The sequence below is a fragment of the Bradyrhizobium jicamae genome (assembly GCF_018130215.1).
In the GTDB taxonomy this organism is placed as follows: Bacteria; Pseudomonadota; Alphaproteobacteria; order Rhizobiales; family Xanthobacteraceae; genus Bradyrhizobium; species Bradyrhizobium jicamae_A.
Genome location: NZ_JAFCKQ010000013.1, coordinates 110,446 through 159,889, shown reverse-complemented (window position 1 = coordinate 159,889; position 49,444 = coordinate 110,446). Strand labels below are relative to the sequence as shown.

Below are 49,444 nucleotides of genomic sequence, written 5' to 3'. Positions count from 1 at the left end.
CCTCGACAATCCGTTCGGCACGAGGTTGTCACCCATGTCTTAGGTACGTTCCGTTACCTATGTGTCCGGGCTGGACAGAAGGCGGGTGGCGGAGAGGGAGGGATTCGAACCCCCGATAGGCTTGCACCTATGCCGCATTTCGAGTGCGGTGCATTCAACCACTCTGCCACCTCTCCAGTGGCCCGGGTGATTTGCGCCACCCGCGGTCGGGGCGTGTTCTAGGCGAGGATGGCGGGCCAGACAAGGCGCTGCAATAATATTTCCGTCACGGAGGGAGGTTGCATCGGCCGCGCCGGGGCACCAGAAGAAAGCACGCGGAAACAAAGCGCTAGCGGCGCCGTTCTGGTTTGGACCTGAAGGCGTCGACGCATACGGAGCGGGAGTAGGCCATGGAGCATCTCACTGTCAGGGCCAACGGCGCGGCATTCCACGTCGCGCGGACCGGGAACGGTCAACCGCTGCTCCTGCTGCACGGCTGGCCGGAGTTCTGGCTGACCTGGGAGCCGGTGATGACACGCCTGGCCTCCCGGTTCACCCTGATCGCGCCCGACCTGCGCGGCTTTGGCGACAGCGACAAGCCAAATGGGCCCTGCGGTCCAGACCAGCATACCGAAGACATGCTGGCGCTGCTGGACGCGCTCGGCATCGCAAAGGCCGGCATCGTCGGCCATGATGTCGGTGGCGCGGTGATGCAACCTCTCGCCCGCAAGGCGCCGGACAGGATCGCGGGCCTGTTCTTCTTCGACTTCGTCTATCCCGGCATCGGGGTGCGCATGGCCGCGCCCGAGCGGCTGAACCACATCTGGTACCAGTCATTCCACCAGATGGAGATGGCGCCCGCCCTGGTCGGCGCGACGCGGGAGTCATGCCGGATCTATATCGGGCACTTTCTGCGCAACTGGGCCCATCGCAAGGCGGCGTTCGATGACGTGCTCGACGCCTTCACCGACAATTTCATCAAGCCGGGCAACCTTGCCGGTGGCTTTGCGCATTACAGCGCGGCACACGCGGGGCGCGTGAAGATGATGCAGGGCGAGGCCCCCGTGCTGCCGCCGATCGCACTGCCGACCTGCATCCGCTGGGCCGAGCACGACCCGCTGTTTCCCTATGCCTGGACCGACCGGCTCGGTGAGACCTTTGCCAATCTCGACCTCGAGATGTTCCCCGACGTCGGGCATTTCCCGCATCGAGAGGATCCCGATCGCGCGGCGGCCGAGATCTCCGGGTTCTTCGGGCAGGTCAACTGGAAGTAGAAATGGGTGGGACCGCCAGACGCGACAAAAATACTGGCGGTCCCTCGCCGCTTCTTGCAATGTCTGGCCATGGAAGTGCGGTTCCAGGTCAGCGGGAGCGACGAGGCCACGCTAGCAAGACGGCGGGGATGGGCAATCTGAACCCGCTCTTAACCTAACCTGTCAACCTTACCGTGCTGCGACAGTCGCGCGCGAGAGCCGACGGCGTTTCAGGCCTTGATTTCTGGACTCGATATTTCAGGCGTCGATATTTCAGGCCTTGGTATCTCAGCCCTTTGGCATCTCAGGCCTTGGCTTTTTTGGCCTTCTTCTCGGTCTTTTCGGCCTCATCGCCATCCTTTGCCTTATCCCTGGCCTTGTCGTCCTTGCTCTCGTTCTTGCCGTTCTCTTTCCTGCGATTGGTGTAGCGGGCATTGCCGAGCCCGGTTCCGATCGTCAGCACGCCCCAGCGCGCCACGTCCTGCATGAACGGCACCTCGGCGAGCCCCTGCGCCACGCCGTCATTATGCATCACGACCGCGGTGTCATGGCCGCCGATCTCGGGGATCGCCTCGACCAGGCTCGCCGGCAGGTTGAATTTGCTGCTCTCCCAGTTACCCGGCAGGTTCTGCGCGCCCTTGGCGATCGAGCCGTCCTCGTTGATGACGCCGGGACAGGCGATGCCGATGAAGGGGGCGAGCTTCAGGCCCTCGGCTTCGGTGACGGCAATCAGGTCCCTGAGCATCTTCACCAGCCGCTTCACGGCGCCTTCGCGCGTCGGTTCGTCGTCGGCGTGACGCCACAGTTCGGATTTCCAGACCGTCGCCTTGGAGAGATCGGGTGCCTTCTTCCAGCGCGTCTCGACCACGCCGCAGCGGATGTTGGTGCCGCCGATGTCGACCGCGAGAATGCTGTCATGGGCCTCGAAGATCCATGATGGCGCCAGATGCAGCGTGCCGATCAGGCCGGCCTCATCGGGGTGAAAACGGATCGGCACCAGGTCAACCTTGAAATCCTCCGCCTTGAGGATGATGTCGGTGCGCGCGATCGCGAGTTCGCCGAGCCGGCTTTCGCGAAAGCCGCCGCCGACCACGATGCGCTCGGTCTTTGCCCAGGCCTTGGTCCTGAGAAAGCGCCGCGTCACATAGGCGAGCTCCTGGGCGAATTCCTCGATCGCGCTGTGCACGACGGCAGAGGCCTCGGTGTCGTCGCCGACCAGCATCTCGTCGAGCTTCTTCTTGCTGATCTTGTCGGAAGGCTCGTCGCCGAACGGATCCTCGCCCGAATTGCGCAGCGGCTTGCGCCAGCGATCGAAGATCTTGCGGAATGCGCCCTTGGACGCGCGATCACCGACGAATCCCTCGTCGTCCTTCAGCTCGATGTTGAAACTGTCGATGTCGACGGATGGCAGCCGCGCGCCACCGTGGCGCGCAATGCCCGTGGTCGTTACAATGTCGTCGGCCATGTGCCCTCTGCCCAGCGCGGAATGGAGGACAACGGGTTGGGAACCCGTTGGTTTCACGCCGGGTCGGGGCTCCGAGCAGGCAAGGAGGGCCAAAACCGCGCCAAACCCTTCATTTTTGGCCGGTTTTTGCCGCCCCTTGCCTTGACTCCTCGCGGTTTGCGGCTATAAGTCCGGCCATCCGGCGCGAGGATTTCTCGCGCCGCTTGTTTTTGCGCGAGCTTTTTGGGAACTCGTTCCCTGTCGCGCGAAAATCGTAAACCCGTAGCGACTGAACAAAAAGCCGACCCGGGCGATCCGTCCGAGGCCGGAACCGAACACGAAGGAATCAAACGATGTTCGCAGTCATCAAAACCGGCGGCCGGCAATTCCGCGTCGTTCCGAATGATGTACTCGAGATTGGCAAGATCGCCGGCGACGTCGGCACGATCGTGCAGCTTGGCGAAGTTCTGGTGCTCGGCGGTGACACGCCGGTGCTCGGAACCCCCACCGTGGCAGGCGCGTCCGTTGCGGCCGAGGTGCTGCAGCACAAGCGCGGCCCCAAGGTGATCGCGTTCAAGAAGCGCCGCCGCAAGAATTCACGCCGCAAGCGCGGCTATCGCGACGAACTCACGGTGCTTCGCATCACCGAGATCCTCGCCGATAACGCCAAGCCGACCATCGGCCCTCGGCCGAAGAAGGAAAAGGTCGCAGCGCCCGCCGAAGCAGCCGAATAGGCTTGTCGCGGGACGACAAGTGACATCGCGCCGCACGTTGGCGTGACCAGAATTGAAATGATTCCGTCAAGGAATTGATCTAGAGATCAAAGCGAAGTCGGAGACGAGCCATGGCTCACAAAAAAGCAGGCGGTTCATCGCGCAACGGACGTGATTCCAAGGGCAAGCGCCTTGGCATCAAGGCGTTCGGTGGCGAGCGCGTGATCCCCGGTAACATCATCGCGCGTCAGCGCGGCACCACCTGGCATCCCGGCCTTAATGTCGGCATGGGCACCGACCACACCCTCTTCGCGAAGATCGAGGGTCATGTCGAGTTCCGTGCCAAGGCCAATGGCCGCACATTCGTATCGGTCATCCCGATGGCGGAAGCGGCCGAATAGACGGTGGACATAAACGAGTCCGCCGGGTCCTGTTGAACCGGCGGAGTCGAAAAGGGCTCCAAGGGGGAGGCGGGACAACCGGCCTCCCCTTTTTGTTGCGCGTGTCCGGAAACGGCCACGCGCGGCGTTCCAAGCGTTGCGTATCAGTTTTCGCATCACAGGAGCCCGACATGCTGCAGGACATCCCGACGCCGACCTTGCGCGAGGCAAGAGCTTGCGTCCTCGAGACCGAACGGCTGACTTTGCGCAAGCCGACGCTCGCGGACGTTAAAGCAATTGCGCGCCTCGCCAATGATCGCCGCATCGCGGAGAACACACGCCGCCTGCCGCATCCCTATACCCAGGACGACGCCATCGATTTCGTGCGCGCGCTGGCCGACGGCGGTGGCGAGACGGTCTTCGTGATCGAGAACAACCACACGCCGATCGGCATGGTCGGCATCGACTGGCGTGAGCGGATGACGCCCGAACTCGGCTATTGGCTCGGCGTCGATTATTGGGGTCAGGGCTTCGGCACAGAGGCCGCCCGCGCGGTCATCGACTATTGCTTCGAGGAGTTCGACGTCGACCAGCTGATCTCGGGCGCCCGGGTCGCCAATCCCTCGTCGCGCAACATCCTGGAGAAGTGCGGCTTCCAGTGGAGCGGCGTCGAGCTGCACCGCTTCGAGGCGCTGGGCTCGTCGACCCCGGTCGACTGCTTCCGCCTCTCGCGCAGCGTCTGGGCCTCGCTGAAGAGCTGGAACAACTCGACGCGGCGGGAGGGATAGGATCACGCCGGCGGATTGACCACCTTGTCGCCGCGCCCGAGCTGCTGCTCGCGCAGGAAGATGTAGAGGCCGGCCGCGATGATGATCGCGGCGCCGACGATCGTGGCCCAGGACGGCACGTCGCCGAACACCACGAAGCCGAAGATCACCGCCCACACGATCATCGAATACTGGTAGGGCACGACCACGCTCGCCGGCGCGAGCTTCAGCGAGCGGTTGACGCAGAGCAGTGCGGCGACCGAGACCATGCCGGCGGCGGCGAACAGTACGAGGCTGCCGGCCGATGGCGTCACCCAGCCGATCGGCGACAGCACCGCTCCGAGGATGAACGTGCCGACGAACTGCGACGTCGCCAGCACGATGTCGGGCGTCTCGCGCAGCGAGCGGGTGATCAGCATCAGGACGGCAAACGACAGGCTGCCGCCAAGCGCGATCATCGCCGGCCAGCTGATGGTCTGCGCCGACGGCCTGAGTGCGATCAATACGCCGCAGAAGCCGACCAGGATCGCGGTCCAGCGCCGCCAGCCGATATGCTCGCCGAGCACGAGGCCCGACATCGCGGTGACGAAGATCGGTCCGGCCAGGTAATAGGTGATGACGTCGGCAAGCGGCAGGTAGACGGTCGCCAGGAAAAACGCCGCGACCTCCAGCGTCGACAGCGTCACGCGCAGCAATTGCAGCCACGGCCGCTCCAGGTGCAGGAAATCCGCGCGCCGCTTCCAGACGATGGGCAGCAGCGCGAGCAGCGCAGCACAGGCGCGCAACCACAGCAGCTGCCCGACCGAATAGGTCGCGACGATGAACTTGCCCATCGCATCGCCGAACGAGAACATGAAGATCGACAGCAACATCAACCCGATGCCGGCGAGCCGAGCGGATCGATCGTCGTAGGAGGAGAGTTTTGCGAACAGGCTCATTTGCTCGTCGTCGCCGCGTGAGTCGGGCTTGTCGTTACGATCGGGTTTTAACGAGGTGGCCGCGCAGGACAACCCCGGCGGCGGCAAATTGAGCCAATTGTCGCAGTCCCGCGCCTGCGCTACCGGTGGGCCTGCCAGCCAGGAAACAGCGCAGGAATTGCCACATGACCGAGTTCGACCCCACCCGGCATCGCATGGTGCCCGCGCAGCGCTGGTTCGAGGATTTCGTGCTAGGCGAGCGCTTCGTGATTCCGAGCCGGACCCAGACCTCGGCCGTTTTCGCGGCCTTCCAGACCGCAAGCGGCGACACCCACCCGATCCACTATGACGTCGAATATTGCCGCGCACGCGGCATGCCGGACCTGCTCGCGCATGGCTTCCAGACCCTGGTCCACACCGCGCCCGGCGCAGGCCTGTTCCCCTATGTGGTGGAGGAATCCCTGGTCGGCTTCCTCGAGCAGTCGAGCAGGTTCCTGAAGCCGGTCTATGCCGGCGACACCATCTACCCCGCGCTGGAGGTGATCGAGCTCGCCCCGGGTCGCTCTACCGGCGTCGTGACGCTGCGCTCGACGGTGCACAACCAGCGCCGCGAACTGGTGCTGGAGGGGATGCAAAAGTTTCTGGTGCGGCGGCGGCCGGCGTAGCCTTCCGAGCCGCAAAAAGGCCCGAAAATTAAGGCTTTTGGCCGAAGTCAGGGCGCTTGCGGGTTGCCGCAGCCGCGACCCTGCCCTAACTAGGGCGTACCGGTCCCGATAAATCAGAACCGATACGCTCTCGATTCGTGTTTTGACGCGTTTCCTTCACGCGAACCGGCGACCACTTCGCTTGAAAACGCTATAGTTGCCCATCATGAAATTCCTCGATGAAGCAAAGGTCTATATTCGCTCGGGCGACGGCGGCAACGGCTGCGTCGCGTTCCGGCGCGAGAAGTTCATCGAGTTCGGCGGCCCCTCCGGCGGCAATGGCGGCCGCGGCGGCGATATCATCATCGAGTCCGTCGACGGCCTGAACACGCTGATCGACTATCGCTACCAGCAGCACTTCAAGGCGCCAAAGGGCGGCAATGGCATGGGCAAGGACCGCCACGGCGCCAACGGCAAATCGGTCGTGCTGAAAGTGCCCGTCGGCACCCAGGTGTTCGACGAGGACCGCGAGACGCTGCTCCATGATTTCACCGAGCTCGGCGAAAAATTCGTGCTGGCCAAGGGCGGCAATGGCGGTTTCGGCAACGCGCATTTCAAATCCTCCACCAACCGCGCGCCGCGCAATGCCAATCCCGGCGCGCCGGGCGAGGAACGCTGGATCTGGCTGCGGTTGAAGCTGATCGCCGATGCCGGCCTGGTTGGGCTGCCCAACGCGGGCAAATCGACTTTCCTGTCGGTGGTCAGCGCGGCGCGGCCGAAGATCGCCGACTATCCCTTCACCACGCTGCATCCGCAGCTTGGCGTCGTGAACTCCGGCGGCCGCGAATTCGTGCTCGCCGACATCCCGGGCCTGATCGAGGGCGCGCACGAGGGTGCAGGCCTTGGCGACCGTTTCCTCGGCCATGTCGAGCGTTGCCGGGTGTTGCTGCATCTGGTCGATGCGACCTGCGAGCACGCCGGCAAGGCCTACAAGACCGTTCGTACCGAGCTCGAGTTGTATGAGGGCCAGCTCGCCGACAAGGTCGAGATCGTCGCGCTGAACAAGATCGATGCGGTCACGCCGGACGAGCTGAAGAAGCAGAAGGACCGGCTGAAGCGGGCGGCGAAGAGGACGCCGCTGTTGCTCTCCGGCGCCACCGGCGCCGGCGTGCAGGACGCGCTGCGCACGCTGGTCGAGGTGATCGGCGAGGCGCCGGTATCGAGCAAGGCCAAGAGCCAGGCCGAGCCATGGGCAACGCCGGTGCCGCCACAGGGTTGAAAGCCCCTCGAGTCAGCCACTTCCAAAGTCTCGACGTGGCGCGTATTGCTTCCCTCGATCCGTCCCAGACCGCACCCATGAAACGCCCCGCGCTCAAGAATTTCCGCCGCATCGTCGTCAAGGTCGGCTCGTCCCTGCTGGTCGATTCGCAGGCCGGTGAGGTGCGCGCATCCTGGCTCGCGGCACTGGTCGACGACATCGCGAAGCTGCACAAGGACGGCCGCGAGATCATGGTGGTTTCGTCAGGCTCGATCGCGCTCGGCCGCGGCCGGCTGAAGCTGCCGCGTGGACCCCTGAAGCTCGAGGAGAGCCAGGCTGCCGCAGCGGTTGGTCAGATCGCACTGGCGCGGATCTGGTCGGAGGTGCTCGGCCATCACGGCATCGGCGCCGGGCAGATCCTCGTGACGCTGCAGGATACCGAGGAGCGCCGCCGCTATCTCAACGCGCGCTCGACGATCGCCAAGCTGCTGGAATGGCACGCGGTGCCCGTGATCAACGAGAACGATACGGTCGCCACCAACGAGATCCGCTACGGCGACAATGATCGCCTCGCCGCCCGCGTCGCCACCATGACGAGCGCGGATCTCCTGATCCTGCTGTCCGACATCGACGGCCTCTACACCGCGCCGCCTTCGGCCAATCCGGATGCGGAACTGATCCCGATCGTCGAGAGCGTGACGTCTGAAATCGAGGCGATGGCGGGGGCCGCCGAATCCGAACTGTCGCGCGGCGGCATGTACACCAAGATCGAAGCCGCCAAGATCGCGACCACCGCCGGCACCCATATGCTGATCGCCTCCGGCAAGATCGAGCATCCGCTTGCCGCGATCGCCGACGGCAGCCGCTGCACCTGGTTCCTGACGCCTGCCAATCCCGTCACCGCGCGAAAGCGCTGGATCGCGGGCTCGCTCGAGCCCAAGGGCACGCTGACCATCGATGCCGGCGCGGTGGCTGCACTGCGCGCCGGAAAGAGCCTGCTGCCGGCCGGAGTTGTCAGGGTCGAGGGCCAGTTCGCGCGCGGCGATGCCGTGGTGGTGCGCGGCCCCGACACCCATGAGATCGGCCGCGGCCTTGTCGCCTACGACGCCGATAACGCCGAGAAGATCAAGGGCCGCTCCTCGCCCGACGTGATGGCGATCCTGGGCACCAGCGGCCGCTCCGAGATGATCCATCGCGACGATCTCGTGATCGGCCCGGCCGGGGCGATCCCGGCCAAATAGGCCCAAATGGCCTGCCGGACCGACCGCCGGCAGCCGGCCGCCCACCTGCCATGCCGGTTCCGCGCCTCGCCACCCCTCAATTGCCATGCTAGAACATGGTGTTAGTCAAAAGCTGGGACGTCCATGACCGCGCCTCTGAAGGCGATCGACGGCAACGCCGATCTCGCCGCCCTGATGACCGATCTCGCCGCCAACGCGCGCGCCGCCGCGCGCGTGCTGGCGCTGGCGCCGCCCGAGCAGAAGAACCGGGCGCTGGCAGCGATCGCGGCAGCGATTCGCGCGCATGCGCCGGCGATCCTGGCCGCCAATGCCGAGGATGTCGCGGAAGCACGCGCGGCCGGCATCACCTCCGCCTTCCTCGACCGCCTGACGCTGACGCAAGCGCGCGTCGACGGCATGGCCGATGGCGTTGCGACCGTGCGCGGGATTCCCGATCCGGTCGGCGCCATCACCGAAAGCTGGCAGCGCCCGAACGGCATGACCATCGAGCGCGTACGCGTGCCGCTCGGCGTGATCGGCGTGATCTTCGAAAGCCGCCCCAACGTCGCGGCCGACGCCGGCGTGCTTTGCCTGAAGGCCGGAAACGCCGTGATCCTGCGCGGCGGCTCCGACAGCTTCCGCTCCTGCCGCGCGATCCATGATTGCCTGGTGCAGGGTCTGCGCGAGGCCGGCCTGCCGGAAGCCGCGATCACGCTGGTCCCGACCCGCGACCGCGCAGCCGTCGGCCTGATGCTGTCGGGCCTCAATGGCGGCATCGACGTGATCGTGCCACGCGGAGGCAAGAGCCTGGTCTCACGCGTCGAGGCGGAAGCGCGGGTACTCGTGTTCGCGCATCTCGAAGGCGTCAACCACGTCTATGTCGACGCCAGCGCAAACCTCGATATGGCAAAATCGATCGTGCTGAACGCCAAGATGCGCCGTACCGGCGTCTGCGGCGCGGCCGAGACCCTGCTGGTCGATCGCGCCGCTGCGGCGACCAGCCTCAAGCCGCTGGTCGAGATGCTGCTCGACGCCGGCTGCGAGGTACGCGGCGACGCCGCCGCCCAGAAGGTCGATGCACGCGTCAAGCCGGCCACCGACGAGGATTGGGGCAAGGAATATCTCGATGCCGTGATTGCTGCGCGGGTCGTCGACGGCGTCGACGGCGCGATCGCCTATATCCAGAGGTACGGCTCGCACCACACCGATTCGATCGTCGCCGACGATGCGACGGCCGCGGAAAAATTCCTGAGCGAGGTCGACTCGGCGATCGTGCTGCACAACGCTTCGACGCAGTTTGCCGATGGCGGCGAGTTCGGCTTCGGCGCGGAGATCGGGATCGCGACCGGAAAATTCCACGCCCGCGGTCCGGTCGGCGCCGAGCAGCTGACGAGCTTCAAATATCGCGTTCACGGCACGGGACAGACGCGGCCGTGATCATCCCTCGACGCGTGCGGTAGCCCATTGCAGCAAGCTTCGACCGCGCAGCCATCCGCAGCCCGTGCGCTCCCGTTCTACACCAACGGCATGCGCGTCGGCCTGCTCGGCGGCTCGTTCAATCCGCCGCACGCGGCGCATCGCGCGATCAGCCAGTTCGCGCTCAAGCGGCTGCAGCTCGATCGCGTCTGGTGGCTCCTGACGCCAGGCAATCCGCTGAAGAACCACGACGGCCTGCGTGCGCTCGCCGAGCGGGCGGAGGCCGCGCAACGCGTCGCCGACGATCCGCGCATCGACATCAGCTGTCTCGAAGCTGTCATCGGTACGCGCTACACTGTCGACACGATCATCCAATTGCGGCGCCGCGTCGCCGGCGTGCATTTTGTCTGGATCATGGGCGCTGACAACCTCGCGCAATTCCATCGCTGGAAAGATTGGCGGCGCATCGCCTCGGATGTACCGATTGCCGTGATCGACCGCCCGCCGCAGAGCTTCCGCGCCCTTGCCGCGCCCGCGGCGCTGGCGCTGGCGCGCTACCGCTTGCCCGAGAACCAGGCCACCCGGCTGGCCGACCAGCAGGCCCCGGCCTGGGTCTTCCTCACCGGCATGAAATCCAAACTGTCTTCGACCGGACTCCGGAACCCGGACGGGAGCTGGAGAACGGCGTGAAGCACATGAGGGTTACTGGAATATTGAAACCATTAACCCCACATGCGTAGTATGGTGTGTGGGTGCCGAGGATTCGGCCCCGCGATACAGTGAAAGGAATGGTCCCTGGCCACATCTGTATTGTCCAAGTCTGTTTTACCCAAGGTTCCCAAGACTGCGCGTAAAACATCGACGAAAACCGCGGCCTTGCAGGCGCAACCGGACGCCCACGAACCGGATGCCAACAAGACGCTGAACCTGATCCTCTCCCGCCTCGACGACATGAAGGCGGAAGAAACGGTCACCATCGACCTTCGCGGCAAATCCGCATATTCCGACTACATGATCATCACTTCGGGCCGGGCCAACCGGCACGTCGGTGCGATCGCGGAAAATGTGACGAAGGGCCTGAAGGAAAGCGGGGTCAAGAGCGTCCATGTCGAGGGCTTGCCCAATTGCGACTGGGTGCTGATCGACTCCGGCGACGTGATCGTGCACGTGTTCAGACCCGAGGTACGCGAGTTCTACAACCTCGAACGGTTGTGGACTCAGAACCCGGCGGTCGCGGCGGTCTAGGTTTTCCGGAGCCGATGCGAATCGGCTGAGGCGCATGGTAACGTGCGTTAATGCGCCTCGTCGTGATCTGCATCGGCCGACTGAAACAGGGCCCGGAACGGGAGCTCGCCGAGCGCTACCGCGAGCGCTTCGACGACATCGGCCGCAAGCTCGGCTTCCGCGGCCTCGAGGTCCACGAAATTGCCGAAAGCCGCGCGCGAGACGCCGGCGCGCGGATCACCGAAGAGGCTGCTTCCATCTCGGCGCTGATGCCGGACAAGCACGTGCTGGTGGCGCTCGACGAGCACGGCAAGAGCATCGATAGCGCAGCCTTTGCCCGGCAACTCGGCCGCTGGCGCGACGAGGGCGCGAATGCCGTCTTCATGATCGGCGGCGCCGACGGACTTTCGCCCGAATTGCAGCGCAAGGCTGCGCTCCGCATCGCGTACGGCTCGGCGACCTGGCCGCATCAAATGGTCCGCATCATGCTTCTGGAACAGGTATATCGTGCCGCGACCATTCTGGCCGGCCACCCCTATCACCGCGTTTGATCGCGCGCGGTGACGGGGCGAGAGCGCTGAACACATCGCATGCAGCACGACGGGAACACAGTTTTGCACTCCGGCGCCGCTCGCCGCGCCTGGCTGCCGATATCGCTGTCGCTTTCAGCCGCCATGCTCGCGGCATGTCCGCTGACACCGGCGCGCGCGCAAGCCGCGCCGCCGCCGCAACAGGCCGACGCAACGTCGCCCGACGCCATCAAGCAGCGTGAGCAGGAGCTCGAAGCCGCGCGCGAGCAACAGCGCAAGGCCACCGAGCTCCAGGAGAAGCTGAAAGCCGACATCGCGGCGATCGGCCAGGACCGCAGCAAGCTCAACCAGCAGCTGATCGATATCGCCGGCCAGGTGCGCGGCGTCGAGGCGCGGATCGTCGACGCAGAGGCGCGGCTACAGGCGCTCGACGGTCGCGAGCGGGAGATCCGCGCCTCGCTCGATTCGCGCCGCGCCGAGGTCATCGAAGTGCTCGCCGCGCTTCAGCGCGCCGGACGACGCACTCCGCCGGCGCTGCTGGTGCGACCCGAGGATGCGCTGCAATCGCTGCGCACCGCGATGCTGCTCGGCGCCGTGGTGCCGGAATTGCGCGGCCGGGCCGAGAAGCTTGCGACCGATCTCGGCGAGCTGGTCGCGCTGCGCAAGACCATCTCGACCGAGCGCGACACGCTGGCGCGCGACCGCGACAAGCTCAAGGACGACCAGACCCGGCTCGCCGCGCTCGTCGACGAGCGGCAGCGGCAACAGAGCGCCGCCGAGCAGGACATGCAGGCGGAGGGCGCCCGCGCCATTGCGCTGTCCAAGCAGGCCGACAGCCTGCAGGGCCTGATCGCCAAGATGGAGCAGGACCTCAAGAGCGCGGCCAAGGCCGCCGCGACGGCCAGCCTCCAGGGCGCGCCCGCGACGGTTAACGGCAAGCCGAACCTGGGAGCTCTCAAGGACCCGGCCCGGATGAGCCCGGCGGTCGCCTTCGCCTCGGCCAAAGGCCTGTTCTCATACCCGGTTAACGGCACCAAGATTCGCGATTTTGGCGGTTCCGACGGCTCCGGCGGTGTACAAAAAGGCATTTCCTTGGCAACCAAGGCCGGCGCACAGGTCACAACCCCGTGTGACGGGTGGGTTGTCTATGCGGGTCCTTTCCGCTCTTACGGACAACTCTTGATCCTCAATGCCGGGGGCGGGTATCATGTCCTGATCGCCGGGATGGAGCGTATTTCGGTAAACATCGGCCAGTTTGTACTTACGGGGGAGCCGGTCGCGACGATGGGGTCCACATCCCAGGTCGCATCCATTCTCGCGACCAATGCGAGCCAGCCAGTGCTCTACGTCGAGTTCCGCAAAGACGGCACTCCAATCGATCCAGGTCCATGGTGGACCGCAAATGAAGGCGAAAAGGTTCGCGGATGATGCGCAAGACTTCTCTAATTCTCCTCAGCGCCGCCACCGGCGCGGCATTGACGCTTTTCGTCACGCAGCCCCGCGCTGTGCTGATGGGATCGAGCGCGCGCGCCGCGACCTCTGACACCTATCGCCAGCTCAACCTGTTCGGCGACGTGTTCGAGCGGGTGCGCAGCGACTATGTCGAGAAGCCGGACGACAGCAAGCTTGTCGAATCCGCGATCTCCGGCATGCTGTCCGGCCTCGATCCGCATTCCAGTTACATGGATGCCAAGAGCTTCCGCGACATGCAGGTGCAGACCCGCGGCGAGTTCGGCGGCCTCGGCATCGAGGTCACGATGGAGGACGGCCTGATCAAGGTGGTCTCGCCGATCGACGACACTCCTGCGTCGAAGGCCGGCATCATGGCCAACGACATCATCACCCAGCTCGACGATGAGCAGGTGCAGGGCCTGACCCTGAACCAGGCCGTCGAGAAGATGCGCGGTCCGGTCAACACCAAGATCAAGCTCAAGATCATCCGCAAGGGCCAGGACAATCCGATCGACGTCACGCTGGTGCGCGACAACATCCGCGTCCGCTCGGTGCGCGCCCACGTCGAGGCCGACGACATCGCCTACATCCGCATCACCACCTTCAACGAGCAGACCACCGAAGGCCTGAAGAAGGAGATCGCCAATCTGCAGGGCCAGATCGGCGACAAGCTGAAGGGCTACATCATCGATCTGCGCAACAACCCCGGCGGCCTGCTGGAGGAAGCGGTCACGGTCTCCGATGCGTTCCTTGAGCGCGGCGAGATCGTCTCGACCCGCGGACGCAACGCCGAGGAAACGCAGCGCCGCACCGCTCACCCGGGCGACCTCACCAAGGGCAAGCCGGTCATCGTGCTGATCAACGGCGGCTCGGCCTCGGCCTCCGAAATCGTTGCCGGCGCGCTGCAGGACCACAAGCGCGCGACGCTGGTCGGAACGCGCTCGTTCGGCAAGGGCTCGGTGCAGACCATCATCCCGCTCGGCTCGGGCAATGGCGCGCTCCGCCTGACCACCGCGCGCTACTACACGCCTTCGGGCAAGTCGATCCAGGCCAAGGGCATCGTTCCCGACATCGAGGTGCTGCAGGACGTGCCGGACGAGCTGAAGGCGCGCACCGACACCAAGGGCGAGGCCTCGCTGCGCGGCCATCTGAAGAACGACGGCGACGAGAAGACCGGCTCGCAATCCTACGTGCCGCCGGATGCCAAGGACGACAAGGCGCTCAAGATGGCTGACGACCTGCTACACGGCATCAAGTCGACCGCGAATGCGACCACGCCTCCGGCGCCTGCCGCGGCGACCGACAAGGCCGCAGGCGACAAGCCGGCTGGCAAGTCCGACAACTGATCCCGGCAAGCCCGGTTCAGAACTGATTCGACAAGGGGCGGCCTTCGCGCCGCCCTTTTGCGTTTCCGAGTCCGCACCGGGCTCTGACGGGGATCGGGCACGCACAGGAATGCGCCGCGCCGTGGTATCGTTTGCGCTGTTGATTCGGGGAGGGTCATGGCAGAGGCGGCCGACGAACTAAGCACGCCGCTCGGGCAGGACACCGTGAGCAGGACGCGCCGGTTTCGCCTGCCGTTCACGGCGATGCAGGCGCTCGCCGTGCTGCTTGGGCTCGTGCTGGTCGGGTTCGTCGGCGTCGCGCTGTTCAACGACAATCCGCTCGGGGGCGAGCCGATCGCCCATATCGCGCTCCGCAAGCAGGACACGCCTGCGGCAGTGGACAAGCAGGCGCCGGCCAGCCAGGCCGCAGTGGCCGTGAAATCGGCTCCCAAGCCGCCGGCCGCAAGCGATGCACGGACCGTCACCATCATCGACGGCTCGAGCGGCAAGCGCCAGGACGTCGTGATCGGCGCCGGTGACCCGGCCGACAAGGGCAACGCCGACAGCCCGGCGCCCGTCGCAGCCATGGCAGGGGTCGACCCTCGCCTTCTGGAAAAAACGCGTTACGGCATGATCCCCATGGTCGCAGACGGGCTGAAGCCCTTCACCGTCTATGCAGCCGACGCCGACCGCGCCAAGGCCGCCGGGATGCCCGTGGTGGCGGTCGTGGTCGCAGGCCTCGGTGTCGGCGCCGCCAAGACCGCCGACGCTATCGTCAAACTGCCTTCGGCGGTGACGCTGGCCTTCACGCCCTACGGGGCCGACCCCGGCAAGCTGGCCGAACGCGCCCGGGCGCAGCGGCATGAGATCCTGCTGCAAATCCCGATGGAGCCGTTCGACTACCCCGACAACGATCCGGGACCGCAGACGCTGCTGACGACGCTGCCAAGCGAACAGAACCTCGACCGCCTTTATTGGCACCTGAGCCGGCTGCAGGGCTACGCAGGCATCGCGAACTTCATGGGCGCTCGATTCGTTGCGACCGATCTCGTCATGCAACCGATCGTCCGCGAGGCGGCAAAGCGCGGCCTCGGATATTTCGACGATGGTTCCACCCCGAGGAGCGTCGCCCAGTCACTGGCGGCAGGGCAGGCCATGCCGTTTGCCAAGGCCGATTTCACTATCGATGCGGTGCCGACCTCGGCGGAAATCGACCGCACGCTGGTCAAGCTGGAGACGCTCGCCAAGGAACGCGGAACCGCCATCGGCGTCGCCTCGGCGCTGCCGGTATCGATCGAGCGGCTGGCCAGCTGGATCAAGAGCCTGGACTCGAAGGGCATTATGCTTGTGCCATTGACAACGGCGATGCTGAAATCAAAATCGAGCTGAAGATCAATCTGTTGGTACGACCTTGCCGGGGGGCCGGGTCGGCTGGCCTCAGAAGTGCGAGGTATCGGCGGCATGGCACGTTACGAAGACCTGCCCTATCGAACCTGCGTTGGCATCATGCTGTTGAATGCGGCGGGACTGGTCTTCATCGGGCGTCGGGCAGGCGGCATCGAGCACGTCGATGAAGCCCATGTCTGGCAGATGCCGCAAGGGGGCGTCGATCCCGGCGAGGACACGTTTCAGGCCGCCAAGCGCGAGCTTTACGAGGAAACCAGCGTCAAATCGGTGGAGAAGCTCGGTGAAGTTGCCGACTGGCTGATCTATGACATCCCGCGCACCGTCGCCGGGCGCGCCTGGAAAGGCCGCTATCGCGGGCAACGGCAAAAATGGTTCGCGCTGCGCTTCACCGGCAAGGACAACGAGATCAACGTCGCCAATCCCGGTGGAGGCCACAAGGCCGAGTTCGTCTCATGGCGCTGGGAGCCGATGAAGAACCTCCCTGAACTCATCGTGCCGTTCAAGCGGCCGGTCTATGAGCGCGTGGTGAAGGAATTCGCCGGGCTCGCGACCGGCTAGAGCGCAATGAATCGGCATCGCGCTTTAGCTCGTTGTTTGAGCATGATCTCCGCGCAAACGCGTTCCGCGTTTGTCGCGAGGGAAAACCGCTACGCACTCTTCCGGATCATGCTCTAGATTCGCCGCCATGCAGTCGGACAAACCCTATCGGCCCAACGTGGGCATTGCGCTGTTCAATGCAGGTGGGCGCGTGCTGATCGGGCGCCGGTTCAAGGATGATGGGCCGGAGATCGTGCTGCCCGGTCTCGAATGGCAGATGCCGCAAGGCGGCATCGACCCGGGCGAGGATCCGCGTCAGGCGGTGATGCGCGAACTTTGGGAAGAGACCGGGGCCGTCAGCGCCGACTATCTCGGCGAGACCGACTGGATGACCTACGAATTCCCACCCTATGACGGACCACAAACGCATCGGCTGGCGAAATTCCGCGGGCAGCGGCAGAAATGGTTCGCGCTCCGCTTCACCGGACGCGACGACGAGATCGATCCGCTGACGCCGCGCAACGGCCAGCCCGCGGAGTTCGATCAGTGGCGCTGGGAGCGTCTCGACCGTGTCGCGGATCTCGTGGTCCCGTTCCGCCGCGATGTCTATCGCGCGGTCGCCGTGCGCTTCGCGGAATTCGCGCGTTAATTCGGGCTGACCGCGAATGGCCCGATCGCGATCACATGGCAATCGCTGTCGCGTCTGGCACAGTCGCCAAGGGCAGCATTGACCGCGGCGGCCTCGCTGGCCGCCTTCAGTCCGAGGCCCGGCCGGCCCTGCGTGCCGACCGCGACCGCATTCCAGCCCGTCGTCGCCTCCGCGAGCCTGTGCGCGATATCGCTTCGTTCATTCGGCGTGATCACCGAACTATCGGCGGCCTTGAAGAAGCCGGTCACGCGCGATGTTGTCGGAATCGGGACGACAAAGACGTCGTCAACGGCCACGATCATGCAGGGAACACCGGCAAGTGCGCCGCAAGCCTGCAGGTTACGTCGCGTCGACTCTTCGAGCGTGTCCATGCCGGAGTTGAAGAAGAACTGGGCGCCCGGCCCAAGCGCGATCGTTTTCGTCTTGCGCCCCGGCGTGAAGAGGCTATCGAGCCGGTTTCTGCCAGGCTCGTGCACCATCGGCATATCCTTTGACGCGAATGGCTTCTCAACCAGCGAATCACGCTTGACCCAGGGCAGTGGCGGCAGCGGCGGCCGACCGTGCACATACACGACCGTGTTGCCGACGGCGTAAAGCTCGCACCGGCGCGGCGTGCCGACATTATCGGCACGTTTCTGGCACTGATCGAGCGCCGCGGCCTTCGCGGCGTCCTCGTTCGCCTGCCCCGCGACCCAGCCGATGAAGCCGTTGAGGTTGATGGCAAGCGCCTTGGCATCACCAGCCCTCACATATTCATTGGCAAGAAGGACACGGTTACGGTCGCTGATGAAGGGAATGCTGTCAGCGGCGAAACGCTCGTTTGGCGGTGCCGACGTCGGCGGAGCCGGCGCCGCCGTCGCGGAAGCGGGCGCAGGCGACGATGTGGCTGACGGCGCTGACGGCGGCATCGGCCCCGGCGAAGCTGCCGGTGTCGCGGCGTTGCTTGCGACCATGGTGGGCTGCGTCACCGACGTTTCGAGCTTGGTGTAGTAGAGGAAACCACCGACCCCGATCGCAGCGAGCAGGACCAGGGTTGCCGACACCGGCCACATCCAGGCGGGTGCGCCGGCAGAGCCCGGCTTGACCGGCTTCTTGAGCTGCGGGGTCGCGTAGGTGCCGTCCTCGCGCCGCATCGCGATCATGTAGGCATGCACGGGGGTCGGAATGTTCTTCACTTCCTGCGCGCCGATATCGGCGAACTGCACCGACAGCTTGTTGGCGACCTGCTCGTGCACCGCGCGGGACACGCAGATGCCGCCAACCTCCGCGAGGCCCTCGAGCCGCGCGGCGATATTGACACCGTCGCCGAGCAGGTCACCGTCGCGCTCGACCACGTCGCCGATGGTGATACCGATGCGAAACGCCATCTGCCGACTCGGCGGATACGCCATGTTGCGGGTACGCAGGCTTTCCTGAATGTCGATGGCGCAGCGCACCGCTTCGACCGCGCTGGGAAATTCCGCAAGCACCGCATCACCCGCGGTGTTGAAGATACGGCCGCCGCACTTGGCGATGAAATCATCGGTGACCTGCCGGTAGGATGCGAGCCGCCGCAGCGTCTCCTCCTCATCCTCCGCAACCAGGCGGCTGTAGCCTGCAATATCGGCCGCAAAGATCGCCGCGATCTTGCGTTTCATGAGTATCAGCCCCGAAACACGAGCATGCCGGGAGAATGCCGTCAGACGTTCCGGGGTGCAACAAGCATTCAGCGCCCGCCAGGGGCTGGCGAGCGCTGAATCGGTTCGGATTTTTGTGGCACCAGGTCGCCAGGATAACTGGCCACAAAGCTACTTGGCCAGGCGCGGCTCTAGTGCATCGCCGTCGTGTTGAGCTCGTTCTGAATGCTCTTGAAGTGATCGAGCCGCTCGATCGCATTGTCGAGTTCGGAGCCCTCCTTTTCGGCGAGCTTGTCTTCCATCTCCTTGACCGTGTCGGCGAACTTGGCACGATCCAGCTCAGCGAGCGCGGTCGCGACCTCGGCGAGCACGGTCAGGCCCTTTTCCGACACTTCAGCAATACCGCCGAGCACGATCAGCTTCTCGCGCTTGCCGGCGGCGGTGATGGTTAGGATACCCGGACGAACTCCGGCCACGACCGGCGCATGTCCGGCGAGCACGCCGAAATCGCCTTCCACGCCGGGAACGTCAACCTGATCGACCTCGCCGGAGAAGGTGAGCTTTTCGGGGGAGACGAGATCGAAGTGGAAGGTGGCCATGGAAAACCTGCGAATGGTGAATAGCGAATAGCGAGTGGCGGCAAAGGGAGTGCGCGATTGATATTCGCTACTCCCTATTCGCCATTCGCCTGCTTACGCCGCCTCGGCGGCGAGCTTCTTGCCCTTCTCGACGGCTTCTTCGATGGTGCCGACCATGTAGAAGGCCGCTTCCGGCAGGTGGTCGTACTTGCCCTCGCAGAGATCGCGGAAACCCTTGATGGTGTCAGCGAGGTCGACGAACTTGCCCGGCGAGCCGGTGAAGACTTCGGCGACGTGGAACGGCTGCGACAGGAAGCGCTCGACCTTGCGGGCGCGGGCAACGGTCAGCTTGTCTTCTTCCGAGAGCTCGTCCATGCCGAGAATGGCGATGATGTCCTGGAGCGACTTGTAGCGCTGCAGGATCTGCTGAACGAGACGCGCGGTGCTGTAGTGCTCCTCGCCGACGACGAGCGGCGACAGCATGCGCGAGGTCGAGTCGAGCGGGTCCACCGCCGGATAGATGCCCTTTTCCGAGATCGCGCGCGACAGCACCGTGGTGGCGTCCAAATGCGCGAACGAGGTGGCGGGCGCCGGGTCGGTCAAGTCGTCGGCCGGCACGTAGATCGCCTGCACCGAGGTGATCGAGCCCTTCTGTGTGGTGGTGATGCGCTCCTGCAGCGCGCCCATGTCGGTGGCGAGCGTCGGCTGATAACCCACCGCCGACGGGATACGGCCGAGCAGCGCCGACACTTCCGAACCCGCCTGCGTGAAGCGGAAGATGTTGTCGACGAAGAACAGCACGTCCTGGCCCTGGTCGCGGAAATGCTCGGCGACGGTCAGACCGGTCAGGCCGACGCGGGCGCGGGCGCCCGGCGGCTCGTTCATCTGGCCGAACACCAGCGCGCACTTCGACTTCACGCTCGGATCCGGATTGTGCGGATCGGCGTTGACCTTGGATTCGATGAACTCGTGATAGAGGTCGTTGCCTTCGCGGGTGCGCTCACCGACGCCGGCGAACACGGAGTAACCGCCGTGCGCCTTCGCGACGTTGTTGATCAGCTCCTGAATGAGCACCGTCTTGCCGACGCCGGCGCCGCCGAACAGGCCGATCTTGCCACCCTTCGCATACGGAGCGAGAAGATCCACGACCTTGATGCCGGTGACGAGAATCTCGGCTTCCGTCGACTGGTCGGTATAGGTCGGCGCATCCTGGTGGATGGCGCGCAGGCCTTCGGCCTTGACCGGACCCGCTTCGTCGATCGGCTCGCCGACGACGTTGATGATGCGGCCGAGCGTACCCTCGCCGACCGGCACCCGGATCGGAGCGCCGGTGTCGGTCACCTCCTGGCCACGGACCAGGCCCTCGGTGGTGTCCATCGCGATCGTGCGCACCGTCGACTCACCGAGATGCTGCGCGACCTCGAGCACCAGGCGGTTGCCGCCGTTCTTGGTCTCGAGCGAGTTGAGAATCGCCGGAAGGTGGCCTTCGAACTGCACGTCGACCACGGCGCCCGTGATCTGGGTGACGCGACCGATCTGGTTGGCTGCTGTAGCCATGGAACGTTCTCCTTCGAAAATCTGCCTTAGACCGCCTCAGCGCCGGAGATGATTTCAATCAGCTCCTTCGTGATCTGGGCCTGGCGGGTCCGGTTGTAGATCAGGGTTTGCTTGCGGATCATTTCGCCGGCGTTGCGCGTCGCGTTGTCCATCGCGCTCATCTGAGCGCCGTAGAACGAGGCGTTGTTCTCGAGCAGTGCACGGAAGACCTGCACGGCGAGATTACGCGGCAGCAGACGGGTGAGGATCTCGTCCTCCTCCGGCTCATATTCGTAGGACGTGGACGAGCTTGCGTTGGCCGCCGGCGCCGTCACCTCGAGCGGGATGATCTGCTGCGCGGTCGGGATCTGGGCGATCACCGACTTGAAGCGCGAGTAGAACAGCGTGCAGACATCGAACTCTCCGGCATCGAACCGGGCCAGCACCTTCTGCGCGATGTCCTCGGCATTGACGAAGCCGAGCTGGCGCACCGCACGCAGATCGACATGCTCGACGATCTGCCTGTCGAAGGTCCGGCGCAGCTGCTCGTAGCCCTTGCGCCCGACGCAGAAGAACTTGACCTCCTTGCCCTGCGCGGCAAGCGCCAGCGCGCGCTCGCGCGCGAGGCGCACGATGGAGGAGTTGAACGCACCCGACAGGCCGCGTTCGCCGGTGCAAACCAGCAACAGATGCACCTGGTCCTTGCCGGTGCCGGCCAGCAGGGTCGGCGCGCCCGGCGAACCGCTCGCGGCTGCGGCGATGTTGGAGATCACCGCGTCCATCTTGTCGGCATAGGGCCGCGCCGCCTCGGCGGCGTGCTGCGCACGGCGCAGCTTCGAGGCCGCGACCATCTGCATGGCCTTGGTGATCTTCTGCGTCGCCTTGGTCGAGGCGATGCGGACCCGCATGTCTTTCAGTGACGCCATTCTTCGTCCACCCCGGCGATCCGACCACGGGGGTCAGATCGCGTGCCTCTTGATCGGTCACGCCCGGCCGGCGGCCGGGCGACGCCCCAGTTCATGCAACCGCTTACACGAAGCCCTTGGCGAAGCCTTCGACCACCGCCTTCAGCTTGGCGGCCGTGTCGTCGGAAAGATCGCGGCTGTCGCGGATCGCGTTGAGGATCTCGACGTTCTTGCCGCGCAGCAGCGACAGCAGACCTTCCTCGAACGCCTTCACCTTGTTGAGCGGGAGCGGATCGAGATAGCCGTTGGTGCCGGCCCAGATCACGCAGACCTGCTCTTCCATCTTCAGCGGCGCGAACTGCGGCTGCTTGAGGAGCTCAGTGAGGCGCGAGCCGCGGTTCAGCAGGCGCTGCGTCGAGGCATCGAGATCGGAGCCGAACTGCGCGAAGGCAGCCATTTCGCGGTACTGCGCGAGCTCGCCCTTGATCTTGCCGGCGACCTTCTTGGTCGCCTTGGTCTGCGCCGAGGAGCCGACGCGCGACACCGACAGACCGACGTTCACGGCGGGACGGATGCCCTGGAAGAACAGGTCGGTCTCCAGGAAGATCTGGCCGTCGGTGATCGAAATCACGTTGGTCGGAATGTAGGCCGACACGTCATTGGCCTGGGTTTCGATGACCGGCAGCGCGGTCAGCGAGCCGGAGCCGTGCTCCTTGTTGAGCTTGGCGGCGCGCTCGAGCAGGCGGGAGTGCAGGTAGAACACGTCGCCCGGATAGGCTTCGCGGCCCGGCGGACGGCGCAGCAGCAGCGACATCTGGCGGTAGGCGACGGCCTGCTTGGAAAGGTCGTCATAGATGATCACGGCGTGCATGCCGTTGTCGCGGAAGTACTCGCCCATGGTGCAGCCGGTGAACGGCGCGATGTACTGCATCGGGGCCGGATCGGACGCGGTCGCCGCGACGACGATCGAGTATTCCAGCGCGCCCTGCTCTTCGAGCACCTTGACGAACTGCGCGACGGTGGAACGCTTCTGGCCGACCGCGACGTAGACGCAGTACAGCTTGATGTTCTCGTCCGGCTGCGCGTTGAGCGGCTTCTGGTTCAGGATGGTGTCGAGCGCGATCGCGGTCTTGCCGGTCTGGCGGTCGCCGATGATCAGCTCGCGCTGGCCGCGGCCGATCGGAATCAACGCGTCGATCGCCTTCAGGCCGGTGGCCATCGGCTCGTTCACCGACTTGCGCGGAATGATGCCGGGCGCCTTGACGTCGACGCGCTTGCGCTCGGTGGCCTGGATCGGGCCCTTGCCGTCGATCGGGTTGCCGAGCGCGTCGACGACGCGGCCGAGCAGGCCCTTGCCGACGGGAGCGTCCACGATGGCGCGGGTGCGCTTGACGGTCTGGCCTTCCTTGATCTCGCGGTCGGCGCCGAAGATCACGATACCGACGTTGTCGGTTTCGAGGTTGAGCGCCATGCCGCGCGTGCCGTTCTCGAACTCGACCATTTCACCGGCCTGGACATTGTCGAGGCCGTAGACGCGAGCGATACCGTCACCGACCGACAGCACCTGCCCGACTTCGGTGACCTCGGCCTCCTGGCCGAAATTCTTGATCTGGTCCTTGAGGATCGCGGAAATTTCCGCGGCGCGGATGTCCATCAGCCTGCCTCTTTCATCGCGTTCTTGATCGAATTGAGTTTGGTGCGAAGCGAACTATCCACCATGCGGCTGCCAAGCTTGACCACCAGGCCACCGATAATGGAGGGATCGACCTTCACGTTGAGCGCGACGTCCTTGCCCGTCACCGACTTCAGTGCGGTCTTCAGCGCGTCGAGATTCTTGTCACTGAGCTGCTCGGCGACGGTGACGTCAGCGGTCGCCTCACCCTTGAACTTCGCCACCAGCGCGCGATAGGCGCGGAGCACATCGGACACGGCGAATAGCCGTCGGTTGGCAGTGAGCACCTTGAGGAATTTGGCAGTGGTGCCGGCGATGCCGGCCTTGTCGAGCACCGCGCTCAGCGCCTTCAACTGGGTATCCGCGGAAAACACCGGGCTGCGCACGAGCCGCTTCAGGTCAGCGCTCTCGTTGAGCAAGGCCTCGAACTTGTCGAGGTCGGCCTTTACTTGATCGAGGGATTGCTCATCGCGAGCCAACTCGAACAGGGCCGTTGCGTAACGACCGGACACTCCCGAAACGGACGGATCTTCAGCAGCCACGAGCTCGCTCTTTTTTGCTGTCAAACTCGCAAGGGAAAAACCGTCGCCACCAAAGCAGCGCCTAGCGATCCAAGCCCTTGGAATTCAAGCGGGACTTCGATTTTCGACCGGCACGGAACGTGCCGGGACCGTTAAAATCGCGGCTTTGCTAACATAGCAATCGCGCAGGTGCAACATGACGGCACGGCCGAGACCGCCTTGCCGCACAAGCCTTTCGACGACGGTCGCAGCCTGCAGAACCAAGCAATTCGGCACGCGGGAATTCGGCCCCGCCGGTATGGCTGCGCGCTCGCCCCGATTGGTTCCCGCAACAATCCGCATAGGTCCATGAATCGAAGCGCGGGAACCCGGAGCGGACCGACGTTCCATTTGGCGATTACTTACCGAAAACTTACCGTGGCTTCGTTAAGCAGTATTTGTAAGTATTAGATGGATTAAAATTCAGTTAAAGCCAAAGATTAAGGAATCTCTCGGCAATACCCTCCCGCGGTAACAAGATATTTCAGGCGGAGACAATCCCGATTTACTGCCCAATTCGTGCCGCAATGCAAAATCAAACGGCCTTGGTCAACAATGGGACGGGGGTTCCACTTGCCGCGTTAGTGGCAATACTGTCTGAGGGTCTTATCAATGCTGAATATCAAGATGCTGGGGAATGTAACCCAGTCACGAACGGCGCTTGCTGTTGTCGCCGCAACTCTGCTGGTGGGGGGCACCGCCACCGAGGCGTCCGCAAAGTCCAGACACCACCGCTACGCCTATCACCACCATCATCATCGCGCCGAGGCCGAGGGGTCGTCCTGGCGGGATGCCAATGCTTCGATTGCGCAGCCGACCGGCGGCCACACGTTCTCAGGGATGGCCTCGTTCTACGGCAATGAATCGGGCAGCCGCACCGCCTCGGGTCAGCGCTTCAACCAGAACGCCATGACCGCAGCCCATCGCTCGCTGCCGTTCGGCACCAAGGTCCGCGTCACCCATGGCGGCCGCAGCGTCATCGTCACCATCAACGATCGTGGCCCGTTCGTCCGCGGCCGCGTGCTCGACCTCTCCACCGGCGCAGCCCGCGCCATCGGCCTGACCGGTGCCGGCGTCGGCCGTGTCACCGCCGAGGTCGTCTCGTAAGCGTTCAGTAAGCGTTGCGTTGCGTAACGGCCGCGAGGCCTGCGTCGCGCGCCAAGAAATGGCCTGCCGTCGCGAATGACGGCAGGCTTTTTCTTTACAGGAAGCTCTGCGGATCGACGTCGACCTCGAGCTTCAGGTTGCCCTTGGTCTTGGGACCTGCGGCCAGCCAACCGCGCAAATATTGCGAGAGGTCGACGTTGCGCAGCGACTTCACCAGCAGGCGGAAGCGATAGCGGCCCTTGATGACCGCAAGGGGCGCCTCGGCGGGGCCGAGCACCTGGATCCGGTCGTCGAGCGGCGCCGTTGCCGCGAGCTTGCGCGCAAAGCCCTCGGCGGTCGGACGGTCGCCGGCAGAGATGATCAGGCTCGCCAGCCGACCGAACGGCGGGTAGCCGGTGCGTTCGCGGATATCGATCTCGCTCGCGTAGAACGCCTCGCGGTCGCTCGCGATCAGGGCCTTGATAACGGGGTGCTCCGGCTGGTGCGTCTGCAAATAGCCGACGCCGCGGCCCTTGTCGCGGCCGGCGCGGCCGACCACCTGGTTCAGCAGCTGGAACGTGCGCTCGGCGGCGCGCGGATCGCCGTTGCTGAGGCCGAGATCGGCATCGACGACACCGACCAGGTTGAGCCGCGGGAAATTGTGGCCCTTGGCCACGAGCTGGGTGCCGATGATGACGTCGACACGGCCCTCGGCGATCTCGTTCAGCTCGCTGCGCATGGTCTCGATCGAGGTGATGAGATCGCTCGACAGCACCATGGTGCGGGCCTCGGGGAAGATGCTTGCCGCCTCCTCCTGCAGACGCTCGACACCGGGACCGACGGCGACCAGCGATTCCTCCGCCGCGCAATGCGGACAGATGTTCGGGCGCGGCATGGAGAAGCCGCAATGATGGCAGACGAGGCGCTGGCGGAAGCGGTGATCGACCAGCCAGGCATCGCAGATGGTACAGGCGAAGCGATGCCCGCAGGCACGGCATAGCGTCAGCGGCGCATAGCCGCGGCGATTGAGGAACAAGAGCGCCTGTTCGCGCCGCTCGATCGCATACCGGATCTGCTCGGCGAGCGGCGGCGAGATGAAGCGGCCGCGCGGCGGCGGCGCGCGCCGCATGTCGATCGCCTCGATATGCGGCATGTGCTGGCCGCCGAACCGCGCGGGCAGCGCGACGCGCTGATAGCGCCCCTTGCGCGCATTGACCTCGCTTTCGACCGACGGCGTCGCCGACGCCAGCACGATCGGGATCTTGGCGATATGGGCGCGGACCACCGCCATGTCGCGCGCGTGATAATGCGCGCCGTCGTCCTGCTTGTAGGCCTGGTCGTGCTCCTCATCGACAATGATGAGCCCAAGATCGGCATAGGGCAGAAACAGCGCGGAGCGGGCGCCGACCACGACCGGCGCCTTGCCTTCCGAGATCGCGGCCCAGTTCCGCGCGCGCGTACGCGGCGTCAGCTCCGAATGCCATTCGAGCGGCCGGACGCCAAAGCGCTGTGCGAAGCGGTCGAGGAACTGGCCGGTCAGCGCGATCTCCGGCATCAGGATCAGCGACTGTTTGCCGCGCCTTATGTTCTCGGCGATCGCCTCGAAATACACCTCGGTCTTGCCGGATCCGGTCACACCATCGAGCAGCGCGACATGAAAGCTGCCGCTCGCCGCGAGTGTGCGCATCACATCGACCGCGCTGCGCTGATCACGCGAGAAATCCGGCTGAGCGTAGGATGGATCCGGAGGCGGCGGCGCCTGCGGCGGCGGCATCGCTTCGACCGTCAGAGTGCCTTCATCGACCAGCCCGTCGATCACCCCGGAACTGACCCCGGCCTCCCGCGCCGCCTCCGATTTGCCGTGCAACAGCCCATCCGACAGCACGTCGATAACGCGCCGGCGCGCCGGCGTCAGGCGCCGCGGCGGCTCGCCGACCAGCCGCACGCCGGGACGCGTGCGCTCCGGCCCGAGATTCTCCCCCATGCGCAGCGTCATCCGCAGCACCATGCCGCGGGCTGACAACGTGTAGTTGGACACCCAATCGACGAGCTGGCGCAATTCCGCCTTCAGCGGCGGCACGTCGAGCTTGTCGCTGACGTCCTTGAGGCGGTTATGCAGGCGTGGATCCGGCTTCGCATTCTCCGCCCACACCACCGCGACGACCTCGCGCGGCCCGAGCGGAACACAGACCACATCGCCGGGGGCAAGCTCCATGTCGCGCGGGACGCGGTAGGAATAGGCCTGATTCAGCGCCACGGGCACCAGCACATCGACGACACGGGTCGTCGACGTCGAGGCCGTGCTGCTGCTGATAGTATGGTCCATCCCGGAATCGATCTTTGAGCCGCGGAGGTTAGAGCATGATCCGGAAAAGTGTGAAGCGGTTTTCCGAAAAGATCATGCCCTGACAAGAAGCTAGAGAGCACGAAGACGATTCGACCCGATCTCGTCGCGCTCCGGCGCCACCCCGGCAAGTTAGCGAACGGTAAACGAAACCGGTGCGATATAATCTGGCGAATCGCAACGCCAATAGCGCCATGGCCAGACCAAACCAGGCAAGCAAGCAGCCGGCGATCCAACCGATCGAGCTCGACTGCGCCGATAGCACCGTCACGCAGGAGATGGCGCGCTGGTTGTCGCATTTGCGCGCCGAGCGGCGCCTGTCGCCGAAGACGCTGGAGGCCTATGCCCGCGACGTCAGGCAATGCCTCGGCTTTTTGGCCGGGCATTGGGGCACGCAGGTCACGCTGACGGGATTTGCCGGATTGGAGGCGAGCGATGTGCGCGCATTCATGGCGATGCGACGCGCAGACGAGATCGGCGGGCGGTCGCTGATGCGCGCGCTGGCGGGTTTGCGCTCGTTCGGGCGCTTCCTGGAACGCGAGGGCAAGGGCAAGGTCGGCGCGCTCTCGGCCATTCGCGCGCCGAAAGTGGCAAAGAGCCTGCCGAAACCGATCCACATGGAAGCGGCCAAGCGTTTTGCCGATGCCGACGAGCGTGCCGGCGAGGAACGCGAGACCTGGATCCTCGTACGCGACGCCGCCGTGATGGCCCTGCTCTATGGTTCGGGCCTGCGCATCTCCGAGGCGCTGGGACTGAAACGCCGTGACGTGCCGAAGCCCGGCGAAGGCGATGTTCTTGTCGTGACCGGCAAGGGCAACAAGACCCGCATGGTGCCGGTGCTGCACAACGTGCTGCAGCTCATCGCAGACTACGCCGCGATCTGCCCGCATCAGCTGGGCCCCACCGGCCCGATGTTCGTCGGCGCCCGCGGCGGCCCCTTGAGCCCGCGAATCATCCAGCTCACCATGGAGCGGCTGCGCGGCGCGCTGGGCCTGCCCGACAGTGCGACACCGCACGCGCTGCGGCACTCCTTTGCCACCCATCTGCTCAGCCGCGGCGGCGACCTGCGCGCCATCCAGGAGCTGCTCGGCCACGCCTCGCTGTCGACAACGCAGATCTACACCGGCATCGACAGCGAGCGCCTGCTCGAAGTCTACCGCTCGGCTCATCCGCGCGGCTGAGCCGCCCGGCCGGACCACGCCTCCATCTTCACGCGTCCGACACAAACGGCTCGCCCCTTGCGTTGGGGCCAGCATTCGGCAATCGTGGCGCGGTCTCATCCGGAGGGGGGAATCATGAGCGCACATGAAAGCATGGAGCAGGCGGAGCATGCCGAGCATGCCTCCAGCGAGAACAAGAAGATCGCACTCCTGATCGCCGTGATCGCTCTATGCCTCGCGCTGTCTGAAACGCTCGGCAAGGGCGCGCAGACCGAATCGATCAGCAAGAACGTCGAGGCCTCCAACCTCTGGGCCTTCTTCCAGGCCAAGAGCATCCGCCGCACCACCGTGCAGACCGCAGCCGAGCAGGGCAAGCTGAGCCTCGCCGGTGCGGCCGACGACGCCACCAAGGCAGCGCTGCAGAAGCAGATCGACGAATGGCAGAAGACCGCCACGCGTTATCGCTCGGAGCCGGAGACCGGCGAAGGCACCGAGCAGCTGGCCGAGCGCGCCAAGCATGCCGAACATGAGCGCGACGAGTCGACTGCGAAGTATCACCATTTCGAGCTTGCTTCCGCCGCCTTTCAGATCGCGATCGTTCTGGCGTCCGCGACCATCATCACCGGCATCGCCGCGCTGGCCTGGATCTCGGGCCTCCTGACTCTCGCCGGTATCGCGGTCACGGCATTTGGCATCTTCCAGCCGCATTTGTTGCCGCTGCACTGAGACGGTGGCGCGCCTCGTACACCGCGCCCTACGGGTTGGATTTGCAGGCTCCGTAATACCGGGTCGTCCGGTCCCGACGACGACAGAGACATGGAGCTAGCGTGCCTCGTGCACGCTTTTGCGGAAACGCGCGATCAGGCGCAGCATGCGCGCCGACCATCCGTCACCGTCGCCGCGCACGGTCTCGAGGATGCGCCGCTTCAGCGGCTCGACCACCGCAGTAGCCTTGGCGCGCGTCGCAATCACGAAATCATACAGCGACTGGAACCAGGGCATTTCGAGCAGCTTCGGCCGCGTCACGTCGAAAAGAAAGGCGGTGAGGCCGACGCCGAGAACCTTCACGAACAGGATGAGCGAGATCGCGCTGAGCCAATAGTTGCGCGTCAACAGCCACAGCCCGACCAGCTTGAGCGGAAACAGCGGAATGATCGGGACCGCGAACACGATCAGCGTCATCGCGGGCGACAGCGAATCGACACGGTCGGCGAGCCATTGCTTGAACGTACGCAGCGGAATCAAGGCCACCGCGCGCGCCACGATCGGCTCGACGTGATCCCACAGCCAGGCCTCGATCAGGAAAATGATCGCAAGCAGGATCCAGAGCGGCTGGAGGAGGCGGCGCAGCATCAATGTCATCTCTGGATCATGATGCTAGTCGCATCATGATCTCATCTCTTTGTTTGAGCATGATCTTTTCGGAAGACCGGCTTCCAGTTCTCCGGATCATGCTCTCGCCGGCCGACGGACGGGCGTCGATCACATATGGATGGCGCGTTTGCCGACCGCAAGCGCGGCTTCCTTGATGGCTTCGGACCGGGTCGGATGGGCGTGGCAGGTGCGCGCCAGATCCTCGGCAGAGCCGCCAAATTCCATCAAAACGCAGGCTTCATGGATCATTTCGCCGGCTTCCCGGCCAACGATGTGCACGCCGAGCACGCGATCCGTCTTCGCATCTGCGAGAACCTTCACGAAGCCATCCGTGGTCTGGTTGACCTTGGAGCGGCCATTCGCGGTGAAGGGAAATTTGCCGACGGTATAGGCAACACCCGCCTGCTTGAGGTCTTCCTCGGTCTTGCCGACGGACGACACTTCCGGAGTGGTATACACAACGCCTGGAATGACGTCGTAGTTCACATGACCGGCCTGCCCCGCGATGATCTCGGCGCAGGCAACGCCCTCGTCTTCCGCCTTGTGCGCGAGCATCGGCCCCGCCACGACGTCGCCGATGGCGTAGATGCCCTTCACATTGGTCGAGAAGTGCGAATCGATCTCGACGCGACCGCGATTGTCGACCGCGACGCCGGCTTCCTTCAGCCCAAGGCCCTCGGTGTAGGGCACGCGGCCGATGCAAACCAGCACGACGTCAGCTTCGATGCTCTCCGCAGCGCCACCCGCAGCCGGTTCGACCTTGGCGACCAGCGTCTTGCCGGAGGTATCGACCGAGGTGACCTTGGCGCCGAGCTTGAAGGTGAAGCCCTGCTTCTCGAGGAGGCGCTGGAATTGCTTGGCCACCTCGCCGTCCATGCCGGGCAGGATGCGATCGAGAAATTCCACGACGGTGACCTTGGCGCCGAGCCGGTGCCACACCGAACCGAGTTCGAGCCCGATCACGCCGGCACCGACGATCAGGAGGCTCGAGGGCACCTTTTCCAGCGAGAGTGCGCCGGTCGACGACACGATACGCTTCTCATCGATGTCGATCCCCTTCAGCCGCGCGATGTCGGAGCCGGTGGCGATCACGATGTTCCTGGTCTCGACGATCTCGGTCTTGCCGCCGCCGGAGACCTCGACCTTGCCGGCGCCGAGGATCTTGCCGGTGCCCTTGAGCACGTCGATCTTGTTCTTCTTCATCAGGAACTCGACGCCCTTGACGTTGCCGTCGATGCCCTGCTGCTTGAAGGTCATCATCGCGGGCAGATCGAGCTTCGGCGCGGAAACGCTGACGCCCATCTTCGCGAAGGAATGCGCGGCCTCCTCGAACATTTCGGAGGCATGCAGCAGCGCCTTCGACGGCATGCAGCCGACGTTGAGGCAGGTGCCGCCGAGCGTCGCGTTCTTCTCGACCACGGCGACCTTCATGCCGAGTTGCGCCGCGCGGATCGCGCAGACATATCCGCCGGGCCCGGTGCCGATGACGACGAGATCGTAAGAAGCCATGATGAGAATCCTGTAGGTAAGCTCTGTAACAGCTGTTAGCGCCCGCCCGACACGTCGAGGGTCGCGCTGGTGACATAGGAGGCCTCGTCCGAGATCAGCCAGACGATGGCGTTGGCGATTTCATCGGCGGTGCCGACGCGCTGCATCGGCACCATCGGCGCAAGCCGATGCGCGCGGTCCGGCTCACCGCCGGCGGCGTGGATCTCGGTGTCGATCAGTCCAGGCCGGATGCCTGCGACGCGGATGCCTTCGCCCGCGACTTCGTGGCCAAGCCCGACCGTGAAGGAATCGATCGCGCCCTTCGAAGCGGCGTAATCGACATAGGTGTTCGGCGCGCCGAGCCTTGCTGCGACCGAGGACAGGTTGACGATCACACCGCCCTTTCCGCCGTGCCTCGTCGACATGCGCTTCACCGCCTCGCGGGCGCACAGGATGCTGCCGGTGACGTTGATCGCCATCACCTGCTGGATTCGCTCCGCCGACATCTCATCGACGCGCACGCCACTCTTGCCGACGATGCCGGCATTGTTGACGAGGGCGCCGAGCGTCCCGAAGCCGTCGGCGGCCTCGAACAGCGCCAGGATATCCTGCTCGCTGGCGACGTCGCATTTCACCGCGATCGCCTTGCCGTTCTTCGCCTGGATTGCGGACACGACCTCGTCCGCCGCAGCCTTGTTGGACGCGTAGCCGACCACAACGCGATAGCCGCGCGCAGCGGCCGCGAGCGCAGCAGCGCGGCCGATGCCGCGGCTGCCGCCGGTGATGACAACGACTTTGTCGGTCAAATCAGCCCCCAACGTCTGAAGCGCATTCTTGAACCTCGTTCCATCAAATTACGACTTTGACGGCTGCGTAATTGTCCAACTCGTTGTCAGGTCCGGATTCTCGACCATCTCGTTGGTCGACCGCAGCCTGTACTCGCCGGGCCTCGCCGCCTGAAACGCCGCCAGGTGCGGCGGCAGCGTCATGGTCTGACCCATCCACATCTTGCCTTCGCACACGATTGCGATCCCTTCGGGCTTTGCGCTGACAATCCGGCCCCAACATTGAACCTGCGATGTCACCGTCTTTCCATCCGCGGCGACGTAGGTGATGCCCGCCAGAACCAATTGACCGACGAGACCGTCCGCTTCTTCCTGGTCCCACGCCGGAGGCGTGCTGCCGTCGGGGATATCCGGCGGCATCCAGGGCGGACGGGCCAAGTCATCATCAGACGACACGACGCCCCGCGATCAGAGATCCAGCACCAGGCGTGCCGGATCCTCCAGGCTCTCCTTGACGCGGACCAGGAAGGTGACCGCTTCCTTGCCGTCGATCACGCGGTGATCGTAGGACAGCGCCAGATACATCATCGGGCGCACCTCGATCTTGCCGCCGACCACCATCGGCCGCTCCTGGATCTTGTGCATGCCGAGGATGCCGGACTGCGGCGCGTTGAGGATCGGCGTCGACATCAGCGAGCCGTAGATGCCGCCATTGGTGATGGTGAAGGTGCCGCCCTGCATCTCGTCGATCTTGAGCTGACCGTCGCGGGCGCGGCGGCCAAAGTCGGCGATCGACTTCTCGATTTCGGCGATCGACTTGTGGTCGCAGTCGCGCACGACCGGCACCACGAGGCCGCGGTCGGTGCCGACAGCAACGCCGATGTGATAGTAGTTCTTGTAGATCAGGTCAGAGCCGTCGATCTCGGCGTTGACGGCCGGAATGTCCTTGAGCGCCTGCACCACCGCCTTGGTGAAGAAGCCCATGAAGCCGAGCTTGGAGCCGTGCTTCTTCTCGAACGTGTCCTTGTAGAGGGCACGCAGCTTCATCACTTCGGTCATGTCGACCTCGTTGAAGGTCGTCAGCATCGCGGCGGTGTTCTGCACGTCCTTCAGGCGGCGGGCGATGGTCTGGCGCAGCCGCGTCATCTTCACGCGCTCTTCGCGCGCGGCGTCATCGGCCGGCGACGGCGCGCGGACCTGGACGGCGGCCGCGGGCTGGTTGACCGGGGTCGGCGCCGAGGCGGCCTTCTCGATCGCGGCAAGCATGTCGCCCTTGGTGACGCGGCCGTCCTTGCCCGAGCCGGGGACGGTGGAGGCATCGATGCCGCTTTCGGCGGAGAGCTTGCGCACCGAAGGCGCAAGCGGCGCGTCGGCCGGCGGGGCCTTGGCCGCAGGAGCCGGTGCCGCGGCAGGCGGCGCTGCCGCCGGAGCCGCAGCCTTGGCGGGCGCTGCGGCGGTCGCAGGCTTGGCGGCGGCAACGGCACCGTCGTTGATCTGGCCGAGCAGCGCGCCGACGGCGACCGTCTCGCCATCCTTGGCGATGATCTCGCCGAGCGTTCCGGCCGACGGCGCCGGCACCTCGATCGTGACCTTGTCGGTCTCGAGTTCCACCAGGGGCTCGTCCACCGCGACGGCATCACCGGCCTTCTTGAACCACCGGCCGATGGTGGCCTCGGTCACGGATTCGCCGAGCGTTGGAACGCGAATTTCAGTCATGGTCTTTTCCTCAGATCAATCCTGCGGTCATGAAACGTGTGCGGCCAGCGTCCGCCGAGGCAGACGACCCAGCGCTCCGTGAGAACAGCGATCGGGCTGGCTTCGCGGGGTACTGGATGCCCCGCTTTCGCGGGGCATGGTCTTCGTGAAGATCGTCAGTTCAGTGCGTCGTCGAGCAGCGCCTTGAGCTGCGCCTGATGCTTGGACATCAGGCCGGTGGCGGTCGCCGCCGACGCCGGACGGCCGGCGTAGCGCGGCCGCTTGCTCGGAGCGTTGATCTGGTTCAGCACCCATTCGAGATAGGGCTCGATGAAGTGCCAGGAGCCCATGTTGCGCGGCTCTTCCTGGCACCAGACCATCTCGGCGCCCTTGAAGCGGCCGAGCTCCTGCACCAGTGCCTTCAGCGGCACCGGATAGAGCTGCTCGATCCGCATCAGGTAGATGTCGTCGATACCGCGCTTCTCGCGCTCCTCGTAGAGATCGTAATAGACCTTGCCCGAGCACAGCACGACGCGACGGATCTTGTCGTCCGGCTTCAGCTTGATCTTCTCGTCCGGCAGCATCTGGGCGTCATCGTACAGGATGCGGTGGAACGTGGCGGCCTTGCCGAGCTCGTCGAGCCGCGACACCGCGCGCTTGTGACGCAGCAGCGACTTCGGCGTCATGACGATCAGCGGCTTGCGGATCTCGCGATGCAGCTGGCGTCGCAGCATGTGGAAGTAGTTGGCCGGCGTGGTCGGATTGACCACCTGCATGTTGTCCTCGGCGCACATCTGCAGATAGCGCTCGAGGCGCGCGGAGGAGTGTTCAGGTCCCTGCCCCTCATAGCCATGCGGCAGCAGGCAGACGAGGCCGGACATGCGCAGCCATTTGCGTTCGCCCGAGGAAATAAACTGGTCAAACACGACCTGCGCGCCGTTGGCGAAGTCGCCGAACTGCGCCTCCCACATCGGCAGCGCGTTCGGCTCGGCGAGCGAATAGCCGTACTCGAAGCCGAGCACCGCCTCTTCCGACAGCAGCGAGTTGATGACCTCGTAGTGACCCGTGTTGTCGCCGCCGAGATGATTGAACGGGGTGTAGCGGCTCTCGTCCTCCTGGTCGATCAGCACCGAGTGGCGCTGCGAGAAGGTGCCGCGCTCGGAATCCTGACCCGACAGCCGCACGTGATGCCCTTCCTCGAGCAGCGTGCAGAACGCCAGCGCCTCGCCGGTCGCCCAGTCGATGCCCTCGCCGGTCTCGATCGCCTTGGCGCGATTGTCGAGAAACCGCTGGATGGTGCGATGGACGCGGAAGCCGTCCGGCACCTTGGTGATCTTGCGGCCGATCTCCTTCAGCACGGCAAGGTCGACGCCGGTGACGCCGCGTCGTGCATCCTCTTCCTGGTCGGCGATCTTGAAGCCAGCCCACTTGCCGTCGAGCCAGTCGGCCTTGTTCGGCTTGTAGCCGGTGCCAGCCTCGAACTCGGCATCGAGCCGCGTGCGCCAGTCGGCCTTGGCCTTCTCGACTTCGCCTTCGGTCAGCACGCCCTCGCTCACCAGCCGCTTGGCATAGATCTCCAGCGTCGACGGGTGCGAGCCGATCCGCTTGTACATCACCGGCTGGGTGAACGCCGGCTCGTCGCCCTCGTTGTGACCGTGGCGGCGGTAGCAGAACATGTCGATGACGACCGGCTTGTGGAATTTCTGCCGGAACTCGATCGCGACCTTGGCGGCAAACACCACGGCCTCGGGATCATCGCCATTCACATGGAAGATCGGAGCGTCGATCATCTTCGCCACGTCGGACGGATAGGGCGAGGAGCGCGAATAGCGCGGATAGGTGGTGAAGCCGATCTGGTTGTTGACGATGAAGTGCAGCGAGCCGCCGGTGCGGTAGCCCTTCAGGTCGGAGAGGCTGAAACATTCGGCGACCACGCCCTGGCCCGCAAACGCCGCGTCGCCATGCATCAGGAGCGGCAGCACGGAGATGCGCTGGTCCGGCGGATCGCCATGCTGATCCTGCTTGGCGCGCACCTTGCCGAGTACGACGGGGTCCACGATTTCGAGATGCGACGGGTTCGCGGTCAACGAGAGATGGATCTTGTTGCCGTCGAACTCGCGGTCCGAGGACGCGCCGAGGTGATATTTGACGTCGCCGGAGCCTTCGACCGCATCCGGGTTGGCCGAACCGCCCTTGAACTCGTGGAACAGCGCGCGGTGCGGCTTTCCCATCACCTGGGTCAGCACGTTGAGGCGGCCGCGATGCGGCATGCCGACCACGATCTCCTTCACGCCGAGATTGCCGCCGCGCTTGATGATCTGCTCCAGCGCGGGGATCAGCGATTCGCCGCCGTCGAGGCCGAAGCGCTTGGTGCCGGTGAACTTGACGTCGCAGAATTTCTCGAAGCCTTCGGCCTCGATCAGCTTGTTGAGGATGGCGCGGCGCCCTTCGCGGGTGAAGCTGATCTCCTTGTCCGGCCCTTCGATGCGCTCCTGGATCCACGCCTTCTGCGCGGCGTTGGAGATGTGCATGAATTCGACGCCGAGCGTCTGGCAATAGGTGCGCTCGCAGATCTGCACGATCTCGCGCAGCGTGCCGTATTCCAGGCCGAGCACGTGATCGAGGAAGATCCTGCGATCGAAGTCGGCTTCGGTGAAGCCGTACGAGCGCGGATCGAGCTCTTCGCGGTCACGCGGCGCCTCGATGCCGAGCGGGTCGAGCTTGGCGTGGAAATGGCCGCGCATGCGATAGGCGCGGATCAGCATCAGGGCGCGGACGGAGTCGCGGGTCGCCTGATGGACTTCGGCGTCCGTCAGCTGGGCACCCTTGGCCTGCGCCTTGGCGGCGAGCTTGGTGCCGACGGCTTTCTCGACCTGGGCCCAGTTGCCGTCCAGCGCCGAGGTCAGTTCGTCGCGGGGGGTGACCGGCCAGTTGTCACGTCCCCAAGAGGCGCCTTCGGCGTTCTTCTGGACGTCGGCGGGGGCGTCCTTCAGGCTCTTGAAGAAGTCCTGCCATTCGGCGTCGACCGAGCCGGGATCCTGTTCGTAGCGGGCGTAGAGGTCGTCGATATAGGCCGCGTTGGTGCCCTGCAGAAACGATGAAAGGGCAAAAGCGGCGTTCGCGTCCTGTCGAGACATGAGGCAGTCCTGGTGATTTTTTCGGTTCGCGCGTAGCAGACGGCGCAGTGCCGGTCTGAAGGGGGCCGGCCGGATGGATAACCCTTACCCCATCTGGGTCGGATAATCCTGCCTAAAAGAACCAAGAAATGAATGTTATTTCAAAATATCAAGAGGCGCGCCAAACCCTGTATTGGCGACAAAAAACGGCGGTTCCGGTGACTGGAACCGCCGCGAAGGGCACGAAATCTCTCGAAGGGTTTACTTCAGCATCTCGGCCAGGGTGTGCCCGAGCCGTGCCGGCGATGGCGAGACCTTGATACCTGCCGCTTCCATGGCCGCGGTCTTGGAGCCGGCATCGCCCTTGCCGCCCGAGATGATCGCGCCGGCGTGGCCCATGCGGCGGCCGGGAGGAGCGGTGACGCCGGCGATGAAGCCGACCATGGGCTTCTTGCGGCCGCGCTTGGCCTCGTCCTTGAGGAACTGAGCGGCATCTTCCTCGGCGGAGCCGCCGATCTCGCCGATCATGACGATCGATTTGGTCTTCTCGTCGGCCAGGAACATTTCCAGCACGTCGATGAACTCGGTTCCCTTGACCGGGTCGCCGCCGATGCCGACCGCGGTGGTCTGGCCGAGGCCTTCCTGGGTGGTCTGGAACACCGCTTCATAGGTCAGCGTGCCGGAGCGCGAAACGATACCGACGCTGCCGGGCTTGAAGATGTTGGCCGGCATGATGCCGATCTTGCACTCGCCAGCGGTCATCACGCCCGGGCAGTTCGGTCCGATCAATCGCGACTTCGATCCCGACAGCGAACGCTTCACCCGCACCATGTCGAGCACCGGTATGCCCTCGGTGATGCAGACGATCAGCGGGATCTCCGCATCGATCGCCTCGCAGATCGCGTCCGCCGCGCCCGGCGGGGGCACGTAGACCACCGAGGCGTCGGCCCCGGTCCTGGCGCGCGCCTCGGCGACGGTGTCGAACACCGGCAGATTGAGATGTGTCGAGCCGCCTTTGCCCGGCGCCACGCCGCCGACCATCTTGGTGCCGTAAGCGATCGCCGCTTCCGAATGGAAGGTGCCGTTCTTGCCGGTGAAGCCCTGGCAGATGACCTTGGTATTCTTGTCGATCAGAATGGACATGGTTCGTGATGCTTTCGCGAGACGAGCGGTGAAGGGTTAGTGGATACGCCGGTACACGCCGGTGAGCACGTCAGCCCACCCTTCCGCGTCAGGCGAGAACTGGATCTTCATGTTGTAGGTGTTGTCGTCGACGACCTCGTAGACGTGACGCGCATTGCCGCGCAGCGAGCCACGCACCAGGACCAGCGATTTGTTGACCCAGCCGCCGGAGGCCGGCGACGGCGGATAGTAGCCGAGCGAGTCGTGCCAAAACAATCGGTAGGCGCGATCCTCGCGGTCATAGGTGAACACGCCGTGGGTGGCGAAGCTCTCCTGGCCGTCGCGCATCTGCACGCTGTCCTGGATCAGGTAGAAGCCGTTGAGCGCAATGCGCGCGACGACCTTCGAGGTGGCCGGACCACCTGCGGTCCAGCGCGACGGATAGACCACCTCGTCGCCGGACCACTCGCCTGCGAAGACCGCGAGCTTGCGGTGTTCGTCGAGCGGTGTCGGGGCGTCGAGATGATCGACCATCGTTAGCCTCCCTTGACGGCCTTCACGATCTTCTGGGCGGCGTCATCGAGATTGTCGGCGGGCAGGACGTTGAGGCCGCTCTCGCGGATGATCTTCTTGCCCTGCTCGACATTGGTGCCTTCGAGGCGCACGACCAGCGGCACCTTGAGACCGACCTGCTTCACCGCGGCGACCACGCCCTCGGCGATCACGTCACACTTCATGATGCCGCCGAAGATGTTGACCAGGATGCCCTTCACGTTCGGATCGGCGGTGATGATCTTGAACGCAGCCGCGACCTTCTCGACGCTGGCGCCGCCGCCGACATCGAGGAAGTTCGCCGGTTCCATGCCGTAGAGCTTGATGATGTCCATCGTCGCCATTGCAAGGCCGGCGCCGTTCACCATGCAGCCGATCGTGCCGTCGAGCGCGACATAGTTGAGGTCGTATTTCGACGCTTCGATCTCCTTGGCGTCTTCCTCGGTCTCGTCGCGCAGCGCGACCACGTCCGGATGGCGGTAGAGCGCGTTGCTGTCGAACGACACCTTGGCGTCGAGCACGCGGAGCTGGCCCTGCTTGGTGACGACCAGCGGATTGATCTCCAGCATCGCCATGTCCTTGGCGACGAACGCCGCATAGAGCTGGCTGGTCAGCTTCTCCGCCTGCTTGGCCAGGTCGCCCTTCAGCTTCAGCGCCTCGGCGACGGTGCGGCCGTGATGCGGCATGATGCCGGTCGCGGGATCGACGGAGAAGGAGACGATCTTCTCCGGGGTCGCATGCGCGACCTCTTCGATGTTGACGCCGCCCTCGGTCGACACGACGAAGGAGACTTCGGAGGTTTCGCGGTTGACCAGGATCGAGAGGTAGAACTCCTTGTCGATCTCGGAGCCTTCCTCGATGTAGAGACGGTTGACCTGCTTGCCGTGCGGCCCGGTCTGCACGGTGACCAGCGTCGCGCCAAGCATCTGCCTGGCGAATTCATCGACCTCGGCGACAGACTTGGCGATGCGGACGCCGCCCTTCTCGCCGGCGGAGGCTTCCTTGAACTTGCCCTTGCCGCGGCCGCCGGCATGGATCTGGCTTTTCACCACCCAGATCGGGCCGGGAAGCTGCTTTGCCGCCGCGTCGGCGTCTTCCGGTTTCAGCACCGGCACGCCACGCGAGATCGGCACGCCGAATTCATGCAGCAGTGCCTTGGCCTGGTATTCGTGGATATTCATGGAAAGACGCTCCCAAACCCTCGTGCGGCCATTTCGTCGAATTCACGTCAGCCTTGACGCTGGCATACCATATACCAAGACAAGCGCAACCACAAAATCAGCCAGAATTTCATCACGTTGCGCCCGATAGACGATTGGATCCGCCTATCGGGCCATTGCCGAGCCGGATTACTTGCCGAGCAGATCGGGCGCGATCTTCTTGCAGGCGTCGACCAGACCCTGCACCGCGCCGACCGACTTGTCGAAGGCCTCGCGGTCCTTGCCGGCCAGTTCGATCTCGACGACGCGCTCGACGCCCTTGGAGCCGATCACGGTGGGCACGCCGACATACATGTCCTTCACGCCGTATTCGCCGTTGAGATAGGCCGCGCAGGGCAGCACGCGCTTCTTGTCCTTCAGATAGCTCTCGGCCATCGCGATCGCGGAGGCCGCCGGAGCATAGAACGCCGAGCCGGTCTTGAGCAGGTTGACGATCTCGGCGCCGCCATTGCGGGTGCGATCGACGATCTCGTCGATGCGGGCCTGCGAGGTCCAGCCCATCTTGACGAGGTCGGGCAACGGAATGCCGGCGACGGTGGAGTAGCGCGTCAGCGGCACCATGGTGTCGCCATGGCCGCCGAGCACGAAGGCGGTGACGTCCTCGACCGAGACGTTGAACTCGTCGGCGAGGAAATAGCGGAAGCGCGCGGAGTCGAGCACGCCGGCCATGCCCACTACCTTCTTGTGCGGCAGGCCCGAGGCCTTCTGCAGCGCCCACACCATCGCGTCGAGCGGGTTGGTGATGCAGATGACGAAGGCGTCGGGGGCGTACTTCTTGATGCCGGCGCCGACCTGCTCCATCACCTTGAGATTGATCGAGAGGAGATCGTCGCGGCTCATGCCGGGCTTGCGTGGCACGCCGGCGGTGACGATGCAGACCTTGGCGCCGTCGAGCGCTTCATAGGAATTGGCGCCGACGAGATTGGAGTCGAAACCGTCGACCGGCGACGACTGCGCGATGTCGAGCGCTTTGCCCTGCGGCACGCCTTCAGCGATATCGAACAGCACGACGTCGCCAAGTTCCTTGAGGCCGACGAGGTGCGCCAGCGTTCCGCCGATCTGTCCGGAGCCAATCAGTGCAATCTTGTCGCGTGCCATGGGAAATCAGTCCTTTGAACTGGTAGCGGGAGGAGGGAAGTCGATTGCAAGGGTGGTTATCCCTTTCGAATGATCCATTCAAGTCGCGGCCTGCCCAATTGTCGGCCCTGCCTGGAATTCGATCAGGCATGCCAGACCACCGTCATTCCGGGCGCGCGAGCGCGAACCGGAAATGACATTCCTCAGGTCTCGACCAGGCCGGTCGTCGCGCCGCTCGCCGCCGAGTCCTTGCGGCCATGCGGCAGGGCCAGATAGGATTCCGAGCTCATTTCGATCAGCCGCGACGACGTGCGCTTGAACTCCATCGCCTCGACGCCCTCGTCGGCAAGGTACAGCGACACCGGATCGGCGGCCGCCGAAGCCATCAGCTTCACGGCATTGTCATAGAGCGTGTCGATCAGCGAGATGAAGCGCTTCGCGGCGTTGCGCTCGGCGTAGTCCATCACCGGAATGTGGTCGATCAGGATGGTGTGGTAGTCGTGCGCGAGCCTGAGATAGTCGGACGCGGCGAGCGGCTTCTCGCAGATGTCGGCGAAGTCGAAGCGCGCGACGCCGTGCGACGAGCACGGCACATGCAGCACGCGCCCCTTGATCGCGATGTCGCGCGACTTGCAGGGCGCGTTGCCGGTCATCTTGCGCCACGCGGCATCCATCGCGGCGCCGGCCTCGGCATCATCGGGCACCAGCCACATCTTCACGCCGAACAGCTTTTCCAGCCGGAAGTCGGTGCGCGCATCGAGCCGCAGCACGTCCATGTGATCGGAGATCTGCGCGATGAACGGCAGGAACAGCGCACGATTGAGACCGCCCTTGTAGAGATCGTCAGGCGCGACGTTGGAGGTGGCGACCACGACGGTCCCGAGTTCGAACAGCTTGGCGAACAGGCGCCCGAGGATCATCGCGTCCGCGATGTCGGTGACGTGGAATTCGTCGAAGCAGAGCAGCCAGGCTTCGTCGAAGATCGCCTGCGCGGTGAGCGCGATCACGTCGGCGTCCGCGATCTCGCCGCGCGCGATCTGCTGGCGGTAGCCATAGATGCGTTCATGCGCCTCGGCCATGAACTCATGGAAATGCGCGCGGCGCTTGTGCTCGACCGGGCTTTGCTGGAAGAACAGGTCCATCAGCATGGTCTTGCCGCGGCCCACCTCGCCGTGGACGTAGAGCCCGCGCGGCTGATCCTTGTCGCCGCCGAACAGCCGGCCAAGCAGCCCCTGCTTGCGCTGGGGCTTGTAGCTCGAAAGCCGCTCGTCGAGCGCGCCGAACGCCTCCGCGGCGCGCGCCTGCGCAGGATCGGCCTCGATCGCGCCCGAGGCGACCAGGGCCCTGTAGTGGTCAAGGAAGGAACTGGGCGAGGTGGAGAGCATGACCCACCTTACGGCCCTACTGCGCGGAAAAATGCAAGCCGAGAATTGGCGTTGGGGGCATGCACTTTCCTCCCCCTCGCCCCGCTCTTGCGGGGAGAGGATCGGGGTGAGGGGCTCTCACCACCCGACGTGGCCTATCGATCGACATGTACCCCCTCACCCGGATCGCATCTTCGATGCGATCCGACCTCTCCCCGCAAGCGGGGCGAGGTGAAGAGGCTTATGCGCAGAGCGCGTAGGCGTCCTCGACCACGTAGGGCCCGCCGCCGGTGGAGGCGCGAGACGAGAACAGCACGAAGCGATCGGCCATGAAGGTGCGGCTCGGGAAGTAGCCGCGCACGGACAGATAGTCCGCGACATCCTGGCTCGATGCATCATGCAGCCGCGCGAGCGTTACATGCGGCGTGAACTTGCGCCCCTCCGGATCGAGCCCCATCCGCTGCATCATCCGCTCGAGTTCGGCCTGCAGCTCGATCAGTGGCCTGCTCGGCTCGACGGAGGCGACCACTGCGCGTGGTTTGCGTCCGCCGAAGCTCGACAGGCCCTTCAGCTTGACCTCGAACGGCTTGCGGTTCACCCGAAACAACATCGAGGCGATCTCGTTGGCCCAGATGCCGTCGATGTCTCCGATGAAGCGCAGCGTGACGTGATAGTTTTCGGGATCGATCCAACGTGCGCCGGGTAGGCCGCCACGCAAATTGGAGAGGGTCTGGCCGATATCGGCCGGGATTTCCAGTCCAGTGAACAGACGCGGCATCGCTGCAATCCTCGATGCGGTGGCGCGAGTTTTGGGAGCCCGCGCCCTGTTACAAACCCCGGTGACGAATCACCGACATCTCTTTTGTACCCGAGTTATATGACTCTGCGAAGCATAACGCGTTAACGGGTGGTAAACCTACGGTCAGGGCGGCGTGCTGCCCGCTTTTCAACTGTGTTGCCCCGATAGTGTGCCGAGAAATGCCTCCACCGTGGGCAACATGTTCTTCACGACGATATCGACACCCTCGGCGGTCGGATGCATGCCGTCGGCCTGGTTGAGCTTGGCGTCCGCCGCAACCCCGTCGAGGAAGAACGGATAGAGCGGCACGCCGAGCGATTTCGACAGGTCCGGATAGATCGCGTTGAACTTCGCCGCGTAGTCGCTTCCGTAATTCGGCGGCGCAAGCATGCCACACAAAAGCACGGCGATCTTCCGCGTCTTCAACTTTGTGATGATGTCGGAGAGCGCCGCGCGCGTCACCGCGGGATCGGTGCCGCGCAGCGCATCATTGGCGCCGAGCTCGACAATGACCGCGTCGGTTCCATCGGGCACCGACCAATCGACCCGGTCGCGGCCGCCCGATGAGGTGTCACCGGACACCCCGGCATTCACCATGTCGACCTTTATCCCCTTGGCTTCCAAGGCTTTTTGCAGGCGGACCGGGAAGGCGGCAGCGGCCGGAAGGCCGTAGCCGGCGCTCAGCGAGTCGCCCAGGACCACCATTTTGAACGGCCTCGCCGGAGCCGAGGTCTGCGCGCTCGCTGCTGTCATCAAGCCCATAAGCAACACGAGTATGTGCACGAAGATTGCCAACCGGCCCTCGACCGCAGCGGCGGAAGTGCCATATGACCGAACCATGGACAGTCTCATCGAATCCTCTTCACTGGCCGGCGTCGAGCCGGACACCATCTCCGTCAAGAACGTCAACCTCTCGCTTGGCAGCGGTGCGGCGCGAGTCCATATCCTCAAAGATATCAGCCTTCGTGTGGCGGCGGGCGAGGCCATTGGTCTGATCGGTCCGTCCGGCTCGGGCAAGTCGACCTTGCTGATGGTGATGGCGGGGCTGGAACGTCCAGACAGCGGAGAGGTGGTCGTCAACGGCACCTCGTTCAATGCCCTCGATGAAGATGCGCTCGCACGCTTCCGCGGCCGACAGGTCGGCATCGTCTTCCAGTCGTTCCATCTGATCCCCACCATGACCGCGCTGGAGAATGTCGCGGTGCCGCTCGAACTCGCCGGCGCGCAGGATGCCGCGGCGCGTGCCGCGCAGGAGCTGCAATCGGTCGGGCTCGGCGAACGGCTGCATCACTATCCGACGCAACTCTCGGGCGGCGAGCAGCAGCGTGTGGCGATTGCGCGCGCGCTCGCGCCCGATCCCGCGATCCTGGTTGCGGATGAGCCGACCGGAAATCTCGATGAGGCGACCGGCAAGCAGATCGTCGACCTGCTCTTCACCAAGCACGCCGAGCGCGGCATGACGCTGGTGCTGGTGACGCACGACCTCTCGCTCGCGCAGCGCTGCGACCGCGTGGTGCGACTGCGCTCGGGCCACATCGACGGGCATTCCGCGACATGAGCATTGCGTCCGAAGTCGCGGTCCAGGGCCGCGCGTCGTCGCTCGCCTTCCGTTACGCGCTGCGCGAATTGCGCGGCGGCCTGCGCGGCTTCTACGTCTTCATCGCCTGCATCGCGCTTGGCGTGATGGCGATTTCAGGCGTCGGCTCGGTTGCAGCCAGCCTCGGTGACGGCCTGTCGCGCGAGGGCCGCACCCTGCTCGGCGGCGACGTCGCATTCTCGCTGATCTCGCGCGAGGCCAAGCCGAACGAGGTTGCTTACCTCGGCACGCGCGGCGAGGTCTCGGTCGCAGCCACGCTGCGGGCGATGGCCCGCGGCAGCGACGGCAAGCTGGCGCTCGTCGAACTCAAGGCGGTCGACGGCAAGTATCCGATGCTCGGCGAGCTCTCGCTCGAGCCCAACATGCCGATCGCCGATCTCCTCGCCGAGCGCGACGGCGCCTATGGCGCTGCGGTCGATTCGACCTTGCTGGCACGGCTCGACCTCAAGCTCGGCGACCGCGTCAGCATCGGCAGCGCGACCTACCAGATCCGGAGCGTCGTGGACTCGGAACCGGACAAGCTCGCCGGCGGCGTCGGCCTCGGCCCGCGCTTCCTGGTCAGCGAAACCAGCCTGCGCGCGACCGAGCTTCTGCAACCGGGCAGCCTGGTGCGCTGGATCTACCGGGTGAAACTGCCCGACGGCGCCAACGGCGATCGCGCCACCACCGCGCTGATCGACGGCGCGCGCAGCGCCGCCCCGGAAGCCGGCTGGGAAGTCCGCAGCCGCAGCAACGCCTCGCCGCAGCTCGAGCGCACGATCAACCGCTTCACGCAATTCCTGACCCTGGTCGGGCTCGCTGCCCTGCTCGTCGGCGGCGTCGGCGTCGCCAATGCTGTGAAGAGCCATATCGACCGCCGCCGCGACGTCATCGCCTCCTTCAAGGCGCTCGGCGCCACCGGGCGCGACGTCTTCACAATCTATCTGACCCAGGTCGTGGTGCTCGCCGGGATCGGCTCGGTGATCGGCCTCGCGCTCGGCGCGGCGCTGCCCTTCGTCATCGTCGGCCTGTTCGGCAAGTTGCTGCCCCTGCCGGTGGTGCCGGCGCTGCATCCCGACGAACTCGCGCTCTCCTTCATCTACGGCCAGCTCACGGCGCTGGCCTTCGGACTGTGGCCGCTCGGCCGGGTGCACGACGTGCCGGTCGCGGCACTGTTCCGCGAGACCGTCACCAGCGAGTGGCATCGGCCGCGCTGGAGCTATCTCGTCCTGATGGGCGTGGTGATCGCGCTGCTCATCGGCGTCGCCATCGGGCTCGCCTATGACAAGCGCATCGCCACCGTGTTCGTGGTCTCCTCGATCGCGGTGTTCCTGCTGTTGCGCGGGATTGCCGGGATCCTGATGGCGGTGGCGCGGCGCCTGCCGCGCAGCCGCATGACCATGCTGCGGCTGGCGATCGCCAACATCCACCGGCCGGGAGCGCTGACGCCCTCGGTCGTGCTGTCGCTGGGTCTCGGGCTCGCCGTACTCGTCACCATCACCCAGATCGACGGCAATCTGCGCCGCCAGTTCATGGCCGCGCTGCCGGAGCGGGCGCCGTCGTTCTTCTTCATCGACATCCCCTCGACCGAAGCGGATCGCTTCGGCACCTTCCTCAAGCAGATCGCACCGGATGCGACGACCGAAGACGTGCCGATGCTGCGCGGGCGCATCGTTGCCGCCCGCGGCGTCAAGGCTGACCAGCTCAATCCGACGGTCGATTCGGAATGGGTGCTGCAAAGCGATCGCGGCCTGACCTACACTGGCGAGGTCCCCAAGGGCTCGAAGGTCGTCGAGGGCGAATGGTGGGGGCCGGACTACAGCGGACCGCCGCTGGTTTCGATGGAGAAGAAGATCGCCGACGGCCTCGGCCTCAAGATCGGCGACGAGGTCGTCGTCAACGTGCTCGGCCGCGACATTCCGGCCAAGATCGCCAATCTGCGCAACATCGACTGGCAGGGGCTCGGCATCAATTTTGTGCTGGTGTTCTCGCCGAACGCCTTCAGGGGTGCACCGCACAGCCATGTCGCGACCCTCACGGAAACCCACCCGGATGCCAGCGGCGATGCGCGCATCATCAGGCAGGTCGCCGACGCCTTCCCGATGGTGACGAGCGTCCGTGTCCGCGAGGCGCTTGAGACCATCGGAAGCGTCGTCAGCAACCTCGTGCTCGCGATCCGCGGCGCCAGCGCCGTGACGCTGATCTCGGCCATCCTGGTGCTGGGCGGGGCGCTCGCCGCCGGCCACCGCCACCGGGTCTATGACGCCGTCATCCTGAAGACGCTCGGCGCCACGAGGGCACGGCTGCTCGGCGCCTACGCGCTGGAATATCTGTTGATCGGTTTCGCAACCGCAGTGTTCGGTGTTGTCGCCGGCTCGATCGCAGCCTGGATGATCGTGACGCGCCTGATGACGCTCAGCTTCATCTGGCAGGCCGGCAGCGCCGCGCTGGTGGTGGTCGCCGCGTTGATCGTCACCGTCGGATTGGGGCTGGCCGGAACGCTGCTCGCGCTGAACCAGAAGCCGGCTTCGGTGCTGCGGAATTTGTGACAATTTGTATCTGCGGCCGAGGCCGTTTTGCCGGCAAATGCCGGGGCAGAGCGACATTCCGCCGCGCGTGGAAGCTTGCGTCGGATGTGTTAATTTCCCACATACCAACTGGATCGGATGGCCGGTTTGATGACAGGGAATTAATGTTCGGCAAACCGAACCATCTGAGATAGATTTACAACCGGCGCCGCAAATCCCTTGCGCTCCACCGGGACCAACCACGGGAATTCGACCATGTCGGACCTAGACCGCAACTACGCTTCTCCCTTCGGCCGGGCCGCCGGGCGCATTGACGCTGCGGCCGTCGACGCCGGTCTGCGCGCCTACATGCTGCGCATCTACAACTACATGAGCATCGGCCTCGCCATTACCGGCCTGGCCGCACTCGGTGTCTACATGGCGGCAGTGACCGGTGACTCGTCGGCCGCAGTCGCGAAGTTTGGCAACGCCTATCTGACGCAGTTCGGCTACGCGATGTTCGTCAGTCCGCTGAAGTGGCTGTTCATCCTCGCCCCTCTGGTGATGGTGTTCGTCATCTCGGCCGGCATCAACCGCCTGGCGCCCTCGACCGCCCAGATGCTGTTCTGGGTGTTCTCGGCGCTGATGGGCCTGTCGCTGTCGTCGATCTTCCTGGTCTACACGCACACCTCGATCGTGCGCGTGTTCTTCATCACCGCGGCGACGTTCGGTGCGCTCAGCCTCTACGGCTACACCACCAAGCGTGACATGAGCGGCATGGGCTCGTTCCTGTTCATGGGTCTGATCGGCATCATCATCGCAAGCCTGGTCAACCTGTTCCTGGCGAGCTCGGCGCTGCAGTTCATCGTGTCTGTCGTCGGCGTCCTGGTGTTCGCGGGCCTCACCGCCTGGGATACCCAGCGGCTGAAGAACGACTACATCTACGGCTACGCCTCGCAGGGTGGCGCGATGGCAGAGCGTGCGGCGATCACTGGTGCACTGTCGCTCTACCTGAACTTCATCAACCTGTTCACGCTGCTGCTGCAGCTGCTCGGCCAGCGCGATTAACGCAAAGCCCCGATCACACCGATCGAAGCCCCGGTCTCACAGCCGGGGCTTTTCTTTTGCGTGATGCGAAAATGCCCGGATTGCGCTTCGCTCCATCCGGGCTGCCAAGCGCCGACTGATCGGGATTACACCAAAGCCAGCTTGCGATCGATCACCAGCAGCACCCGCTCGAGCTCGTGACCGCGGCGCAGGATCAGGCCGGTCGCCGAAATCACGCTGTAGATGCCCTGCTTGCGCGCGAGCCGCGGATCCTTCTCGATGCGATAGATCGGCATTTCGGACGCGCGCCGGAACACCGAGAACACCGCACGGTCCTTCAGGAAATCGATCGCATAGTCGCGCCACTCGCCATCGGCGACCATGCGGCCATAGAGATTGAGGATGCGATTGAGCTCAAGTCGGTTGAACGTCACGCGGTTGGGCTGAGGGGCCGCGACGGCGGCGCGGGCCACCGCGCGGTTCCCGCTCGGATCGGTGTCCTCCGAGATCAAGCTCATCGAGCGCCTCCTGTCGTCCCGGTGACGGCCCTGCTCCGAAGTCCGCTGTCCCGCGTTTCGGCGCCGTCACGAGGCTGACATGATTGCGCTAAGTCAGGGGCGCCGCAAGGGCCCATTCGCAACGCAACCAGCCCTTAACCATCCCGGACGCGGCCGATTGTCCCGATTCACGGGAACGTTAGCGGAATCATATTGCTGCCCTACTTCCGCCCATCGCCCGCCCTGCTGCCCTGCGAAAACGAAATCCTGCGTTGGCCCGGTCCTTTCGGTTCCGGATTCCTCAGCCCCCAGCCCCCCGGGGCCGTCGGGATCGGGCCTGTTCCGCAGGGGGACTAATCTCCCCAACACTGGGCCAACGAAAGTTGGTCCTTTTTGTTTTTGGGGTGCCCTTCAGCCGGACGCGGGCACAGCGTCGGCTTGAACAACAGACCGTTCGGATGCATTGCGCCGCCTCCCTGGGGACGGCACGAGCGACGCAGGCAGTCGGGGCTAATGCAGCGAGGTGAACGCCGCGCCGAGCATCTGGCCCGGCTTGTCGCGATTGCCGTCCTGGACATACACCGCCGCGGCATCGACACCGTCACGCGTGATGTTCTCGAGCGGCACCGTCCAGCTGCCGGACGAACCGTTCC

Annotated in this window: 46 protein-coding genes and 1 tRNA gene (1 of these 47 cut by a window edge); 22 read left to right on the top strand and 25 right to left on the bottom strand. The window is 64.9% G+C overall.

The features are described 5' to 3' along the window. Positions 1 to 86: 86 nt before the first annotated feature. Positions 87 to 176: transfer RNA gene (locus JQ586_RS17190), tRNA-Ser, on the bottom strand. Between the two features lie 213 nt (positions 177 to 389). On the opposite strand from JQ586_RS17190, the gene JQ586_RS17185 reads away from it, so the two are divergent. Then, on the top strand, positions 390 to 1,253 hold the full coding sequence (locus JQ586_RS17185) for an alpha/beta fold hydrolase (protein WP_212395781.1): 864 nt from the start codon (positions 390 to 392) through the stop codon (positions 1,251 to 1,253). Between the two features lie 283 nt (positions 1,254 to 1,536). Here the strand turns inward: JQ586_RS17185 and JQ586_RS17180 are convergent, their stop codons facing one another. Further along, positions 1,537 to 2,697, bottom strand: coding sequence for an ROK family protein (locus tag JQ586_RS17180; RefSeq protein ID WP_212395780.1), 1,161 nt, complete (start codon positions 2,695 to 2,697; stop codon positions 1,537 to 1,539). 332 nt (positions 2,698 to 3,029) lie between these two features. Between JQ586_RS17180 and rplU the strand changes: the two genes are divergently transcribed. The 3 genes from rplU (at position 3,030) to JQ586_RS17165 (ending at position 4,557) form a co-directional block, all read left to right on the top strand. Then, a complete protein-coding gene (rplU, locus tag JQ586_RS17175) occupies positions 3,030 to 3,410 on the top strand; it encodes a 50S ribosomal protein L21 (protein WP_212395779.1) in 381 nt (126 codons plus the stop codon). A gap of 110 nt (positions 3,411 to 3,520) precedes the next feature. Next, complete coding sequence (gene rpmA, locus JQ586_RS17170; protein WP_028336337.1) at positions 3,521 to 3,790, top strand: 50S ribosomal protein L27; 270 nt, start codon at positions 3,521 to 3,523, stop codon at positions 3,788 to 3,790. A 170-nt stretch (positions 3,791 to 3,960) separates the two neighbouring features. Then, positions 3,961 to 4,557, top strand: a complete 597-nt coding sequence (locus JQ586_RS17165) for a GNAT family N-acetyltransferase (RefSeq protein WP_212395778.1) — start codon at positions 3,961 to 3,963, stop codon at positions 4,555 to 4,557. Positions 4,558 to 4,559: 2 nt separating this feature from the next. Here the strand turns inward: JQ586_RS17165 and JQ586_RS17160 are convergent, their stop codons facing one another. Further along, complete coding sequence (locus JQ586_RS17160; protein ID WP_212395777.1) at positions 4,560 to 5,474, bottom strand: DMT family transporter; 915 nt, start codon at positions 5,472 to 5,474, stop codon at positions 4,560 to 4,562. 164 nt (positions 5,475 to 5,638) lie between these two features. On the opposite strand from JQ586_RS17160, the gene JQ586_RS17155 reads away from it, so the two are divergent. The 12 genes from JQ586_RS17155 (at position 5,639) to JQ586_RS17100 (ending at position 17,115) form a co-directional block, all read left to right on the top strand. Beyond that, a complete protein-coding gene (locus JQ586_RS17155; protein WP_212395776.1) occupies positions 5,639 to 6,118 on the top strand; it encodes a MaoC family dehydratase in 480 nt (159 codons plus the stop codon). A 205-nt stretch (positions 6,119 to 6,323) separates the two neighbouring features. Next, positions 6,324 to 7,376 (top strand): GTPase ObgE, encoded by a 1,053-nt coding sequence (gene obgE / locus JQ586_RS17150; RefSeq protein ID WP_212395775.1) that lies wholly within the window; start codon positions 6,324 to 6,326, stop codon positions 7,374 to 7,376. 77 nt (positions 7,377 to 7,453) lie between these two features. Further along, positions 7,454 to 8,596, top strand: coding sequence for a glutamate 5-kinase (gene proB / locus JQ586_RS17145; protein ID WP_212395774.1), 1,143 nt, complete (start codon positions 7,454 to 7,456; stop codon positions 8,594 to 8,596). 123 nt (positions 8,597 to 8,719) lie between these two features. After that, positions 8,720 to 10,012: a glutamate-5-semialdehyde dehydrogenase gene (locus tag JQ586_RS17140; protein WP_212395773.1), complete on the top strand. Its 1,293-nt coding sequence runs from the start codon at positions 8,720 to 8,722 to the stop codon at positions 10,010 to 10,012. Positions 10,013 to 10,039: 27 nt separating this feature from the next. Beyond that, positions 10,040 to 10,681: a nicotinate-nucleotide adenylyltransferase gene (locus JQ586_RS17135; protein WP_212395772.1), complete on the top strand. Its 642-nt coding sequence runs from the start codon at positions 10,040 to 10,042 to the stop codon at positions 10,679 to 10,681. Between the two features lie 186 nt (positions 10,682 to 10,867). After that, positions 10,868 to 11,236, top strand: a complete 369-nt coding sequence (rsfS, locus tag JQ586_RS17130; RefSeq protein ID WP_283815457.1) for a ribosome silencing factor — start codon at positions 10,868 to 10,870, stop codon at positions 11,234 to 11,236. Between the two features lie 50 nt (positions 11,237 to 11,286). Continuing rightward, entirely contained in the window at positions 11,287 to 11,766 is a 480-nt protein-coding gene (gene rlmH, locus JQ586_RS17125; RefSeq protein ID WP_212395771.1) for a 23S rRNA (pseudouridine(1915)-N(3))-methyltransferase RlmH, read from the top strand. Between the two features lie 39 nt (positions 11,767 to 11,805). Then, entirely contained in the window at positions 11,806 to 13,173 is a 1,368-nt protein-coding gene (locus JQ586_RS17120; protein WP_212395770.1) for a peptidoglycan DD-metalloendopeptidase family protein, read from the top strand. Next, positions 13,170 to 14,543, top strand: a complete 1,374-nt coding sequence (locus JQ586_RS17115) for a S41 family peptidase (RefSeq protein ID WP_212395769.1) — start codon at positions 13,170 to 13,172, stop codon at positions 14,541 to 14,543. The genes JQ586_RS17120 and JQ586_RS17115 overlap by 4 nt, the downstream gene beginning before the upstream one ends. Positions 14,544 to 14,699: 156 nt before the next feature. Further along, positions 14,700 to 15,911, top strand: a complete 1,212-nt coding sequence (locus tag JQ586_RS17110; protein ID WP_212395768.1) for a divergent polysaccharide deacetylase family protein — start codon at positions 14,700 to 14,702, stop codon at positions 15,909 to 15,911. Positions 15,912 to 15,983: 72 nt separating this feature from the next. Then, a complete protein-coding gene (locus tag JQ586_RS17105; protein WP_212395767.1) occupies positions 15,984 to 16,487 on the top strand; it encodes an RNA pyrophosphohydrolase in 504 nt (167 codons plus the stop codon). Between the two features lie 127 nt (positions 16,488 to 16,614). Beyond that, positions 16,615 to 17,115, top strand: a complete 501-nt coding sequence (locus JQ586_RS17100) for an RNA pyrophosphohydrolase (protein WP_212395766.1) — start codon at positions 16,615 to 16,617, stop codon at positions 17,113 to 17,115. Here JQ586_RS17100 and JQ586_RS17095 read toward each other — a convergent pair. The 6 genes from JQ586_RS17095 to JQ586_RS17070 form a co-directional block, all read right to left on the bottom strand. Next, complete coding sequence (locus tag JQ586_RS17095) at positions 17,112 to 18,752, bottom strand: adenylate/guanylate cyclase domain-containing protein (RefSeq protein WP_212395765.1); 1,641 nt, start codon at positions 18,750 to 18,752, stop codon at positions 17,112 to 17,114. The two genes, JQ586_RS17100 and JQ586_RS17095, sit on opposite strands and share 4 nt — an antisense overlap. A gap of 170 nt (positions 18,753 to 18,922) precedes the next feature. Then, on the bottom strand, positions 18,923 to 19,330 hold the full coding sequence (locus tag JQ586_RS17090; protein ID WP_212395764.1) for a F0F1 ATP synthase subunit epsilon: 408 nt from the start codon (positions 19,328 to 19,330) through the stop codon (positions 18,923 to 18,925). Positions 19,331 to 19,423: 93 nt separating this feature from the next. After that, positions 19,424 to 20,866, bottom strand: a complete 1,443-nt coding sequence (gene atpD, locus JQ586_RS17085; RefSeq protein WP_212395763.1) for a F0F1 ATP synthase subunit beta — start codon at positions 20,864 to 20,866, stop codon at positions 19,424 to 19,426. Between the two features lie 26 nt (positions 20,867 to 20,892). Continuing rightward, a complete protein-coding gene (locus JQ586_RS17080) occupies positions 20,893 to 21,771 on the bottom strand; it encodes a F0F1 ATP synthase subunit gamma (protein ID WP_212395762.1) in 879 nt (292 codons plus the stop codon). A 103-nt stretch (positions 21,772 to 21,874) separates the two neighbouring features. Next, on the bottom strand, positions 21,875 to 23,404 hold the full coding sequence (gene atpA, locus JQ586_RS17075; protein ID WP_212395761.1) for a F0F1 ATP synthase subunit alpha: 1,530 nt from the start codon (positions 23,402 to 23,404) through the stop codon (positions 21,875 to 21,877). Then, on the bottom strand, positions 23,404 to 23,964 hold the full coding sequence (locus JQ586_RS17070) for a F0F1 ATP synthase subunit delta (protein ID WP_212395760.1): 561 nt from the start codon (positions 23,962 to 23,964) through the stop codon (positions 23,404 to 23,406). Before JQ586_RS17070 ends, atpA begins: the two co-directional genes overlap by 1 nt. 630 nt (positions 23,965 to 24,594) lie before the next feature. Between JQ586_RS17070 and JQ586_RS17065 the strand changes: the two genes are divergently transcribed. Further along, a complete protein-coding gene (locus tag JQ586_RS17065) occupies positions 24,595 to 25,089 on the top strand; it encodes a septal ring lytic transglycosylase RlpA family protein (RefSeq protein ID WP_212395759.1) in 495 nt (164 codons plus the stop codon). Positions 25,090 to 25,183: 94 nt separating this feature from the next. On the opposite strand, the gene JQ586_RS17060 is transcribed toward JQ586_RS17065, so the two are convergent. After that, positions 25,184 to 27,394, bottom strand: a complete 2,211-nt coding sequence (locus JQ586_RS17060; protein WP_212395758.1) for a primosomal protein N' — start codon at positions 27,392 to 27,394, stop codon at positions 25,184 to 25,186. A 212-nt stretch (positions 27,395 to 27,606) separates the two neighbouring features. Here JQ586_RS17060 and JQ586_RS17055 point away from each other — a divergent pair, with 212 nt between their 5' ends. Together JQ586_RS17055 and JQ586_RS17050 are read left to right on the top strand one after the other, a co-directional pair. Then, a complete protein-coding gene (locus JQ586_RS17055; RefSeq protein WP_212395757.1) occupies positions 27,607 to 28,593 on the top strand; it encodes a tyrosine recombinase XerC in 987 nt (328 codons plus the stop codon). Between the two features lie 114 nt (positions 28,594 to 28,707). Then, positions 28,708 to 29,298: a DUF4337 domain-containing protein gene (locus JQ586_RS17050; protein ID WP_212395756.1), complete on the top strand. Its 591-nt coding sequence runs from the start codon at positions 28,708 to 28,710 to the stop codon at positions 29,296 to 29,298. Between the two features lie 96 nt (positions 29,299 to 29,394). Here the strand turns inward: JQ586_RS17050 and JQ586_RS17045 are convergent, their stop codons facing one another. From JQ586_RS17045 to JQ586_RS16985, 13 genes are all read right to left on the bottom strand, one after another. Further along, entirely contained in the window at positions 29,395 to 29,925 is a 531-nt protein-coding gene (locus JQ586_RS17045) for a hypothetical protein (protein WP_212395755.1), read from the bottom strand. A gap of 129 nt (positions 29,926 to 30,054) precedes the next feature. Then, on the bottom strand, positions 30,055 to 31,455 hold the full coding sequence (gene lpdA, locus JQ586_RS17040; protein WP_212395754.1) for a dihydrolipoyl dehydrogenase: 1,401 nt from the start codon (positions 31,453 to 31,455) through the stop codon (positions 30,055 to 30,057). Between the two features lie 35 nt (positions 31,456 to 31,490). Then, a complete protein-coding gene (locus JQ586_RS17035) occupies positions 31,491 to 32,240 on the bottom strand; it encodes an SDR family oxidoreductase (RefSeq protein WP_212395753.1) in 750 nt (249 codons plus the stop codon). Between the two features lie 48 nt (positions 32,241 to 32,288). After that, positions 32,289 to 32,657: a hypothetical protein gene (locus tag JQ586_RS17030; RefSeq protein ID WP_212395752.1), complete on the bottom strand. Its 369-nt coding sequence runs from the start codon at positions 32,655 to 32,657 to the stop codon at positions 32,289 to 32,291. A 30-nt stretch (positions 32,658 to 32,687) separates the two neighbouring features. Then, entirely contained in the window at positions 32,688 to 33,935 is a 1,248-nt protein-coding gene (odhB, locus tag JQ586_RS17025; RefSeq protein WP_212395751.1) for a 2-oxoglutarate dehydrogenase complex dihydrolipoyllysine-residue succinyltransferase, read from the bottom strand. A gap of 155 nt (positions 33,936 to 34,090) precedes the next feature. Beyond that, a complete protein-coding gene (locus tag JQ586_RS17020) occupies positions 34,091 to 37,051 on the bottom strand; it encodes a 2-oxoglutarate dehydrogenase E1 component (RefSeq protein ID WP_212395750.1) in 2,961 nt (986 codons plus the stop codon). Positions 37,052 to 37,291: 240 nt separating this feature from the next. After that, positions 37,292 to 38,173, bottom strand: a complete 882-nt coding sequence (gene sucD, locus JQ586_RS17015) for a succinate--CoA ligase subunit alpha (protein ID WP_212395749.1) — start codon at positions 38,171 to 38,173, stop codon at positions 37,292 to 37,294. Positions 38,174 to 38,209: 36 nt separating this feature from the next. After that, a complete protein-coding gene (locus JQ586_RS17010; RefSeq protein WP_212395748.1) occupies positions 38,210 to 38,686 on the bottom strand; it encodes a DUF1579 family protein in 477 nt (158 codons plus the stop codon). Between the two features lie 2 nt (positions 38,687 to 38,688). Further along, entirely contained in the window at positions 38,689 to 39,885 is a 1,197-nt protein-coding gene (sucC, locus tag JQ586_RS17005) for an ADP-forming succinate--CoA ligase subunit beta (protein ID WP_212395747.1), read from the bottom strand. 168 nt (positions 39,886 to 40,053) lie between these two features. Then, positions 40,054 to 41,022: a malate dehydrogenase gene (mdh, locus tag JQ586_RS17000; RefSeq protein ID WP_021078790.1), complete on the bottom strand. Its 969-nt coding sequence runs from the start codon at positions 41,020 to 41,022 to the stop codon at positions 40,054 to 40,056. Positions 41,023 to 41,204: 182 nt separating this feature from the next. Beyond that, a complete protein-coding gene (gene zapE, locus JQ586_RS16995; protein WP_212395746.1) occupies positions 41,205 to 42,386 on the bottom strand; it encodes a cell division protein ZapE in 1,182 nt (393 codons plus the stop codon). A gap of 220 nt (positions 42,387 to 42,606) precedes the next feature. Next, positions 42,607 to 43,143: an RNA 2',3'-cyclic phosphodiesterase gene (gene thpR, locus JQ586_RS16990; RefSeq protein WP_212395745.1), complete on the bottom strand. Its 537-nt coding sequence runs from the start codon at positions 43,141 to 43,143 to the stop codon at positions 42,607 to 42,609. A gap of 168 nt (positions 43,144 to 43,311) precedes the next feature. Continuing rightward, positions 43,312 to 43,947, bottom strand: a complete 636-nt coding sequence (locus tag JQ586_RS16985) for an arylesterase (protein ID WP_212395789.1) — start codon at positions 43,945 to 43,947, stop codon at positions 43,312 to 43,314. A gap of 55 nt (positions 43,948 to 44,002) precedes the next feature. Between JQ586_RS16985 and JQ586_RS16980 the strand changes: the two genes are divergently transcribed. The 3 genes from JQ586_RS16980 to JQ586_RS16970 all read left to right on the top strand — a co-directional run bounded on the left by JQ586_RS16980 (position 44,003) and on the right by JQ586_RS16970 (position 48,315). Then, the gene (locus tag JQ586_RS16980; protein WP_212395744.1) at positions 44,003 to 44,722 is read left to right on the top strand and encodes an ABC transporter ATP-binding protein; all 720 of its coding nucleotides are present in this window, start codon (positions 44,003 to 44,005) and stop codon (positions 44,720 to 44,722) included. Next, the gene (locus JQ586_RS16975; RefSeq protein WP_212395743.1) at positions 44,719 to 47,289 is read left to right on the top strand and encodes an ABC transporter permease; all 2,571 of its coding nucleotides are present in this window, start codon (positions 44,719 to 44,721) and stop codon (positions 47,287 to 47,289) included. The genes JQ586_RS16980 and JQ586_RS16975 overlap by 4 nt, the downstream gene beginning before the upstream one ends. A 234-nt stretch (positions 47,290 to 47,523) precedes the next feature. Then, positions 47,524 to 48,315: a Bax inhibitor-1/YccA family protein gene (locus tag JQ586_RS16970; protein WP_212395742.1), complete on the top strand. Its 792-nt coding sequence runs from the start codon at positions 47,524 to 47,526 to the stop codon at positions 48,313 to 48,315. Between the two features lie 125 nt (positions 48,316 to 48,440). On the opposite strand, the gene JQ586_RS16965 is transcribed toward JQ586_RS16970, so the two are convergent. Together JQ586_RS16965 and JQ586_RS16960 are read right to left on the bottom strand one after the other, a co-directional pair. After that, positions 48,441 to 48,812, bottom strand: a complete 372-nt coding sequence (locus JQ586_RS16965; RefSeq protein WP_212395741.1) for a DUF2794 domain-containing protein — start codon at positions 48,810 to 48,812, stop codon at positions 48,441 to 48,443. A 489-nt stretch (positions 48,813 to 49,301) separates the two neighbouring features. Then, positions 49,302 to 49,444, bottom strand: the end of a protein-coding gene (locus JQ586_RS16960) for a thioredoxin family protein (RefSeq protein WP_212395740.1). Its footprint extends 619 nt past the window's final position; 143 of the gene's 762 nt are visible here — the last part of the coding sequence; the start codon falls outside the window, past its right edge; the stop codon is at positions 49,302 to 49,304.

What these genes read in the sequence shown, in the direction of transcription:
- JQ586_RS17140 (WP_212395773.1), top strand. Translation starts at nt 8,720, where the DNA reads ATGACCGCGCCTCTGAAGGCGATCGACGGCAACGCCGATCTCGCCGCC.
- JQ586_RS17160 (WP_212395777.1), bottom strand. Translation starts at nt 5,474, where the DNA reads ATGAGCCTGTTCGCAAAACTCTCCTCCTACGACGATCGATCCGCTCGG.
- JQ586_RS17110 (WP_212395768.1), top strand. Translation starts at nt 14,700, where the DNA reads ATGGCAGAGGCGGCCGACGAACTAAGCACGCCGCTCGGGCAGGACACC.
- JQ586_RS17105 (WP_212395767.1), top strand. Translation starts at nt 15,984, where the DNA reads ATGGCACGTTACGAAGACCTGCCCTATCGAACCTGCGTTGGCATCATG.
- JQ586_RS17155 (WP_212395776.1), top strand. Translation starts at nt 5,639, where the DNA reads ATGACCGAGTTCGACCCCACCCGGCATCGCATGGTGCCCGCGCAGCGC.
- JQ586_RS16970 (WP_212395742.1), top strand. Translation starts at nt 47,524, where the DNA reads ATGTCGGACCTAGACCGCAACTACGCTTCTCCCTTCGGCCGGGCCGCC.
- JQ586_RS17065 (WP_212395759.1), top strand. Translation starts at nt 24,595, where the DNA reads ATGCTGAATATCAAGATGCTGGGGAATGTAACCCAGTCACGAACGGCG.
- JQ586_RS16965 (WP_212395741.1), bottom strand. Translation starts at nt 48,812, where the DNA reads ATGAGCTTGATCTCGGAGGACACCGATCCGAGCGGGAACCGCGCGGTG.
- sucD (WP_212395749.1), bottom strand. Translation starts at nt 38,173, where the DNA reads ATGTCCATTCTGATCGACAAGAATACCAAGGTCATCTGCCAGGGCTTC.
- JQ586_RS17055 (WP_212395757.1), top strand. Translation starts at nt 27,607, where the DNA reads ATGGCCAGACCAAACCAGGCAAGCAAGCAGCCGGCGATCCAACCGATC.
- thpR (WP_212395745.1), bottom strand. Translation starts at nt 43,143, where the DNA reads ATGCCGCGTCTGTTCACTGGACTGGAAATCCCGGCCGATATCGGCCAG.
- JQ586_RS17045 (WP_212395755.1), bottom strand. Translation starts at nt 29,925, where the DNA reads ATGCTGCGCCGCCTCCTCCAGCCGCTCTGGATCCTGCTTGCGATCATT.
- rplU (WP_212395779.1), top strand. Translation starts at nt 3,030, where the DNA reads ATGTTCGCAGTCATCAAAACCGGCGGCCGGCAATTCCGCGTCGTTCCG.
- rpmA (WP_028336337.1), top strand. Translation starts at nt 3,521, where the DNA reads ATGGCTCACAAAAAAGCAGGCGGTTCATCGCGCAACGGACGTGATTCC.
- sucC (WP_212395747.1), bottom strand. Translation starts at nt 39,885, where the DNA reads ATGAATATCCACGAATACCAGGCCAAGGCACTGCTGCATGAATTCGGC.
- JQ586_RS17165 (WP_212395778.1), top strand. Translation starts at nt 3,961, where the DNA reads ATGCTGCAGGACATCCCGACGCCGACCTTGCGCGAGGCAAGAGCTTGC.
- mdh (WP_021078790.1), bottom strand. Translation starts at nt 41,022, where the DNA reads ATGGCACGCGACAAGATTGCACTGATTGGCTCCGGACAGATCGGCGGA.
- JQ586_RS16980 (WP_212395744.1), top strand. Translation starts at nt 44,003, where the DNA reads ATGGACAGTCTCATCGAATCCTCTTCACTGGCCGGCGTCGAGCCGGAC.
- rlmH (WP_212395771.1), top strand. Translation starts at nt 11,287, where the DNA reads ATGCGCCTCGTCGTGATCTGCATCGGCCGACTGAAACAGGGCCCGGAA.
- JQ586_RS16975 (WP_212395743.1), top strand. Translation starts at nt 44,719, where the DNA reads ATGAGCATTGCGTCCGAAGTCGCGGTCCAGGGCCGCGCGTCGTCGCTC.
- proB (WP_212395774.1), top strand. Translation starts at nt 7,454, where the DNA reads ATGAAACGCCCCGCGCTCAAGAATTTCCGCCGCATCGTCGTCAAGGTC.
- odhB (WP_212395751.1), bottom strand. Translation starts at nt 33,935, where the DNA reads ATGACTGAAATTCGCGTTCCAACGCTCGGCGAATCCGTGACCGAGGCC.
- obgE (WP_212395775.1), top strand. Translation starts at nt 6,324, where the DNA reads ATGAAATTCCTCGATGAAGCAAAGGTCTATATTCGCTCGGGCGACGGC.
- JQ586_RS17095 (WP_212395765.1), bottom strand. Translation starts at nt 18,752, where the DNA reads ATGAAACGCAAGATCGCGGCGATCTTTGCGGCCGATATTGCAGGCTAC.
- JQ586_RS17090 (WP_212395764.1), bottom strand. Translation starts at nt 19,330, where the DNA reads ATGGCCACCTTCCACTTCGATCTCGTCTCCCCCGAAAAGCTCACCTTC.
- JQ586_RS17020 (WP_212395750.1), bottom strand. Translation starts at nt 37,051, where the DNA reads ATGTCTCGACAGGACGCGAACGCCGCTTTTGCCCTTTCATCGTTTCTG.
- atpA (WP_212395761.1), bottom strand. Translation starts at nt 23,404, where the DNA reads ATGGACATCCGCGCCGCGGAAATTTCCGCGATCCTCAAGGACCAGATC.
- JQ586_RS17185 (WP_212395781.1), top strand. Translation starts at nt 390, where the DNA reads ATGGAGCATCTCACTGTCAGGGCCAACGGCGCGGCATTCCACGTCGCG.
- zapE (WP_212395746.1), bottom strand. Translation starts at nt 42,386, where the DNA reads ATGCTCTCCACCTCGCCCAGTTCCTTCCTTGACCACTACAGGGCCCTG.
- JQ586_RS17100 (WP_212395766.1), top strand. Translation starts at nt 16,615, where the DNA reads ATGCAGTCGGACAAACCCTATCGGCCCAACGTGGGCATTGCGCTGTTC.
- JQ586_RS17115 (WP_212395769.1), top strand. Translation starts at nt 13,170, where the DNA reads ATGATGCGCAAGACTTCTCTAATTCTCCTCAGCGCCGCCACCGGCGCG.
- JQ586_RS17120 (WP_212395770.1), top strand. Translation starts at nt 11,806, where the DNA reads ATGCAGCACGACGGGAACACAGTTTTGCACTCCGGCGCCGCTCGCCGC.
- JQ586_RS17010 (WP_212395748.1), bottom strand. Translation starts at nt 38,686, where the DNA reads ATGGTCGATCATCTCGACGCCCCGACACCGCTCGACGAACACCGCAAG.
- atpD (WP_212395763.1), bottom strand. Translation starts at nt 20,866, where the DNA reads ATGGCTACAGCAGCCAACCAGATCGGTCGCGTCACCCAGATCACGGGC.
- JQ586_RS17180 (WP_212395780.1), bottom strand. Translation starts at nt 2,697, where the DNA reads ATGGCCGACGACATTGTAACGACCACGGGCATTGCGCGCCACGGTGGC.
- JQ586_RS17060 (WP_212395758.1), bottom strand. Translation starts at nt 27,394, where the DNA reads ATGGACCATACTATCAGCAGCAGCACGGCCTCGACGTCGACGACCCGT.
- JQ586_RS17050 (WP_212395756.1), top strand. Translation starts at nt 28,708, where the DNA reads ATGAGCGCACATGAAAGCATGGAGCAGGCGGAGCATGCCGAGCATGCC.
- lpdA (WP_212395754.1), bottom strand. Translation starts at nt 31,455, where the DNA reads ATGGCTTCTTACGATCTCGTCGTCATCGGCACCGGGCCCGGCGGATAT.
- JQ586_RS17080 (WP_212395762.1), bottom strand. Translation starts at nt 21,771, where the DNA reads ATGGCGTCACTGAAAGACATGCGGGTCCGCATCGCCTCGACCAAGGCG.